Origin of the sequence: Chitinophaga sp. GbtcB8 (assembly GCF_019091455.1) — a bacterium.
In the GTDB taxonomy this organism is placed as follows: Bacteria; Bacteroidota; Bacteroidia; order Chitinophagales; family Chitinophagaceae; genus Chitinophaga.
The window spans coordinates 1-57,671 of record NZ_JAGXJN010000011.1; the positions used below are offsets into that span (position 1 = coordinate 1).

The window sequence follows — 57,671 nt, forward strand, 5'->3', positions numbered from 1 at the left end:
CCACACAACTGGACACCTGCATAAAAAGTAGAGCCTCCCTCTTCAAGAAAAAAACATGTACTTGCTCGTGGGGATACGCCTTACCGACCTGGTATACAGGTCCGGTTATATGAACGTGCCGCACAGCAATAACCTGGTGTTTATTGAGATCACTGCCCGCCATGGCCGTACCGTGGAAATGAAAAAAGCATTATACCATTCCATTGCAGAAAAAATAGCTGCACGCACACCGGTTACAATGGATGATGTGTTCATTGTGCTTACAGAAGTAACGGCCGAGAACTGGTCGTTCGGACAAGGCCTTGCACAAATGGTTCTATAACTAGCCGCCATTTCTCCTGATCATATAACCCTGCCTGCCGGTAATTACCGGCAGGTTTTTTGCATAAACCCGCAGATCCCTCATACGCTTACCTACGGCGGATATTAATTTTTTCTGCACCCCCTATATAAAGTTGATTAATCTAAAATATTTAAGTACATTCAATTAGCCCTATGTAGCAGCCAGAGTCATGCACACATATATAGTAGCAATCTGTTTTTAATTTCCAAAATCCGTTTCGTTATTCATTTAAATTTTATTCGCTATGAAAAGAAATCAACTTATGCGTTTGGTCTTACCCCTTATGATGCTCATTGTTGTCGCCTCATGTAAAAAAGACCTCAACATCATTAATGGGTCACTGGACAAATCCAAAAAACAACAGGACCGGGGTTTCATTGTAATTGCGCAGGAAGGCGCAAAGCTTGAAACCATCTCAGAAGGTTTAACCGCCTTAGGCGTTAAGAAATTTAAGCTCAAAGAAGCCATCAAGGAATTAGGATTAATTCATGTACAAACCCCAGATCCCAGCTTCCCTGAAAAAGCAAGAAAGATCCCGGGGGTACAATCCGTAGCGGTAGACATTGTAATGAACTGGCGCCTGCCCACAAAAGTTTATCGTTCCTCAGTATCTTACAAACCCGGTGCGCATGCCGCTGCCGCAGGGCCTATGGCTAAATCCAATGCATTAGCCAATAATCCTTACAGCTTTTTGCAATGGGATCTGCAATCCATTAAGGCACCGCAAGCCTGGCAAAAAGGCTACAAAGGCCGTGGCGCAAAAGTAGCTGTACTGGATGGCGGTTTCCTGCTGAACGATGCAGAAATTAAACCCAACATTATTTTAACGCACAGTTTTATTGAAGGTGAAGAAGTACAGTACCATGGCGCAGAAGGTTTCAGCCATGGCACCCACGTTGCCGGCACTATTGCCGCACTGGACGATGCTTACGGCGTAGTAGGCGTGGCCCCGGAAGCAAAGCTGATGCTGGTAAAAGTATTGGATGATAATGGCTCCGGCCCCTGGAGCGGTATTATTGATGGTATCTTCTATGCCGTAAATCATGGCGCCAATGTGATCAACATGAGCCTGGGTGGCGAGCTGCCCCGCAGAACTTTTGTAGATGATAATGGCACACCAGATGATCCTTCCGATGATTATACCGTGGTATATGACCGTGATGTAAGGGACCTGGTAATTGCTATGAACCGTGCTACCATCTATGCAAACTTATTGGGCACTACCGTAGTAGCTGCTGCCGGTAATGATGCATATAACTACGATGTGGAAAAGAACTTTATTACTTACCCTGCCGCCTGTTTGGGTGTACTGTCCATTTCCTCCAACGGCCCGCTGGGCTGGGGCATTAACCAGGATACTACCTTGTACCGTCCTTCCATTTTCACCAACTCCGGTAAGAACTTTATTTCTTACGGTGCACCGGGCGGTAACTACAGCATTCCTATTAATACTACTATCGTAAATGTAGGCGGTGTTGTTAATCCGGAATACGTGTTCGACTTTGTGTTTAACATTGGCGCCTGGGACGAAGCTACCGATACGTATTACTATACCTGGTCTGCCGGTACCAGCATGGCTGCCCCTCACGTTTCTGCGGCTGCAGCGCTGATCTATGGCAAATACGGCCGGTTGGCTAATCCCTTACTGGTGGATCTGCTGTTCCGCAAAAGCGCTACCGATTATGGTACGCCTGGTAAAGACCGTTTCTTCGGGAATGGCCAGGTTAATGCCGGTAAAGCAGTGAGCTACTAATAAATTTGTCCTTCATGTATATAAGAAAGAGGTCCGCCTGTAAAAGGGGACCTCTTCTCATTTTAAACACCTGGTATTTTTGCTATCTTGCCGGCATGAAACGTATTTTAATTTTATTTAATTTGATTGCGGCGCTGGCTGGTCATTCCGTAGCGCAGGAAACTACCCTGGAAGGCGTAAAGGTTTCTGAAGATACGCTGGCCGCTTACCCGGGCGGTGAGCAGGCTTTTGACCAGTATATACTCACTGGCCTGCGTACTACCAAAGCGGCGCAGGCAGGTAATATCAGCGGTAACGTAGTTATTAAGTTCGTGATTGATGAAAACGGGCGGGCAGGGGATATACGCATCACCAAAAAGCTGGGTTATGGTTGTGATGAGCAGGCCATTGCCCTGTTACGCCGCATGCCCCTATGGCAACCGGGCGTGATCAATGGAAAACGGATTAAGACCAGGCTGGAAAAAGTCTTCCATTTTTATACAGATAATATGCAGGCTGCCGATAACACAGCAGAATTTTCACGTGATATGCTGCCCGTCGGGCCTTCCGGCTTTGGCACACAGACGCAGGACCTTGAAAAATACCTGCAGGCTAACTTTGTATACCCCGCCGGTGTACAACAGGATGTAGCAGATGTAATAGTGATCCGGTTCAGGATAGCCCCCGATGGCGCTACTGATAACATACAGCTTATAACAGGCCAGGGCGATGCTTTTGACCAGGAAGCCATCCGGGTAATAAAAAATATGCCGCCCTGGCAGCCCAAGCTGACCGGCTTTAAACCGGTAGAAGATTACCGCCAGCTGGTGATAGGCTTTAAGAACAAAAAACCTTTGTTAATACGCTAAACACTAAATGCTAAATGCCAAACGCTAAACGCTAAATGCCTGCCTACAATCGTTCCAATACCATCATGTCGGTATTGATCATTATTACCCGGTATTGCCGCTGTAGCTTTTTCTGCTTATTGTAAAGCCGCAGCAGCTTAGTGGGTTTGTTAAACTCGTAACGATACCCATCTTCCCACTTTGTTTCCTTCTCGTAATTGTCGGCATAAGAAAAGCGGTTGCGGCCAGGTTGCCTGTGTAATACCATCCTGGCGCTTACAAAGAAGGAATCTGCCATAAAGATCACCTGCTTATAAACAGAATCACCTGTTTCATAATCCGGTACTTCCGGTGCTTTAGGTGTGTACACTTCATAAGCACCCGCGGAATCCCGGCGGGTCCAGGTTTTGAGCATTTCATTCCTGTAGCCCGGAACATAATCCTCGTTCTTTTTATCCTTTATAAAATAAGCGGCGGCATCACTTTCATAATAGTGTCCTTTGCCAGCCAGCACTGCGTTCAGCTCTGTGGTTAAAGTTATATTGTCCCGCTCTTTGTAGCTGGATTTTTTTGCAAAAATGGCCGGGTGATGCGCTTCCCCTGCAATGCCATAAATACCCATATTACCTTCAATAGACTCTTCCATTAATGCCATAGCGCTGATCTTACGGTTAATGTACAGCACATTTTGCAGCTGGTGCCGGCTGTCCATCAGCTGCAGGTAGCCGAACAGCTGTTTCATTTTATCGCTACGCTGCCGTTGTATAATACATTTCAGGAACACCACATTTTTTCCTTTGTATAAGGCCTGCAGTTTTTCCAGGTTATACAGGCCGAGGCTGGCATTCTCCTTTCGAAAGAAATGGTTGTACATGGATATTACCACTACTTTGCCGCGATAACTTTTTAACACGGCCTGCCAGTCAGCTTCGTTATTAATTTCGCGGATGCGCGTACTGTCCAGCTTTACTGCCAGGCCGGCGCTGGCGGTTTTAATGGCCTCCTGCCGGTTAAGGCTGTCCACCAGCCACCAGGGCATGTTGTTTGCTGCTGCGGCATCCTTAAAGACATTCAGCCGGTAGGTAGAGGGGATCCGCAGATCATCATCCGAATAGCTGCTGTGCAGCAGCTGGTACAGGTTAGCGGCAAAATGTGCTGCCGGGTCTTTAAGGATAGTAGTATTCATTGCATAAGCCACAGAATCGCGCTGCTCTTTAAAAAATTCATCCTGTATTTTCCGGGTCAGGTAGCGGAAGGCAATGGCCGCATCTTTATCGCCGTTGAAATAGGTTTTAATAATTTCTTCATCCTTCATATTGCGCAGCAGGGCGCCATCTTTTTGTATGGCTTTATAAGGCTGCATAAATTCCGGAGAAAGAAAGCGGCCGTAATCGTTATTAATGCGCTGCGCCATCTTATCTGTGGAAAAGGAATAGCGCATACCGTTACTGCGGCTGCTTTCCCGCAGCCGGTCTGCATAATAACCGGCCAGCTGGTAAAAGTTGTCGTGCAGCACGGCGTAAGGTGATCCCGGTACCAGGTAGCGCTGGTACAGCTGCTGTGCTGTGGCGCTGTCTGCATTACGCATATCGGATAAGTGTTTGCAGGCATAATCATACAACACTTCCTCTTTTATATAATCAATGACAACCTGTGGCACTTTGGCAGGTGAGTACACCTGCGATAATGCAGTTATGTTCTGTGTATAAGCCGTATCATTTAACCCGCTGCGGTAAGTTAAAAAATGCTGGTACTGGTTATTAAGGTCTGCATCATCGCCCATGACAGCTACGCGTTGCGCTACCAGGTCATAGTCCGGGTTGGGGTTGCTTACTTTAATGTCCGGGTTCACGGCCAGCAGTAGGCTGCTGCCGGGTTGCGCCAGGAAGGTAGCTATTTTATCCTGGTTATAGATCAGCGTACATTTTTGCAGCTTATACAGCGGAAAAGTAATATTAAAGCGGCCTGTTTTATCCAGGTCGGCCGGTAAGTACTCCGTTTCGCCGGTCAGCACATTTTCATAGCTTATCAATACATAGTTGTATTGCAGCTTGTTCCTGGAGGCAGTGGCCGGCAGCTGCAGGTAACCTTTTACGGTGGCCGTGCCTACCCGGAACAACGGCTGTTTTAAAGGCTGCTGTATGGGCTGGTACCCGTAATTATAAGTACGTATATGCTTTAACGTTTGTGGCTGCCCGTTCTCCGTAAGTATAAGGGTATGGGCATCTTTCAGGGAAAGGCTCAGCCGCTTGCCGGCTAAGGTTATTTGCCAGTGACCATTACTTCCGGTAAGGGCCGTAATAAGGGACACATTGTTCTGGTAACAGGCAACGCCGTTATACAGCCCTATTACAAACTGGTTGCTGCCATCTGTTTTAAGCCAGTTGCCGCTTAGCGCTTCAGGCATTGTTGTCTGCTGTGCAAGCGCCATAGCGGCATACAGCCATAGCAGCAGGGTAGCAGTTCCCCTCCGAATTATACTATGCATAGGGTTAATTACTGGTTAGCTGTATACCGGGAATAAAGATCTTACCGCTTTTCATATCCATATATCCTTTTTTTCCATTGGGCATTTCTACCAGCCAGGCGCGCAGGTAAGGATCGCTGTTGTAAATGTTCTGCAGCACCGGCGGGGTTATCTCGTTCAGATTCCTGCTCAGTATCCCTATCTTGTTATTGCGGATGGTTTTGTAATAGCTGCCGGTATAAATAATATCATCATATTGAAAAGGCGCCAATATTGTTCCTGCAGGGTTAATAATACCTGCTTTCCCGTTCTTTACAGCTTTCAGTGTTACGGAAGGCACGTCCCTGCTGTAAGGGTCATAACTCAGTTTTTGCAGATTCGTATAGCCGTTCAGGTCAAAGGTATTTAAGATCTCTGTTTCTCCGGAGGTGTACAGGGGGCGGTTTTCAAGGGTCAGCTTCCACTTGTTATTGCCCTGGTTATAAATGTAAATATCCTTTTTCATTTCAGGACCGTCTGCAGTACCTTCCATGGCAACTGTTGACTCCATTAACGTTGTTTCCTCCATAACAGGAGCTTCTTCCTTTTTAGGTTTTTTTTTGGCCGGTTTTTCTTTTTTTGGCTGAGGTACTACAACACCCTGCTCATCAAACCATGTATTAATCTTACCGGTGGTGGCCACCAGTATTCTGTTACCGTTCTGCCATGCATCTTCCAGCTTATCGTATTTAGCGGGCAGCACAATGGCGCCGGTACGGAGGTCTATCAGGCCGTATTTGTTACCGGTTTTTATTTTCCCGCGGTTATTGTAGCCCCGCAGGAATGAAGCATCGTCATAACCTTTTTGGTTGAGCGGTTGCCCGGTAAAGATGTTTAAAAAATGCTTTTTACCGGCCTGGGTAACCAGCAGTACAATAGCATCTTTGTAGTTGTAATCATTCAGCTTGTCAAACACAAAAGCGGATACCGGTTTGCCGGTAGTGAAATTCAGCAGCTGGTATTTGCCCTGTAATTGTGCAGTACCTGCATTCATACCAAAGTAGTTCAGGGCTTCATAATCACAGGGGAGGATCATATTTCCATCCGGGCTTATAAGGCCGTAGCGCTGCTTCTTTTGTACGATCGCAAATTTGTTGTCTACAAACCGGAAGCTGGTATCAAACTGGGGGGCTACCAATACTGCCAGGCTTTCATCGGTAAGCCCCCATTTGGCTCCCTCTGCATAAGGGTAGTAGCGGTTTTGCGATATGGCAGGTAAGGCCAGGCAGCATAAAAGCAGGTGAAAAATATGTTTCATCTGTTAAGATTGATTTTTTTACGGGTCAGATAGAACCTCGCATTAACATGCCCCTGTGTAAGAAAATGTCTCATGCCCGGTTTTATAAGATGATAGGATCAGGTGTAAAGATGAGTTCGTAAAGATAATAATATTAAAAATATTTTAAATGCAATAATCATAAAATAATATAGTGGGCCGGCCTGCTCTTTCACGCCTCATTTACAAGGGGTTTAAGAATGTAATTAATTTGAATACATTTGCGCATAATTACAGATCATTGTTTACACTGATTATGAAGGATTATAAAAAGCATTTTATAGTACCAGCACCTCCGGAAGATGTGTACCGGGCGCTCACCAACCCGGCCACCATACAGCTTTGGAGCGGGGAGCCGGCAGAAATGAGTACAGAGCCGGGCTCAGAATTTTCCCTGTGGGAAGGGAGCATTGCCGGCCGCAACCTGGAGTTTGTGGAAGATAAAAAGATCGTGCAGCAATGGTATTTCGGGGAGCAGGAGGAAGATTCTATTGTAACCATTATCCTGCATCCTGATAAGAAAGGCACTTCGGCAGAATTAAAACATACCAATATCCCGGACGACGCTTATGCCGATATTGTGGAAGGATGGCAGGATGCCTATTTTGGTGCGCTCATAGATTTTTATCTCTGATAGCGTAACATATTTTTATTATTGGTATATTTATATTAAAATTACACCCCGTAAGTAAGAACAAAGCAAAACCCGTAATCAGTAAATGCGTGTTGGAAAAATACAACTACTGAGAAGGAGCTGGCAGATTTCATGGGAGAATACGAGTTTTAAAAAGAAAATGATCACTGGCAGCATTACACTTGTGCTCATTTTTTTAACCTTCCCATCCTTTTTCCGGTATATCGAAAAACGGGATGGTACGGTACTGAACGACTGGATCCTGGCCAGCATACCTGCAATTGACGTTTCAATCCCTATAATGATCCTTATATGGGGAATGATGGTATTGTTTGTGGTGAGAGCCACAGCACGGCCCAAGCTGTTCCTGACCTCTGTTACAGCATATATATTACTTTGCGTATCCCGCTGCCTTACTATTTTCCTGGTGCCCCTGGCGCCACCCGTGGATATGATAGCCTTAACCGATCCGCTGACCGGTGTATTTTACGGTGGGCAGTCTATTAGTAAAGACCTGTTCTTCTCCGGCCATACCTCTTTACTTTTCCTCATTTTCCTTGGCTGCGAAAAAAAGCAGGATCGTTACCTGGCAGGTATCAGCACATTCCTGGTAGCAGTGCTGCTGCTGGTACAGCATGTCCACTATACTACGGATGTAGTGTTTGCACCGCTGTTTTCCATTATGGCATATGCATTGGCTGTTAAGTGGGTGGATCTGTAGAGCTGTTAGCTTTTAGCTTTTAGCTCTTAGTCCTTAGCGCTTAATACCTGACCGCTAATAGCTAATCCCTAACAGCTAATCATTAACTACTACCCGCTAACTACTACCCGCTATCCGCCATCCGCTATCAGCTACTCGCTATCAGCTACTCGCTATCAGCTACTCGCTATCAGCTACCCGCTATCAGCTACCCGCTATCAGCTACTCGCTATCAGCTACCCGCTATCAGCTACCCGCTATCAGCTACCCGCTACCCGCTACCCGCTAACAGCTAACAGCTAACAACTAACAGCTAATCACTACCCGCTAAAGGCTAATAGTTACCCACTATCCTTTCTTGCCCTATTAACTATTAATTGTTAATGAATTTTCAGAAAATTTTGAAAATTCGGAAAACAGGAATACCTTTGTCAGGAACTTTCGCACTTATGAACACACTTGCCTATATCATTTACCTGCTCATAACTTACCTGGTAACAGTGCGTGTAGGATTCATCTTTTACCGCAACGGGCGCCTGTTCATCCTGAACCTGTTACATCAGGATGCTGCGCTTACAGACTTTATAAACAAGATACTGCTGGTGGGTTATTACCTGCTGAACCTGGGCTACGCCGCGCTGATGCTCACCACCTGGGATACTATTCACACCTGGACGGAGCTGCTGAGCAGCATTACCGCCATGACCGGCAAAATATTGCTTACACTGGCGCTCATCCATTTTTGTAACATGACCGGCATTTACTTTATCAGCAAACGGGATCAATCTATTACTCATTCTAAAATATAGTTGTATGCAAACCTCTTACAATTTCATGGCCTATTTAATTTACCTGCCTGTGGTGATCTTATTAACCTGGTATGTAGCGCATACCCTGTTCAAAAACAGCAAAGTGTTCATGCTGGACATTTTTGGCGGCAAGGCGGAAATTGCCGGCGCCACCAATAAGCTGTTTGAAACCGGCTTTTACCTGCTGAACCTGGGTTTTGCTTTTTGGGTAATGACCATTGCGGTTGACATTGCCAGCAACCGCCGCCTGCTGGAAATACTGAGCACCAAAATAGGCGGATTTTGCATCTACCTGGGGATCATGCTGTTCTTTAACCTGTACCTGTTTTTCCGGGGCAGAAGGATCTCTAAGGAAAAAGCACGTCTGGCCACCGTTCCCGTACCGCCGCCTGCCATCAGCTGACCTTTCATCCCCATACCATACATCCACAGCACATGCCATTAAGGTATGTGCTGCTTTGGTTTATAGATTTTTTTTATTATGTTGTGTAATATTTACCAATGCCAACACTACAACCTGTGCCATGAATTCATTGTCATATCCATTGCCGCCGGCCCATGTTTATCCGGAAAAGTTAACGCCATCACCCGGATTCAGACAACAAGCCGTTAAAGTTATTATCGCTATCCTGCTTTTTTTAATCACCTATGTGCTGTTATTGGCTGTGGCCGTGGGTTTGGCCATTGCCTGCTGTTATGCCGGTATTTGGATAGTAGTGCATTTACCTAAGTTGATCACTATCATTTTAGGCGGAGGGCTGGTATGTGTAGGTATTTCCGTGCTGTACTTCCTGGTGAAGTTTATGTTTGCGGTTTCAAAGGATGAAAATGCCGCGCGCATTCCCGTTACAGAAGAAGAGCAGCCGCAGCTCTTTGCCTTCATACGCCGGCTCACCACTGATACCAATACCCGTTTCCCGAAAAAAATATTCCTGTCGCCGGATGTAAATGCCTGTGTATTTTATCATTCCAGCTTCTGGAGCATGTTCCTGCCCGTACGTAAGAACCTGGAAATAGGCCTGGGGCTGGTGAACAGCATTAACATCAGCGAGTTTAAAGCCGTAATGGCGCATGAGTTTGGGCACTTTAGCCAGCGCAGTATGAAGCTGGGCAGCTTTACGTATAATACTAACCGTATTATTTATAACATGCTGTATGATAACAATGGTTATACGGCTTTCCTGCAGGCCTGGGGTAACCTGCACAGCTACCTGGCCCTTTTTGCCAACATTACCATCAAGATAGCGCAGGGCATCCAATGGATCCTGCGCGGCATGTATACGCTGATCAACAAAAGTTACCTGGCCCTGAGCCGGGAAATGGAATTTCATGCAGATACCATTGCGGCTAGTGTGGCAGGCGGTAATAACCTGGTAACAGCCCTGAGCAGGGTAGAGGTGGCCGGCGGGTGCTACACCTCTGCCATTAATGCGGCCAATGAATGGCTGCGTGAAAAAAAGGTGGCCCGTAATATTTTCCGTAACCAGCTTACCGTGTTCCGTTCCATGGCCAGCCAGCACCAGCTGCCGCTGAAACAGGGCCTGCCGGATATTAGCTACCAGTTCATCCGCTCTTTTTCCAAATCCAGGATCAATTATAAAAATCAATGGGCCAGCCACCCTACGCTGGAAGAACGTAAGGTACACCTGGAGCAGGTGGCCATGGATGCCCCGGCCGATGATACCAGCGCCTGGGTACTGTTCCGTGATGCAGAGGCCCTGCAGGAAAAGCTGACAGCTAACCTGTACCACGCAGTGCCTATGGAAGGTGAAATAAAACACTACGATGACCGGGAGTTTGATACCTGGCATGCAGAACAGCAGGAAACTTACCGCCTGCCGGCTGCCTACAAAGGTTTTTATGACAGCCGTTATATTAACGTAACAGAATGGGATCTTAACACTAATGAATACACGCCGCAACCAGGCGGCTTTGAAACGCTGTTCAGCGAGGAGAACGGGCAGATCCAGGCTTCTATTACCACCAATGAGAACGACCTGGCCATTTTAAGAGCTATTAAGGAAAAACGGCTGGATGTTACCAGCTTTGACTTTGACGGCGCCAAGTATACCCACCAGGATTGCGACAGCATTATAACCCGGCTGGAAAAAGAGATCGAACAATTAAAAGTGCAGCAGGCGCAGCTGGATAAAGAGGCCTTCAGCTTTTTTTATACCCATGCCAATGGCCAAAAAGAGCATGTGCTGGCGCAGTACCGGCAGTTCCAGGCATTTGGCAAACGGAATGATGCATACCTGGAAATTGTGCATAAGATCAACACTACGCTGCAGCCCTTTTATGACGGCAACCTTACCCTGGGGCAGGTGAATGCAGCTGTAGAACAGCTACGTAACAACTATGAATGGGAATTTAAAAGAGCCTTGCAGGCGCTTATTAATGAACAGGTGATCACCCCGGAAACACCCGGTGACCTGTACAATAAGATATTGGCGTTTATAGATACCCGTTATACCTATTTCAAAGACAATAGTTTCCAGAATGATGAGCTGAACGGGCTGTATGATCTGGCCGTGAAAGTGGCCGGGGAGCTGAGTGACATCCGTTTCCGGTATTATAAAAAAATGCTGGAAACACAGCTGGAATCCTACGCACATCAATAAGGATCACAATCCCCATTGCTCCATAATAGTATTGGTAAATACTTTTTTAACATCCGGCTTTAATAGCTGGTTCCTGGCTTTTACCCAGGCATCCAGCCGGTCGCCGTACATTTTTTTCATACGTTTAGGCGTAAGCTCATTTACCTTGCCCCAGTGAAAGGTGAAAGGTATATGCTGTTTTTCCAGCTCTTTCCATACTGCTTTGTAAAAAGAATAGGTGGTTTTGGAAAAGGCTGCATCCAGCTCCACTACACAGGTGTAAGGGAATCGTGTAAAGGCCAGCAAAGCGCCGGACTGTTTTATGAACCGGAAAGCAAAAAGCCCTGCAAAGGGGCCCTTGGAATTATTAAGCGCCAGTAACAGGTCTATAACTGTATTCACATGCTCAATTGGTATACCAACAGCAGCGCTCAGCAATTTGCCATGCAGGTCGGTATTAGAGAATATTTCCCCTAAAATGCCCTGCTGATTTTTGTAGGGTGTTAGTGCGCCTGCCAGTAAATTATTTACCAGCAGGGGCACGGTGCTGGGTATGGCATTTGTGAGCTTGCCTATAAAACAAGGTGCATCATCGCCCGGGCCAATGCCCTGTGTATTGCTTACCGGCGGGGTATAACCAGCGTGGTAGGGCCTTTTATACATGCTGGTAACATAAGCGCCTTTCTTTAAGTTATACGGGTTAATGATCACCTGGAAATGGTAAGGGCGCTCATTCCCAGCCGGCAGCGTAGCTTTGGAAAAATCCAGTGTTTGCATCCAGCTGCGTAAAGCGGCATCCAAAGGCCTGCATTCAAGATGGGCTTCCAGCAGGAAGAGTGGTTCTGTTTCGATCATTACCCCGTGAATAATGCCAAAGCTGCCAAAGCTCACCAGCGCAGCATTAAACAGCTCATCATCCCGTACCAGCTCTGCATCCAGTAAAGCAATAAAGCTATCTGATACCACGGGATTGGTGCTGCGCTCCAGCCATATGTGACGGTCCGGCGCCAGTATGAGGTGCAGGCCTGTTACCACATCCTGCACCGCGCCTACATCAAAGGCTGATCCATGTAAGCCGGTGGATATAGCGCCCGCAATGGTTTGCCCGTTGCTGGCGCCGGATGTTTTCAGGGAAAGCCCCCGCTCTTTCAGATATGCGGACAGCTCCCATATGGCGGTGCCGCATTGCGCCAGGAAAAGTTTTGACGGATCGCCTTTATACGCCGCCGTAACACTGGCCGGTGAAATTTCAAACACCGTGTTCAGCGCCTTTGTATCCAGTATAATACCATTGGTAGCGGCAATAGGGGTAAATGACCAGCCCGCGCCTAACCCGCGTAAAGCGCTGTTATTATTAATGGCTTCCTGTATCAGCTGCTGAAAACCTTTGGTGGCCGCATTATACGTATCCAGCGCCGTACCGCTGCCATTGCCCAGTTCATACAGGTTCTGGATGGTATGGGCAAAGGTTTCATGCCGGTTCTCCCATTCGGTATTGTTGGTTTTGAAAATTTTCATGCTCATAACCGGCCGTTTTTAGGACAAGGTTTACCACAGCGGTATTCCACCTTTACCGGGCAGTAAATGCCCAGGGACACTACTGTAACAAGCGCATAACCCAGGTTGGTCTTAACCCGCACCTCCGACATGCCATAGATATTCAGGCTGTCGCAATTAGGAGTGCTAAGCTGTTTGGGCTTTTGTACCAGGCCCCAGAACCAGCTATGCGCGGTGAGCCTGGTGATCTCTGAACCTTCCTGGTTTTTGGTAGCAATACGGTAGGAATAACAGCTGCTGAACGACATGACAGAAATGGCCAGTAACAGGGTTAGTAGCAAATTTTTCATTAGGGAATTTTTGGGGTCAAATAATATACAGGGGCAAATTATAGCATATTGCTGTGCCGGCCAGCCACCATTGCGTAATTGGCTGCTGCTGATTAACAAGTGGTGGAAAGCAACCGTTAAATGGAATAGGGGACCGTGATATTTATCAATGCTTTTTTTTATCCTGGATCAATGTTTTAAAGTGCTTACCCGTTGCAACTTTGCACTATAAAAATTAAAGCACAAAGTTATGTTCCAACAGGTTTTTAGTACAGATAACAACTGGCCCGGCCTTATTTTACGCCTTACGTTAGGACTGGTTATTTTTCCCCATGCTGCACAAAAATTATTCGGATGGTTTAATGGCCCCGGATTATCCGGCGAAATGCATTACCTCACGCAAACCACCGGCCTGTCGACCTTTACAGCGGTCATGGTAATACTGGTAGAATGTGGCGGCACACTACTGCTGCTAAGCGGCCTGGCCACCCGTATTGCTGCCGTAGGCATCATGGGTTTATTCATTGGGATGATTGTAGTGGTGCACTATAAAAGCGGTTTTTTCATGAACTGGTTTGCACAGGCGCCGGCCGGGCAGGAGGGATTTGAATATCACCTGCTGGTGATAGGGATGTGCGTGGTTTTGATCCTTACCGGTGGCGGCCGTTTTTCTGTAGACAGGCTAATAGGCAATTAATAAACAGCTTTTAGCATTTAGCTTTTAGCGTTTGGCATTAAAAGTCTTTTTTTAAATTGGGTTCGTTATGATACAAAAAGACTTTGCTAACCGGGTAGTAACCATGCTGAAAGAGGATGCCCGCGTAATTGGCCTGGCGGCAGCCGGTTCCTGGATCACAGATGAAATAGATGCCTTCTCTGACCTGGACCTGGTGCTGGTTACCCGCGACACTGTTGCCGGTAACAAAACACAAATGCTGGCTTATGCGCAGCAATTTGGCAAGCTGCTGAATGCCTTTACCGGCGAGCATGTGGGCGAGCCCCGTTTGCTCATTTGTTTGTACGATGATCCGCTGCTGCATGTGGATATTAAATTCCTGACCTTGCCGGAGTTCCATCACCGTGTAGAAAACCCCGTGGTGCTGCTGGAAAAGGATCAGCAGCTAACAAACATCATCAGCAATACTACGGCTGCCTGGCCTTACCCGGACTACCAGTGGCTGGAAGATCGCTTCTGGACCTGGGTACATTACGGAGCCACCAAACTGGGGCGGGGGGAGTATTTTGAAACCATGGATATGCTGGCCTTTTTACGGGCACGGGTACTGGCCCCGCTATTGCAGGTCCGCAACGGGCTGCAGCCCCGGGGTATGCGGCGGCTGGAGACCAATTTACCACCCGCAGACCTGGACAGGTTAATGGCCACAGTACCGCAGTACAAACCTTTATCCTTACTGGAAGCCTTGCGCCGGAGCATAAACCTGTACAGGGTTTTGCGGGATGAGCTGTATCCCGCCGGCATTATTTTACAAAGCGCGGCAGAAAAAAGAAGTATGGAATACCTGGAGGAGGTTGGCGCTCACTTATAATGAACCGGGGTATTTTTCTTTCATGGCATTGCTGGCCTGTGTAACCATTGTTTTCAGCACGTTGGTATCCACATCCTCCAGCTTTTTGATGTACAGGCAGCCCTTGCCTGTTTTGTGTTTGCCCAGCTTTTCCAGCAGGGGGGAATGATCAAAGCTGCCCAGCATCAGGTAAAAAGTAAAAGCCTCTTTGCGGGGCGAAAAGCCGGTTAAAGGTGCATCGCCCTCATGCCCGCTGTCGTATTTGTAATGGTAGCTGCCAAAGCCCACAATCGCGGTGCCCCACATTTTGGGTGTATAACCGGTGGCCTGCTGCATCAGCTCCAGGATGGCATAGCTGTCTGTACGTTTTTTTTCATCGGTTATGGTATCCAGGAAGGCCGTAACGCTGCTACCGGTGGGCTGGGTTTTCTGTTTTGCCATTAGAAGGGGTATTTAGTTCAAATATAACAAGTTTTTATAAGGAGTATTTGCACTGATAAGCGAATGATTTTCAGGCTAAGAAGCCCTATGGGCGGCCCCTGCCATATCTGTGTGATTTGGTGATTTCAAAATATTTGGTATATTTAGTGAGACGCATAATGTTGTGGACTATGATCCTGTATTTGTAGACCAAAACCTACAGATTTTATCCAGAATCCCATACTAGATTGCAATGTAATTCGTTATCAGTACTCATAAAAAACATTCCGTGGAGAGAATTGTACGTGTCCTACTGCTGTCGCTGTTAGTATTTGCCTACCGGCCTGAGGTGAAAGCGCAAGGTCTTGACTACAAATTGCTAAGGACTATTAACTACAACCGTGACGATGAATTTGACGGTTTTATGAACGGTGTCAGCAACAGCATGTATACCGTTTCTGCCGCCTTGCCCATTAGCCAGCTGGTAATAGGGTATGCTACCGGCAATAAAATCACCATCCAGAATGGCTGGACTACTGTAGGTGCGCTGGCAATAAGTTTTGGCGCTACTACCGCTATGAAGAATGCATTCCGCCGTAACCGGCCTTTTATGAATCACCCTGAGCTGTTAACGGCCCAAACAGATAATAGCCCTTCTTTCCCCTCTGGTCATACATCTACTGCGTTTGCCTGTGCGGCGGCGCTTAGCCTTGAATATCCCAAATGGTATGTAATAGCACCTTCATTTGCCTGGGCAGGCGCTGTTGGGTATTCCCGCATGTACCTGGGCCGGCATTATCCCAGTGATGTGCTCGTAGGTGCGGTGATAGGCACCGGGTCTGCATATCTGAGCTATAAGCTGAATAAGTGGATAGACGGAAAACACAAGAAGACACCTGTAACGCCGGTACCGCTGTTCTAGCGGGCGCCACTCCTAATTTCTTATTGCAATAATTTCCCCAGGTTAGCGGGGTAGCTTTCTGCTTCCGTACCGCCGGAACCCTGTGTGATGCTATCTCCCAAACACACCACCCGCTTTGCCGGCAGCTGTTTGTAGGTGATACAATCATACACGGCCAGCGCTATAAAGCGGTAACCATCTGCTGTAGGGTGCACCCCATCTTTACTACGGCTGTTGACCTCATTCCGCAGCAGCGCTGCTTTATCGGTTCCCACCTGACCTATCTTTTCAAACACTGCGCCCAGCTCCAGCAGGGTAGCCCCTTGCGCGGCCGCTACTTCCCGGATGGCATTGTTAATGGCCATGCGCCGCTCATCCGGCGTTTCATTGGCAAAAAAGGAAGCCGGATGGCGGGTTAGCAGGTAAGGCGTATAAAAGGGCAGAATGGTCATTAAAAGCACCTTGCTGCCGCTGTTGCCAATGCGTTGTACCAGCTCCGTAAGGTTGGCTTTATATTGTTCTAAAGGAATGTATTTTTCATGGTTCATACTGTCGTTCGTGCCTGCCATCAGAACAGTGAGCTCCGGCTGGTGGGAGAGGCAATCTTTTTCCAGGCGGTTCAGCAGGTCCTGGGTATTGTTACCGCCAATACCGGCATTGATCACAAAAGTATCATCCTGCTCCGGCGTATGCGGCCGGGCAGTCAAAGACAAGGGTAGGGCGGCGCCCATCAGGGCAGTATTGGTCAGAAAAGTTCTCCGGTTCATGAAGGAAGCTGTTTAGCAGCATTAAGATAAAGTAAAAGCAGGGAATGTGAAAAGTTTGGGGATAGGCAGGGAAGTGGGAACGGCTAAGACTTTTTTTGCTTTTTAGCTGATTCTTCATACGTCTGCAGCAGCTTTTTAGGCGCCCGTTCTTTCCAGGCAGCCAGGAAAAGACCGGCCAGGTCTTTTTGATCCACTTTGGCCAGGTGGATGAGCATCATGGGGTAGTTCTGGTAATGATCCGTAATGAAAAAGATATCGGGGGCAGCTTCCATCCACTTTTCCCGCTCCTGGGTGCGGATGGCCAGGGTTTCGCCATCTTCCTTGATACGGCCCAGCAGCTTTTTATGCACCCAAAAGCCTGGTGTTCCATGGCAGGGAGCTTCCGTTACACCGGGTAAGGCCAGCGCAATGGCGCGCACTTGTTGCAGGTATATGTATGCGTCCAGGTTCATGGTTATTTAAATATACGAAATTACCGCAGCTCCCGTACTTCTACTTCCGCACCAAAATTAATACCCGGGTACGCCTTAGCCAGTGAGGTGGCTTCCTGGATGCTTTTTGCCAGTATGATCATGTAACCGCTGATCTGCATATGGCCCCTGATAGGGTTAATGTTCCGCAACGGCCTGTCAGCCTCGCCGGTAACCGTATACCCATAGTCCCAGAAAGTGTGCGCAGTAACAAACAGCTGTTGCTGTGAAAGGTCCCGGATCCAGCGGCTAAGCTGCTGGCTGCGCGCCTGCTGCTGATCATCAGAAAGCAGGGTATCATCCTGCCAGATCAAAAGAATAAATTCCTGCATGGATTTTGAAAAGGTTTGATTGGACATTCACTGCTACAGAACCGGCATTGAATATAACAAAAATCAGTTACAGTTGTTTAGCATACCCCTCTGTTAAAAAATGCAGCCCAATCGTTACATTTGAATAACAAACCTTTTTATGCAGCTTCCTGAAGATATCTATCAGCGTATTGTTGCCGCCAAGCTGTTCATGGATGAGCATTACCATGAGTCCATTGACCTGGGGGAAATTTCAGGACAGGCGTTTTTGTCGCGCTTTCATTTTCACCGTTTGTTCACCCGCATTTACCGCAGCACCCCGCACCGCTACCTTACCCGGCGGCGTATGGATAAAGCCCGGGACCTGCTGGCACAAGAGGGGCTAAGTGTAAGCGAAATATGCACCAGCGTTGGGTTTGAAAGCATAGGCTCATTCAGCACCCTGTTTAAAAAAGAAACCGGCATAGGCCCGCAGCATTACCGCAACCTGCGCATTGTACAGCAGCAACAGGCCAAAGCACAACCCCGTACTTTTATTCCGCATTGTTTTATTGAAGGGTATAAGCTGAACCGGCAATAAAGCAAGATCCAAGAACTGTATTCCCCCGCCGCATTATAGTTTTGCCTGTATAAAATACAACTGTTATGATCACAAAAATGTCGCACACCTCCCTGTTTGTGCTGAACCAGGACAAAGCCTACGATTTTTATGTGAATAAGCTGGGCTTTAAGGTAAATACCGATGTAGTAATGGGCGATACCGCCTGTGAGGACGGTAGTGAGGAACAGCCGCCTGCCGGTGGTTTCCGCTGGTTAACCCTGAACACGCCGGAACAGCCGGACCTGGAGATCATCCTGATGCCGGTAGTAGGTTTAGAGCCTGATGCACAGGCGGCCATCCGTTTATTACTGGAAAAAGGCTTAATGGGCGCCGGGGTATTTTACACACCGGACTGTTATGCTACGTATGAAGAGCTGAAAGCAAAGGGCGTGGAGTTTAAGTCAGCTCCCAAAGAACAGTTCTACGGTATAGAATGTATTATGTCGGATGGCTGTGGTAACTGGTTCAGCATGACACAGCCGAAGGAGCATTAACCCATATTATTTTCTCTTTAAATCTAAAATGACGGTACTGATTTATAATATGTTCTATACTTTTATAGCATAACAATTATGTACCGCTATGGATTCCAGAAGGGATTTTATTAAAAAGGCTGCGCTGCTTTCCGGTGCAGCCGGTTTTGCCACATTGCCCGCTTCCGTACAGAAAGCATTAGCCATTAACCCCGCGCCCGGCACTACTTTCCTGGATGCAGAACATATTGTATTCCTGATGCAGGAGAACCGCACCTTTGATCACTGCTTTGGCAGCCTGCAGGGCGTACGTGGCTTTAATGATCCCCGTGCTATAAACCTGCCCGATAAAAAACCGGTATGGCTGCAAACCAATGCTGCCGGTGAAACGTATGCCCCTTTCCGTTTGGATATAAAAGATACAAAGGTTACCTGGATGGGCTCTTTGCCACATGCATGGAGCAACCAGGTGGATGCCCGCAACAATGGCAAGTACGATAAATGGCTGGATGCAAAACAATCCGGGCACACTGAATATGCAAAGATGCCGCTGACCATGGGGTATTATACCCGGCAGGATATTCCCTTTTATTACGCATTGGCAGATGCTTTTACGGTGTGCGACCAGCACTTCTGCTCTTCCCTTACCGGTACTACGCCTAACCGTTTATACTTCTGGACCGGTACTGTCCGCGCAGAACAGAACAGCCAGTCCAATGCGCTGGTATGGAATGAGGAAGCGGATTATGACAGCATGGTGAATTATAAAACCTACCCGGAAAGGCTGGAGGAAAGTGGTATTTCCTGGAAAATTTACCAGAACGATATTAGCGTGGATGGCGGTTTTACCGGCGAAAAAGATGCGTGGCTGGCTAACTTCACAGACAATCCCATTGAGTTCTTTACACAGTATAATGTAAAGCTCTCTGACCGCTACATTACTTACCTGGAAAAAAGTATCGCCACATTACCGGCTGAAATAACTGAGCTGGAAAAACAGCTGGCTGCATTACCCGCTACAGACGCTAACCATACGGCGTTGGAAAAACAGCTGAAAGAAAAAAAGGCCACCCTGCAAAGAGTGCAGGCAGATCAAAAACTATACACCCGCGAAAAATACGCGCAGCTTTCGCAGCACGATAAAAACCTGCATGAGAAAGCATTTTGCGCCAATCATAAAGACCCGCATTTTGGAGAGCTCACCACACTTAGCTACCAGGATGGCGATACTGCCCGGGAAGTGACCGTGCCCAAAGGCGATGTGCTGTACCAGTTCCGGGAAGATGTGAAGAACGGTGTTTTGCCCACCGTATCCTGGCTGGTAGCGCCGGAAAACTTTTCAGATCATCCCGGCGCCGCCTGGAATGGCGCCTGGTATGTATCTGAAGTAATGGACATTCTTACGCAAAACCCGGAAGTATGGAAGAAAACCATTTTTGTGCTTACCTATGATGAGAACGACGGTTACTTTGATCACGTGCCGCCATTTGTAGCGCCCAACCCGCAGAACCCTGCCAGTGGTAAGGTTTCCCAGGGAGCAGATGCAGGTGTGGAGTTTGTAAGCATGGAACAGGAGCAGCGCAAAACCTATCTGCCGCAGGAGCATAAACGTGAAAGCCCCATTGGGTTAGGTTATCGTGTACCCATGGTAGTTGCTTCGCCCTGGAGCCGCGGAGGATGGGTAAATTCACAGGTATTTGATCATACATCCTCTTTGCAGTTCCTGGAAAAATTCCTGCAACACAAAACCGGCAAAGCCGTAATAGAATCAAATATCAGCAGCTGGCGGCGCACGGTGTGCGGAGACCTGTCGTCAGTATTCCGCCCATATAACGGCGAAAAAATAGAGCTGCCTGCCGTGGTAGAAAAAGATGCATTTATTGAAAGTGTACATAAGGCGCAGTTCAAAGAATTACCGCAGGGTTACAGATCATTTACCGCCGATGATATAGCGCAGGTGAAACGCAACCCTTTGCTGATAGACAGCATGCAGCAGGAAAAAGGCATTCGTCATGCCTGTGTATTGCCGTATGAGCTGTATGTGGAAGGACAGCTGAGCGGGGATAAAAGATCATTCGTTATTCACCTTGCCGCCAAACAGGAAGTGTTTGGTAAAAAGGCTGCCGGCGCACCTTTCCTGGTTTATGCGCCTGGTAAATATAAAACCGAAGATATGCGGGTATGGTCTTACGGCGTAGTGGCCGGCGGGCAGCTGCAGGATACCTGGCCCCTGGAAGATTTTGAGAACGGGCAGTATCACCTGCAGGTACATGGGCCCAATGGTTTCTTCCGGGAATTCGGCGGTAACAGCCAGGACCCCTTATTACAGGTAAGCTGCCAGTACCAGCAGGCGGCGGGTAAGCTCACAGGAAATGTAACCCTGCATCTGCAAAACAGCAGTAAGGAAAAATATACCGTTAATATAATTGATAATGCCTATAAAACCGGTACACGCACCTTGGAGCTGGCGCCGGGACAAACAAAAACCACATTGCAGGATCTTAATAAAAGCCATGGCTGGTACGATTGCAGCGTACAAATAAAAGGGCATGAAAATTTTGAAATAAGATATGCCGGCCGTGTGGAAACCGGTAAGCCCAGCTTTACAGACCCGCTGATGGGAAGGGTATAACCTTTAAATACCGGACATTGCCTGTCCGGAAACGGACAGCTTCCTATGCTCCCGGCCTCTTAATGTATTGGTTTTCAGGTAGGGCACAGGCAGGCATTTACTTTGTGCAATGCGGTGTTAAATGTCTTTCCATGCTGAAGAACTACTTTAAAATTGCCGTACGACAATTATTGAAGCAAAAGATGTACACCGCTATCAAGATCGGCGGGTTTGCATTAAGTATTGCAGCCTGTTTGCTGATCACGTTGTACATAAGGCATGAGCTGAGCTATGACCGTTCCTATCCCAATGCTGACCGCATTTACCGGGTAATAGGTGAATCCATTGACAATGGGGTGGATGAAAAAGGCGTATCCTTCCCGGCGCCGTTCGCCCGTTCTTTAAAAGATGATTTCCCGGAGATTGAGGAAGCAGGGCGTTTAATGTCCAACCGCCTGTTTACCGGTGCTGGCAGCAACCAGCTGCGGCGGGCCGATAAAGTTGAAAATACATTCGAAGAAGGTTTCGTTTATATAGATCAGCAGCTGCTGAACATATTTCAATGGCCTATGGTAGCCGGAGACGCTGCGCATGTATTGGATGAGCCAAAGACCATGGTGATCTCCCAGCGGATGGCAGCAAAATATTTCCCGCATGAAGATCCTATCGGAAAGGTGATGCTGCTGAATGATAATAGTAACTACGCTTACCGCATAACGGGCGTAATGAAAGACCTACCCTCCACCTCCCATTTGCAGTATAATTTCCTGTTAACCCTTTCCGGCGTTGCGTTCTGGAACGGGGAGCAAACTAACTGGATGTCCAGCAACTATGATAACTATGTGCGGCTGCGCCCCGGTACAGATGCTCAAAAGCTGGGGAAAAGGATCTGCGATAATATCCTGCAGAAGTATTATATCCCTATCATGAGGGAGGCCGGTAATAAGGACCTGGAACGCCTGGGTAAAAGCCTGGAGCTGCGGATAAACCTGCAACCGGTAAGTGATATACACCTGTACTCTAATGATATTCATGATAATGTACACAACCGCGGCGATATCCGTTTTATATGGCTGTTTGGTGCTGTTGCCTGTTTCATACTGTTGATAGCCTGTATAAATTTCATTAACCTTTCCACTGCCAGGTCAGCCAACCGCGCTAAAGAAGTGGGTTTGAAAAAAACGATCGGTGCATTCCGCAGCAGCCTGGTGCAACAGTTCCTTACAGAATCTTTTTTATTCAGTTTCCTGTCTGTTATATTGGGCAGCATGCTGGCCTGGGCGCTGCTGCCTTATTTCAATCAATTGTCGGCCCAAACGCTGGTATTTCCCTGGCATGAGCTGTGGCTGGTACCTGCGCTGTTGGTGGCTGCTGTGGTCATTGGCCTGCTGGCAGGTATTTACCCCTCGTTTTATCTTTCATCCTTTCAGCCTATGCAGGTATTGAAGGGCAGTATTAGCCGCGGCACTAAAAATTCCAATCTAAGAAGCATCCTGGTAGTGTTCCAGTTTGCCACATCTATTATCCTTATTATTGGTACGGTAGTTATTTACCGGCAGATGCAGTTTATCCTTCACCGTAAGATAGGTTTTGATAAAGAGCAGGTAGTGATGATACAGGGTGCGCATACCCTGGGTGATAAGGTGCAAACCTTTAAGAGTGAGCTGCAGCGGCTGCCCCATGTAGCGCATGTGGCCGTAAGCGACTTTTTACCGGTTTCCAATACCAAACGTAATGGTAACAGCCTCTGGAAAGATGGCAGAAGCAAGATCGATATGCCGGAGTTCGGGCAGTTCTGGCAGGTGGATCATGATTACCTGGCTACGATGGGTATGCACCTGGTGGCCGGCCGTAATTTTTCTAAAGACATGCCTACGGATTCACAGGCCGTTATCCTCAATCAAACGCTGGCAAAAAAATTATTCGGGAAAGAAGACCCGCTTGGCCAGCGCATTATGAACGGTGGTGGTAACAGCTTCCAGGTGATCGGGATTGTGGAGGATTTCAATTTTGAATCCATGCGCAGCAAGGTGGAAGGGCTTTGTATGTCGCTGGGTAACAGCCCTACTATTGTATCTGTAAAAGTAAATACGGCTGATATGACAAAGATGATCAGCGCCATCACCGGTGTATGGAAAAGTTTTGCCCCTAACCAGCCGTTCCGTTATAATTTCCTGGACGAACGTTTTGCACAGATGTATGATGATGTGCAGCGTACCGGCCGCATATTTACCTGCTTTTCCATACTGGCCATTATTATAGCCTGTTTAGGATTGTTTGCATTATCTGCTTATATGGCGGAGCAGCGCAGCAAAGAGATCAGCATCCGCAAGGTGCTGGGGGCTTCTGTAGCCCAGGTAACGGCCTTAATATCCCAAGATTTTGTGAAGCTGGTGCTGATAGCCGTATTGCTGGCATCACCCATTGCATGGTGGGCTATGAGCAAGTGGCTGCAGGATTTTGAGTACCGTGTAAACGTCAGCTGGTGGATGTTTGCACTGGCCGGTATGCTGGTAATAACCATTGCATTGGCCACCATCAGCTTTCAATCCATTAAAGCTGCGCTTACCAACCCGGTTAAGAGCTTAAAGGCAGAGTAACTATTACCTGCCTTCTTCTATCAATGTTTTATTCATCATAGCACCGGCTTTGGTACCGGCTGCCACTGCAACACTTACTGCGCGGAACATGGTGGTATTGTCGCCTGCTGCATACACGCCGGGTACGGTGGTTTGCTGAAAATCATCAATTACAACATAGCCGCTTTCATTGAGCGCGCAGCCCAGTGACTGAACAATATCCTGCTGTGGCGTGGCCGGCCTGGTGTAGAGCGCTGTTAGCGGATGTGCGCTGCCATCCTGCAATTGAATGGTTTGCAGGTAGCCTTTTTCATGAATGATGTTTGTAATAGGTTGTTCCTCTACAGGTATATTCCAGGCCTTTAGCTGCGCCTTTTGCTCATCGTTTAAGGTAGATGGGCCATTGGTAAAAAGGGTAAGCTGTTTAGTCCAGTGGTGGATCATCCTGCCAAACTCAAATGCCATATCCCCGTTAAGCAATACACCGGTAGGCAGGTGTTTTACCTCATAACCATGGCAATAGGGACAGTGCAGTATGGAAATGCCCCAGCACTCCGCAAAACCGGGAATGGGCGGCAAAATGTCCTGTACACCTGTGGCGAGTAATAATTTTGCAGCAGTAAATTGCTCACCTGTTGCTGTTGTTACTGTAAAAGCATTCTGCTGCTGCACAGCGTTCACTACTATTCCCTGTTTCAGCTGAACAGTAGGGTAAGCCAGCACCTGCTCCCTGCCAAGAGCTGCTATGGCAGCCGGTGTAGCGCCATCCTGCGTAAGAAAGTTATGGGAATGCGGTGTTTGCCGGTTACAGGGCTTGCCGCTGTCAATGATCAATACCTGCCGCAGCGCACGGCCAAGGGCCATAGCTGCAGAAAGCCCGGCATAGCAGCCGCCGATGATAATAACGTCTAATGTGTGTTCATGCTCCATAAAGCGAAGGTAAATAAAAATGAAACAATGTTGCAAATGTATTTTACCTGCTTTTTGCAGCATGCACATAACAGCAGCAGCAGGTAGTAACCCTGCTTACTGCAGCAGCGTTTTAAAACGGCCTGCGCCGGTGTATATTTCTGCCTTCAGACCGCTTAATATGGAATACAGGCCAAAGTAGGTACGGTTCACATACAACGAGTGGCGGGAGCCGCGTGCTACCTTGGAATCGCGTACCTCTTTCAGGTTGTATACATAATCCATATACGCATATATTTCCTGGAAATACTTTTCATTGCCAAAGTCAAAGCTGGTTACGGTAAAAGGCAGCGTAAGCAGATCTATCATTTTCTGGAAAAGCCCGGAGTAAAATGCAATTTCCTTATCCGTATCAGATGGGTGGATCATTTCCAGGTTCATGTAGATCTGCATCCGTTTGGCTTCATCCTGCAGGATGGTTTTATCTACCAGCATAAAATAGTTGGTATAAAAATCCTCCGGTATCTCCTTTATGCAGCCAAAGTCAAAAATGCCTACCGTACCATCATCCCGCATCAGGAAGTTGCCTGGGTGTGGATCTGCATGTACTTTTTTCAGCTGGTGCATCTGGAAATCATAAAAATCCCACAGCGCCTGTCCAATGCTATTGCGCACCTCCTGTGAAGGGTTGCGTAACAGGAACTCTTTCAGGTGAAAACCTTCCAGCCAGTCCATGGTAATAATACGGTCAGAGGAAAGCTCCGGGTAATAGCGGGGAAATACCAGGTTGGGAATATGCGCGCAAAGGGCCGACAGCTCTACGGAACGGCGCAGCTCCAGCTGGTAATCGGTTTCTTCCAGCAGCTTGGTTTCGATCTCGTCAAAGTATTTGTCCATATCCACCTCGCTCATGCCCACAATGCGCACGGCAAATGGTTTTACAATGCGCAGATCGGATTTTACGCTGTTGGCCACACCGGGGTACTGGATCTTAATAGCCAGCTGCTGGCCATTTTTCCAGGCTTTGTGCACCTGCCCAATGGAGGCGGCGTTGGAAGCATGCAGGTCAAACTTATCGTATAGCTGTGAGGGTGATTTGCCCAGCGTTTTTACAAAAGTGTTCACTACCAGCGGCCCCGAAAGGGGCGGGGCGCTGTACTGCGACATGGCAAACATATCTGTGTAAGCCTTGGGCAGCATGCCTTTATCCATGCTTAACATTTGCGCTACCTTTAAGGCGCTGCCTTTCAGCTGGCTAAGGGTATCGTAAATATCTTCCGCATTATCCGCATGCAGCTCTTCCTTGCTGATAGAAGGATCTATGAGCTTTTTGGTATAGTGCTTTAAATAATTGGAGCCTACTTTTAATCCCGTGGTTATAAAACGTCCAGCCCTTTCCACTTTGCCGGTCGGGATATTGGATTGTTCCTTCATCTTTTGATTTTAGATTTACGATCTACGATTTTAGATCTTCTAAAATGTACATCGTTACTTTTTATAGTTCAATCAGGTTTTAGATTTACGATTAGCTGGCCACAAGAACAGCTCTCTGGCATCACAAGAAGTATTTCAGGAATACGATCTTACCTGATTGACGTATGAACAGGACTTTTATTTTATGGTCCCCAAAATAATCCGCTTCAATCAAATCTAAAATCGTAAATCAATTCATTTTCCCGTGAACATAAATTTGCCAAAATCAAACAGGCTATCCAGCGTATTGGAAGCAATCAGCTGGAAGCTCAGGTGAACAGCCTTTTCAATAGCGGCATCCGTCATTTCAAAACGCTCGCTGCTGTCGTTGATCCAGTAGCGGAGCACAAACAGCGCCTGTACCCAGAAGCCATGTACGTATTGGTCGGAAATGTATTTGCGTTCCTTGATCTCGCTGGTCTGGTAACCTTCTTTCACCAGGTCTTCCACGTATTTGTAAAAGGCCTTTTTAAAGGTTTCCAGCTGGCCCTGGTGTAAGACAGGGAAGCGGAATTTGTCCTGCTGCAGCAGAATGTAGCTACGGTCGGCTTTCAGCTTTTGCACCCACATAAAGTAAAAAGTGAGCAGCTTTTCGCGGGCGGAGTAGTTCCGGTAGATCTCATCGTCCTGCAGCTGGTTAATAGTATCTTCAAAAATACCCAGCCATATATCTTTTTCCACTGCTTCCAGGGAGCTGTAAAGATCATAAAAAGCCGGTTCCGGCAGGCTTACCATCTTGCAAAAAGCATATACGGAAACAGGTGGTTTGCCATTCTCCAGCCAGTATAATTTATAAGCGTCGCGTAGCTGTTGTTTGTCCATTTTTGAAAGTTTTAAGCGTTTTGGGCATAGGGGGTTCTCAAGCCTTACAAAATTACACCAAGACGGTGGATAATGAACAGGCAGCCGCGAATTTGATGTTGCGCGGATGTTAAATAAACGCTAAAAACTAGCGGACGGTCTTCAGTACCGTAAACAAAGTGTCATAAAACGGTTTTGCCTGCTCAAACATGGGGAAATGGCCGGATTCCTGGATCCAGTGCAGCTGAATAGAAGGGCGTATGATCTTCAGGTCATAGGCATAAAAGGCTAGCGCATCCTGCCGGCTGGCAATCACCTGAATGGGGCCTTTGTAACGGGGCAGGGTTTTGCTTACATCATAGTGCACCCGGAACAGGTCCCGAATCAGCAGCTGCCGCATTTTTATGTTTGGTTTACCGGCGTTTATCTTTTTCAGCAGACTGTCCAGCATACTTTTATTGTAAATGTAAGAGAGGCGCCCCAGCTTATCCAGCTCAAGAGAATCTGCGGCGCTGGCACGGCCATCGTCCATTTTTTTTGTCAGCGTATCCAGTAGCTGCAGGTCTGTTAAGCCAAGCCGTACCCGCAGGTTGGCAACATGTACTGCAAAATTCTCCTCCGATATTTTATAATAACCCGGGTTAGCCAGCACCAGTGTTCTTACCCGTTCAGGATGCGCTGCCGCAAAACACATAGCCAGCATAGCGCCCCAGGAGTGCCCGTAAATAATGCCCTGCTGAATGTGCAAATGATCCAGCAGGCGTTTTACATCTTCCACCTCCGCCTGCAGGGTAATAGTGGTTGAATCAAAAGGCGTAGGAATAGAACGGCCGGTACCTCTTTGCTCCAATAAAATGCTTTTGTAGGATGTACCTAATGTAATGGCTACTTCCTCCTGCTGCAAATAAGAGTTGCCGGGGCCACCGCTTAAAATTATTACCGGGGTGCCGGTACCGTAAGTATGATAGTACAAATATCCCTGGGCATATTGAAGAGAATCCATTTGCTGTGCATGCATGGGATGGGCCAACAGCAGGATGGCTAACAGTAACAGAACGGTTTTCATAAATTATGGCAATTGGTGTAAATTTAGGAAAAGAACAGTGTTATGAAAAAGTTTTTGAACGGAAGCCTCTTTTTAATAATGGCCATTACCTGCTGCGGCCAGCTATTTGCCCAGGATAATAAAAAAGACAAGATAAAAAACCTGGTAGCCAGCCAGTCCTATGTATTTAAAGCACAAACAGCCCTGCCTATGAGCGGCCGCACGCGGCAGCTTACCAGCGAGTATGAGGTGAAGGTTGCCAAAGATTCTGTGATCACTTACCTGCCATACTTTGGCCGTGCCTATACGGCGCCGCTGGATCCCAGCAAGGGCGGTATCCAGTTCACCTCCCGTAAATTTGATTACACGGTAAATAACGCAAAAAAAGGAGGCTGGAATATACAGATCAGCCCAAAAGATGCAGATGATGTACGGCAAATGGTGCTGATGCTTTCTGAAGATGGTTACGGCACCCTGCAGGTAACCAGCAATAACCGGCAACCTATTATGTTCAACGGTTATATAACGGAGAGGGAACCACGAAAATATTTGAAGAAATGATGTAATTTCCCATCCCTATAACCATTTTTCAGTAACCCTAACCCTCATAAACATATAATACATGCATTTCCTCAAAAGCCGGATGTTTGCTATCCTCATTTTATTATTTGCAGCTACTGCCTGTGCCCAACAGCCGCCTAAAACAGAAGTATTGTGGGATACCTATGGTGTGCCGCATGTATATGGTAAAAGTTTGGCAGATATGTATTATGGTTTTGGCTGGGCGCAAATGCACAACCATGCCAACCTGCTGCTGCAGCTCTATGGACAGGCCAGGGGCCGTAGTGCTGAATACTGGGGAGAAAAGAACCTGTTCCGTGACGAGATCATTCATTTATTCAACATACCGGAGCTGGCTAAAGAACATTATGCCCGGCAAAACCCGGTTTTCAAAAGCTGCCTGGATGCTTTTGTAAAAGGCGTTAATGCTTATGCCAAAGCGCACCCGGAAGCTATTGGTGAAAAATTTAAGCAGGTGCTGCCGATACAGCCCACTGATGTTACGGCGCATGCCCTGCGGGTATTGTACATACAGTTCCTGGCTATGGATGATATTGATGAAACCATGCAGGTGGCGGGGCGTGGCTCCAATGCCATTGCCATCGGGCCATCCCGTTCCGCTTCCCGTAATGCTATGCTGCTGGCCAACCCGCATTTGCCCTGGGCAGACCTGTATCTTTTTTTTGAGGCGCAGCTAAGCGGGCCGGGATATAACGCTTACGGTGCTACGTTAATAGGGATGCCTGCCCTGGCCATTGCATTTAATGCGCACCTGGGCTGGACACATACCGTGAACACCATTGACGCCTCTGACCGCTATACGCTGCAGCTGAAAGACAGCAATACATATATGCTGGATAATAAACCGGTACGGTTCATACAAAAGAGCATTACGTTAAAAGTAAGGCAGGATAATGGCAGCCTGCAATCGCAAACCATAGCCCTGAGATACAGCAAACAGGGACCGGTAATAATGGGAAAGAAGGGCGATGCCTATGCCGTGCGTATTGCCGGCATGGAGCGCCCGGATATGATGTACCAGTGGCACCAGATGGGCGCGGCACAGAACTGGGCACAGTTTGAGGCCGCGCTGAAGCTGATGCAGCTGCCCATGTTTAACGTAATGTATGCTGATGATGCCGGCAATATTAATTACTTCTTTGCAGGTAATGTACCGGTACGCGCGCAGGGCAACTGGGATTTCTGGCAGCAGCCGGTAGATGGCAGCCAAAGCGCCTGCATCTGGCAGCAAACGCACCCTTATAAAGATCTGCCCAAGCTGCATAACCCATCCACCGGTTTTTTACAGAATGCCAATGATCCGCCCTGGACCTGTACTTACCCCGCCGTGCTGGATCCCGCCCAGTATCCTTCGTATATGGCTCCCCGTGGTACGGGCCTGCGCCCGCAAAGAGCGCTGAATATGATCCGGAAAGATAGCTCCATTACCTACGGGGAGCTGGTAGCTGATAAATACAATACCGGCATGGAAGCAGCCGACCGTTACCTGGATGAGCTGCTGGCTGCCGTAAAACAATACCCCGATACTGCCGCCACCCGTGCTGCCGCTGTATTACAGCAATGGGACCGGACCACAGATACTGCCAGCACCGGCGCGCTGTTATTTACCCACTGGTTTGATAAGCTGAAGCCGGGCATGATCCGTACGCCTTTTGATCCGGTACATCCCGTAACCACACCGGCCGGTCTGAAAGACCCTGCCGGCGCAGTAAAGCTGCTGGCAGCAGCTGCCGCTGAAATGCAACAGCAATTTGGCCGCCTGGATGTGCCCTGGGGCAGCCTGGCCCGCTTCCGCTTCAATAACCGGGATTATGCCGGTAACGGCGGCTCCGGCCGCTATGGTATTTTCCGGGTGATCAATTACAATGAGGATGAGGATAAAAAATACACCGCTTCAGGGGGAGATAGTTATGTAGCCATTGTGGAGTTCAGCAAACCGTTGAAAGCGCAGGTATTGCTGAGCTATGGCAATGCCACCCAGCCGGGTAACAAACACCTGGGCGACCAGCTGCAGCTGCTGTCGCAAAAGAAAATGCGCAGCCCCTGGCTGCAGCGCAGCGAGGTAATGGAACACCTGGAAGAAAGAGAAACACCTTAATATTTATTATATTGGGGGATCATCATTTTTAAGACACAAAAAAAATTACGAATGAAACGTCTTTTATTATTCCCCGTTGTGTGTTTGCTGTTACAATTCTCCTATGCACAATCCAGGGACGAAACAGCCGTTACGCAGGCGGTAGAAAACCTGCGCAAAGCTATGGTAGATGGTGATAAGGCCGCGCTGGAAAAAGTGTCTGACGACAAGCTGAGCTACGGGCATTCCAATGGTAACCTGGAAGACAAGGCTACTTTTGTAGGGAACATTGTAAGCGGAAAATCTGATTTTGTTAAGATAGACCTTAGCGGCCAAACCATTGCCATAGTAGGTAATACCGCTATTGTACGCCACGTGCTGGATGCGGAAACCAACGACGGCGGCAAACCCGGCACCGTGCATTTACGCGTGCTGCTGGTATGGGCAAAAGAAGGCGGTCAATGGAAATTGCTGGCAAGGCAGGCCGTGAAGGAGCCGGTGAAATAATTAAGAATGAATAATTAATAGTTAAATGCCTGGAAGGGGCTTCAGCAGCCCTTTTCAGGCATTTTAATGTAGCGCAGCATTGACCAGAACCTGTCAAATTTTTCTCTTTGGTAATAATTAACTACTTTAAATATTCAGAATACACCAGGTAACCATAAATATTTAAAGCCCCCCAATGAGAAAGATAAAAAGGCTCCTTAGCATTTTTACCCATTCTGTATATAAATCAAGAAAGACACAACAAGCGGACCTTTTATTGCTCGGGAAAATGCTTTCCCGGCAAAATAAGGCGTTGCAGCAGGTCAGTGACCTGGCTGAAACCGAATTCCGGGTTTTCTCTCAAACCGGTGATGACGGCATCATTCAATATTTAATAAGCAAAGCTGAGATCTCCGACAACACATTTGTGGAGTTTGGTGTAGAGAACTATATTGAATCCAATACCCGGTTCTTACTGGTCAATGATAACTGGTCTGGTCTGGTCATTGATGGCTCAGAGAAGCATATTAATTTCATAAAAACAGATGATATCTACTACCAGCATGACCTGACTACCCTTTGCGCATTTATTACCAGTGAGAATATTAATGAGCTGATCTCTTCCAGCGGGCTTTCAGGTGAGATCGGGTTATTGAGCATAGATATTGATGGCAATGACTATTGGATCTGGAAAGCCATTAACGTAGTAAACCCCACCATTGTAATTGTTGAATACAATAGCGTGCTGGGGTCTGAGCGGGCTATTACCGTGCCCTATAAGCCGGATTTCATTCGCACAAAAGCGCATTACAGTAACCTTTACTTTGGCACCTCTTTGAAGGCATTATGTTTACTGGCTGAAGAAAAGGGTTATGCTTTTGTGGGCTCCAATTCTGTTGGCACCAATGCTTACTTTGTAAAAAAAGAAAGATTGGGCAGCCTTGTGCCCAGGAGCGTGGAAGAAGGTTACGTGCAATCCAAATTCCGGGAAAGCAGGGATGTGAATGGGAACCTTACTTACCTGAGCGGGAAAAGCAGGTATAACCTGATTAAAGGCTTACCGGTGTATAATGTAATAACGGGGCAGGTAGAGGAGCTATAAGCCCTTCTTCACCTTTGCATAATCAAATACCAGCTGACAAAATACTTTCACACCTACATCCAGCTTGGAATCATCTATATAAAAATCAGGTGTATGGTGTGCGGCTGCTTTGGCAGGATCCTGCCCGGCAGGCATACCGCCCAGGAAAAAGAAGAAAGCCGGCGCTTTATCTCCAAAGAAAGAAAAGTCCTCCGCACCGGTGGTCCAGTCGGTTTCATATACATTCTCTTTACCGGCGGCAGCTTCAATAGAAGGCGCCATTAATTTCACCAATGAGGGATCATTATAAGTTACCTTGGTTTTGGTATCAATGCTTACTTCTGCGGTGGCGCCGGATGCAGCTGCAATATGGGTGGCCATCAGCTTCATTTTTTCATGCACCATTTGCTGCATTTTACTGTCCAGCGTGCGGATGGTGCCTTCCATCACCAGCTCTTCGGGAATAATGTTACTGCGTACGCCACTGTGAATTTTTCCAACAGTGATCACCACCGGCGCTTTGGTAAGCTCTGCCTGCCGGCTTACAATGGTCTGGAAGCCCTGTATGATCTGCGCGGCCACTACCACGGGATCAATACCGCTCCAGGGCTGTGAGCCGTGCGACTGCTTGCCTTTTACCTTTACCACGAACCAGTCACTGGAAGCCATCTCCGCCCCGGACTTATATTTCACTTTACCAATAGGCGTTTGCGAGTTAATGTGCAGGCCAAAGATGGCATCTACCTTCGGGTTATCCATCACACCTTCTTTGATCATTAAAGGCGCACCGCCTTCCTCCGTACCGGGAGGGCCTTCTTCTGCCGGCTGAAAAATAAACTTCACGGTGCCGGGTATATCTTTTTTCAGGCTGCTTAATACTTCAGCAGTACCCAACAGTATGGCTATATGGGAATCGTGCCCGCAGGCATGCATTAGCGGCACCAGCTGGCCCAGGTATTCAGCCGAGTCGGTGGATTTGAACGGCAGGTCAGCTCTTTCATATACGGGCAGGGCATCCATATCTGCCCGCAAAGCTACTACCGGACCTGGCTTACCGCCTTTTAGAATGGCTACTACGCCGGTTTTGCCAACACCGGTTTGCACATCCAGCCCCAGTTTTTTAAGATGGGCCGCCACAAAAGCAGCGGTTTGGTATTCCCGGTTCGATAGTTCCGGGTGCTGATGCAGCTGCCTTCTCCAGGACACTACGGAATCTTTTACACCGGCAACACGCTGATCCAACTCTTTAACCTGCGCCAAAGCCAGGATAGGGGAGATAAGTGCCAGGAGGAATAGCTGGTTTCGCATAAACGAGTAGATTTTGGTGAATTACGAATTGTCAATTACGGATTACGGATGATGTAGCGCGTAAATGAGGTTGGTATGTATAAATAAGGCTAAAAGTGTATAAGGTATAAAAAATAGATCAACTACAAAATACCTTCTACCCGGAATTATAAGATCCTGTTATTAACAAAACGTCTTCAATTCGTAATTCATAATTGATAATTCGTAATTTTCCCCCATGACTACCTTTCTAAGTTGTGACTGGGGTACTTCCTCCTTTCGGTTAAGATTAGTGCAGGCGCTGGATCTGGACATACTGGCATCCGAAATTTCCGGCCAGGGCATTGCCCCTACCTGCCGGGCCTGGGAGTCCGGTGGCCCGCGGGACCGTGCCGGCAGATGGGAATTTTATCTGCAGGTGATCCATAACGCCATTACCGCTATTGAGCAACGTATCGGCTATACGCTGGAGCAGGTGCCGGTTATTATTTCCGGGATGGCTTCTTCTTCCATTGGTATGCTGGAGCTGCCTTACGGCACCCTGCCCTTTAGCGTGGACGGCGCCAATGTGCATACGCATTATGTAGCGCCCACCGCAGATTTTCCCCATGAAACTTTCCTGATCTCCGGCGTGCGCAGCAAGCTGGATGTAATGCGCGGGGAGGAAACACAATTGGTAGGCTGCATCAGCAATGACCTGGCGCTGGCCGATTCCGGGACCTTTATTTTCCCGGGCACCCATTCCAAACACATACAGGTAAAGGAGCGGCAGGCCGTGGAATTCAAAACCTTTATGACCGGCGAGCTGTTTGAGCTGCTGCGCCGCCAGAGCATACTCAAAGATGCCGTTGCGGGGCATGAAGCCCCGCTTATTGTTACTACCAACAGCTCTTTCAGCCAGGGCGTGCAGGATGCGGTAACCTTACCTTTGCTGCATGCCGCCTTCCGTGTAAGAACGCATCATTTATTCGGCAGCTTTACGCCTGTGGAAAACCTGGATTACCTGAGCGGCCTTTTGATAGGGGCAGAGCTGCAGGAATTATTATTTACAGACCCCGGCACCCTGTACCTTTGTGGTGGCGCTCACTTGCAGCAACGATATGCTACGGCATTATCGGTATTAGGATTAACCAATGTGGTGGTGTTTTCCGCCGCATGGACGGAGGAAGCCGTGATCCGCGGGCAGTACAGGATCTTTAACCAGTTAAACAGCTAAGCAATGTCACATACTTTTTCACCTGCGTTGTTTGACCAGATGCCCATTGTGGGCATTCTGCGCAATGTACCGCCGTTAACGGTGCCGGTGCTGGCGCGGTATTACCACGCAGCCGGGTTAACTACGCTGGAAGTGACCATGAACTCAGAAGAAGCCCTTACCACCATTACCCGGCTGGTACAGGATTTTGGAGGGCAGCTGAACATAGGCGCCGGTACGGTTTGCACGCCGGACGACCTGGAAAAGGCCCTTGAAGCCGGCGCGCAGTTCATTGTAACACCCATTTTACAGGAGGAGGTGATCAGCGCCTGCTTACAGGCAAAGGTGCCTGTATTTCCCGGTGCTTATACGCCTACAGAGATCTATAAAGCCTGGCACCTGGGCGCTACTATGGTGAAGGTGTTCCCTGCCACAAAGCTGGGTGCTTCCTATATCAAAGAAGTGCTGGCGCCTATGGATTACCTGCAGCTGCTGCCTACGGGTGGTGTTACACCGGATAATTTTACGGATTTCCTGGAAGCAGGCGCTAAAGGGCTGGGCATGGGCAGCCAGCTGTTTTCCCGGCAGCTGATAGAAGAAGGGGAGTGGGAAGCGCTTTCCAATATATTCAAACAGGTGGTGGAACGATATAATACCTATAGAAATAACCTTAACAACAAATAACATTACATGCCCGGAGTAGTACTCATTACCGGCGCGTCTGCCGGATTAGGCGCGGCCATTGGAAACTATCTTACTGAAAAAGGATTTACAGTGTACGGCACTTCCCGCAGCATTCAGCAGGAAGGAAAAAAATTCCGTACCCTGGTGATGGATGTTTGTAACGAAGCCAGCATACAACAGGCCATCCAGACTATTTTGCAGGAGCAGCCGCGGATAGATGTGCTGATCAATAATGCTGGTGTGGGCATTGCCGGTGTGGCGGAATACCTGTCGCTGCAGGATGTGCAGAAAACATTTGACACCAATGTGTTTGGGGTGATCCGTACCTGCCAGGCCATACTGCCGCATATGCGCAGCCAGGGTAAAGGATTGATCATTAATATCAGCTCCATCGCAGCAGAAGCGGGATTGCCCTACCGGGGCGTGTACAGCGCCAGCAAGGCAGCTGTGGACCGTTTCACAGAGGCGTTACGGTTAGAGACGGGCACTTATGGCATACAAGCCTGCTGCGTGCAGCCTGGCGCCGTGCATACGGATATTAATGCCAACCGTATTAAAACGCAGGTGCCGGCAGATTCTCCCTACAAAGCCAGCTTTGAGCGTGTATATGAAACCATAGATGCCAGCATAGATCATGGTTTGCCGGCAGAGCATTTTGGCCCGGTCATAGAAAAGATCATTAACTCGCCTTACGTGAAACGTTATTACCGTGTGGGCAAACCCATAGAGAAATTTTCCGTGATCCTGAAAAAATGCTTACCCGAACGTACATACGAACGTATGATGCGTAAGTATTACAATACCTGATCACCGCAGCCGGCCTGCAGGTGTTATACAGGCGGAGCTGATGACACATATATTGTTGCAGATCAGCATCTCTGCCGGTCTTCAATTTTTTAGAAAAAAGGAGGCTTTTTTTTGTAAGTTGGCATTGACAACAATTTAGAAAGAAAGGCAGTTTCCACGTTAACGTATAAACGGATATAGTAATGTCTACATACAGAAGTACGAACTGGTTCGGAAAAAAAGACAAGATGGGCTTCATTTACAGGAGCTGGATGAAGAACCAGGGTTTCCCGGAAGATCTATTTGATGGCCGTCCTGTGATCGGCATTTGTAATACCTGGTCAGAGCTAACGCCCTGTAATGCGCACCTGCGCGATATTGCAGAAGTGGTGAAACGCGGTGTATATGAAGCGGGTGGTTTTCCCGTGGAGTTCCCGATCATGTCGCTGGGCGAAACCCTGCTGAAACCCACAGCCATGCTGTTCCGCACCCTGGCCAGTATGGATGCGGAAGCATCCAGTCGCGGTAACCCGGTGGAGGGGGTGGTGCTGCTGCCCGGCTGTGATAAAACCACACCCTCTACCTTAATGGGTGCTGCCAGCGTGGACCTGCCTACCATTGTGGTTCCGGGCGGGCCTATGCTCAATGGCCGTTTCCAGGGGCAGCAAATTGGCTCCGGCACGCACGTATGGAAGTTTGCTGATGAAATGAAAAAGGGCAATATGACGCCCAAGGATTACCTGTTTGCCGAAAGCTGTATGTCGCGCAGCGCCGGGCATTGTATGACTATGGGCACTGCCTCTACCATGGCCTGTATGGTAGAATCCCTGGGTATGACACTTTCCGGCGCAGCCGCCATCCCGGCGGTTGATTCCCGCAAAAAAGTGCTGGCCCATCTTTCCGGCCGCCGTATTGTGGAAATGGTGAAGGAGGACCTGAAAATGTCCAAGATCCTTACGCGGCAGGCATTTGAGAATGCTATAAAAGTAAATGCAGCAGTAGGCGGATCCACCAATTTTATTATTCACCTTACGGCTATTGCCGGCAGAATAGGCGTGGAGCTGAACCTGGAAGACTTTGATAAGCTGGGCAGCCGTATTCCGCTGCTGTTAAACCTGATGCCTTCCGGTAAATACCTGATGGAAGATTTTTATTATGCCGGTGGTTTGCCCGTGATCATTAATGAGCTAAAAGAGCACCTGCATATGGATACCATTACTGTTACCGGTAAATCGCATGCAGAAAATATTACGGATACCTGCAGCTGTTATAACCGGGATGTGATCTACCCCATGGAGCAGCCTATGATCCCTGAAGCCGGTACTGCTGTATTAAAAGGCAACCTGGCGTTAAACGGCTGCGTAATAAAACCCTCTGCCGCTACGCCTGCACTCATGCAGCACCGTGGCCGCGCCGTGGTATTTGAAACTATTGAAGACTATCATGCACGCATAGACGATCCTGCGCTGGATATTGATGAAACCTGTGTAATGGTTTTAAAACGTGTAGGCCCCGTAGGTTATCCCGGTATGCCGGAAGTAGGCAATATGGCCCTGCCCAAAAAGCTGCTGGACAAAGGTATTACCGATATGGTGCGTATTTCCGATGGCCGCATGAGCGGTACTGCTTATGGTACCGTAGTGCTGCACGTATCTCCGGAATCTGCTATTGGCGGTAACCTGGCGCTGGTAGAGAATGGTGATTTTATTGAGCTGGATGTTGCCGGCCGCCGCCTGCACCTGGATGTGCCGGACGAGGTATTGCAGCAACGCCGCCAGCGTTGGGGAAAAGACGCCCAGCTTATGAACCGCGGGTATGTAAGCCTGTATGTAAACCACGTGCTGCAGGCCGATAAAGGCGCCGACTTTGACTTCCTGGTAGGCGGCTCCGGATCAGAAGTAAGCAGGGATTCGCATTAAAATCTACAACTACTATGACTTTATTGATCATCTTCCTTTGTATTGTTGCGCTGATATTACTGATCTCCTGGGGTAAGGTTAATGCCTTCCTGGCTTTCCTGGTGGTGTCTGTGATCACGGGTTTATTGCTGGGCATACCCTTGAACAACATCCCGTCATCTATATACAAAGGCATTGGCGATACCTTGGGATCGCTGATAGTGGTGATCGTATTAGGGGCTATGTTAGGCAAGCTGGTAGCGGAAAGCGGTGCTGCGCAACGCATCTCTACGGTGTTAATGAAATTATTCGGTGCAAAATATATCCAGTGGGCCCTGATGCTTACCGGGTTTATTATTGGTATACCGCTGTTTTATAATGTAGGTTTTGTATTGATCATTCCTCTGATCTTTTCTGTGGCGTATCAATACAAATTACCCGCCGTGTATGTTGGTTTGCCCATGCTGGCGTCCTTATCGGTTACACATGGTTTCCTGCCGCCGCATCCGTCGCCTGCGGCGCTGGTAGGGCAGTTCCACGCCAACATGGGGCTTACGCTGATCTATGGTGTAATAATAGCCATACCGGCTGTAATACTGGCTGGACCCGTGTTCTCAAAAACCATCAAAAAGCTGGAAGCCAAACCGCTGGCCAGCTTTAACGTAGAGCCGTTACCGGAACACCAGCTGCCGGGTGTGTTCAACAGCCTGTTATCGTCGCTGCTGCCGGTTATGATGCTGATCGTTACCACCATCCTGCTGTTTATGCTGCCGGAAGAAGGTGTTTTTAAAACATTGCTTACCTTTTTGGGTGAGCCGGGCATCGTAATGCTGATCACGATTATTATTGCCACTTTCAGCTTAGGCATTAACATGGGTAAAACCATGCAGCAGATAATGAATATTTATACAGATGCAGTGAAGGATGTGGCCATGGTGTTACTGATCGTTAGCGGCGCCGGGATCCTGAAACAGATCTTTATAGACAGCGGTGTAAGCACTCAGATAGCTGTGGCCTTACAAAGCTGGAGCATACCGCCCCTGGTGCTGGCCTGGATAATTGCAGCCGTGATACGTGTGGCACTGGGATCTGCTACGGTAGCAGGTTTAACCACTGCAGGCATTATTGCTCCCATGATGGGGCAGCTGCACGTAAATCCCAGCCTGATGGTATTATCCATTGGCGCGGGCAGCCTTTTCTTTTCGCATGTAAATGACGCCGGTTTCTGGCTGTTCAAAGAATATTTTAATCTTTCCCTGAACGATACGTTCCGTTCCTGGTCATTAATGGAAACCATTGTTTCCATTACAGGCTTATTCGGGGTGCTGATCATGCACCTGTTTGTATAACGTATAATACCACCCGTTATGACTCTTTCCCGCAGAAGGTTCTTACAATCTACCATCAAAAGCGTGATCCTGATCGGTATGGGCAATGCCCTGCCTGCATTTATGCCGGACAACTTTTCATTGCCTGACCGTAAAAAAGTAAAGCTGCGTTTTGCGCTGGCATCTGACGGGCATTTTGGAGAGCCTAAGTCAGAATATGCGGTGCTGCACCGGCAAATGACGGACTGGCTGAATGCAGAAGCCAAAGGCCGCGGGCTGGATTTTGTAATGATCAACGGGGATCTTTTTCATAACGATCCTGCTTTGCTGCCGGGCGTAAAAGCTGCCTGGGATCAATTATCCGTACCCTATTACGTGTCGCATGGCAACCATGATATGACGGAGGAAACAAACTGGCAGGAAGTATGGGGAACGCCCTTTGACCATGTGTTCACTAAAAAAGATATTGGTTTCATTACCCTTAATACCGCGGATATAAAAGGTGTATATACCGGCCCTGACCTGGCAAAAACACAGGCTTTCCTGGATGCTTACAAGGATAAGCAGCAGGTATTTGTGTTCATGCACATTACACCGGTAAAGTGGACCAAATACGGCATTGACCGGCCGGATATTGTGGAGCTGTTCAGCCGCCAGGCCAATCTCAAAGCTGTTTTCCACGGGCATGATCATGATGAGGATGGCATGCGTGAAAAAGACGGGAAGTATTATTTCTGGGATTCACATGTAGCCGGTACCTGGGGCACAACGTATAAGGGTTACCGTGTGGTGGAAATATTGAAGGATGGATCTGTACTCACCTATCAGACAGACCCATCCTCCGCAAAACAAATTAATAACAACCGTATCCGTTAATTACAACGGGAAATCCAGGTCAAACACAAAACGCGATGGCTGCGGCAAAGGCTTGCGGGGCATCATTTCCGGCCGCATAGCCGTGTTATACACAAAGGCTGCAATAATGGCAGCTGCCTGTTTCATATCATCCATAGATAAGTGATCGTACGTATCCATGTTGCTATGATGCGTTTTGGTTTCATATTCCAGTGGGTCCTGTATGAACTGGAATCCGGGAATGCCTACTGCATCAAATGAAAGGTGGTCTGTAGAGCCGGTATTGCTGCTGGTAATGCCGGTGGCGCCCAGGTCGGCAAAGGGTTCCAGCCAGCTGCGGAAAACAGGGCCGGCCGCTTCATTGTTCTGTAAATAAATACCCCTGATCTTACCGGAGCCATTATCCAGGTTATAATAAGCAGATACATTTTTCTGTTCTGCCGTTAGCTTCATATCAGCGGGGTTGCCGTAATGTTTTTTCACATAACCGAAAGAACCTAACAGGCCCTGTTCCTCACCACCCCACAATGCAATGCGGATAGTGCGTTTAGGCTGCACGCCCAGTGTTTTTAAAATGCGCATTACTTCCATCATCACAATACAGCCGGCGCCATCGTCGGTAGCACCGGTGCCGCTATGCCAGGAATCCAGGTGGCCGCCCAGCATTACTACCTGGTTTTTCAGCTCGTTATCTGTACCCGGTATTTCACCTACTACGTTGTAACCTTTGGTATCTGTGCTGTCCCATTTGGCCTTTACATTCATTTCCAGCTGTATTGGCTGTGAGGAGCGCAGCAGGCGGTATAAACGCAGCATATCTTCTGTGGATACCGTTACTTCCGGTAAAGGCGACGTATAACCTTTGGCGTAGTACATACGGCCATCTGCGAAAATGGTACCGTCCCTGCCGTGCGGATTGGCGTTCAGCAAGGCTGCAGCGCCTTTGGCCGCCAGGTGTTTCCTCACTGCATAAAGCTTCTGGAAAAAATCGCCGTATTTGGCTATGTCATTCCGTTCTAACATATACATATCAGGCAGCTTGCTAAAGTTGGTGGTATCTGCATAGCGGGTGGCAAAGGGTTTGAAGTTGGATACCAGGGCAGTATCATGCGGGCGTACGATCACGATCTTGCCTTTAATGCCGGCTCCTAATTTATCAATAGCAGCTTCAGATAAGGTATCCAGCAATACTACCGATGCGGTGATAGGGCCTTTGGTACCGGTGCTCCATGCTTTGGGATAGGCAATAAGCGGCTGGTAGTAGGGCGTTTTCAGGGCCAGGTAAGAGCCGGTAAGGCTCCAGCTTTTGCCAAACTGGCCCCAGGGCTCCATGGCAGCATTTTGCAGGCCCCATTGTTTAAGGGTTTGTACTACCCATTTGGCAGCATGCGTGTAACCGGGGGAGTTAGTCAGGCGCGGACCATTTACATCCGTCAGGTAATGTGCAATGATAGGGATCTGTGAATGCTCCAGGCCTTCAGTCCTGATCTTTTGCATCATAACCTGATCTACCGGTTCCTGTTGTGCAAGCAGGCAAAAGGGTATCAGCAACGTCAGGGTTGCGGTGAAAAGGAAAGTTCTCATGTTGCAGTATTAGACGGTTGGTGAATAAAAACCAAGTTAATTAAAATATGGTGATCCCCGCATTCCAGCCAATTGCGCCCGGGCGGCTGCGGTAGCCGGTTTTACGGATAACCTCCTGCTCATCATAATAAATGGTAAGGGCCGGACCAGCAAACACGCTACACAGGCGGTTTAGCCGGTAATGCAACAGGGGTTGCAGCCGTACAAGGGACTGTAAATGTTCCCAGCTGCCCAGGTATAGGTTAGGGGAGAGGAATTCTGCACCCAGGTACATTTTATCTGATAACGTAAAAATATGCCCCAGGCCAAACCCAAACAGGAAAGCCTTTTTATTAGCCACCGGGTTATAACCTGCCGTAAAAATAGAGTAGAGTTTTTTGGTACCTGTTTTAACCGTCAGGTTCAGTAAGGTGATCTCATTGGTGGATAAAGAGAGCTGGTGGATACCGCCTTTTTTAATGATGTTGAGCAGGCCAATACTGTAACCGGTGGAAGTATCGGCCACATTCACCAGCGCAAACTGCAGGCCGCGTAAAGTATCTGCATAGTTAAATACACCCGCTACCTGGAAGCCTTTGGCAGTGCCATGCACTATATTGCCCACACCTGCTACCTGCATGCCGTACATATCCCCTTTAGCCAGGTTTAATACGCCGGCTGCCTGGAAACCCTGCATGGTATCTGATATGTTGCTCACGCCGCCGACCTGCAATCCCTGCACATCATCTTTTGCCAGGTTAAGCACACCGGCTGCCTGCATACCCTGCACATTTTTGCCATTGAGGTTAAATACACCGCCCACCTGCGCCCCTTTCACAGAATCGCGGGTGTTGTTATAGATACCGCCTGCCTGCAGCCCCACCATCTTTCCTTTTACAATGTTCAGCACACCGCCCACCTGCAAGCCGGTAACAGTATCCAGCACATAGTTGTGGATGCCCGCTGCCTGCAGGCCCAGTACTTTCCCGCCTACTACATTGAAAATGCCGCCTACCTGCACGTACCGCACATCCTTTTTATCGATATTAAAAATGCTGCCTACTTCAACGCCATCCAGCCCTGCGGCATAACCACCTATCAGGTTGAATGAAACCTTGTTAACCACCTGCGCATCCAGGTGGCCATGAGAGCCCAGCCCGGGCACAATAGAGGACTGGAAAGGCTTATCTGCAAAAAAGCTGCTGAGGTTCAAACTTTGCATGCGCTGTTTGGAGGAAAGGAAGAACTTACCCATCCAAGTTTTTTCTACGCCAATATCCACCGGCATTAACATTACGGTGGGGGCGTGTTTTATGGAGATGTCCATTTCCTGGTCCACACCGGCATGCACGGCAAGGGTAGTATCGCGGTACAGGTCTTTACTTACTGTGATGGTTGTTGCATTACGGTCGCTGCCCTTTATGCGCAGGCGAAAAAAGCCCTGGTCGTTGGTAAGGGTGGAAATGAACTGCTGTTTTTCATACACGGTGGCGTTCACCACTTTTACGCCGGTTTCCCGGTCCTGTACATACCCGCTGATGGTGAATTGTTTGGAAAAGTCAGGTATAATAATGATATGATCGCTTACTTCTTTGTACTGGTAAGCGCCGCCGAAGAGCTGATCCAGGATCTGTTTTACGGGTTTATTAACAGCCGAAAAGGTAACCAGGCTGTCGTTTTTTACTACATCGCTGGTGTAGGAAAAATGGAACTGTCCTTGTTCGCCTATGCTGTTCAATACCTTTACCAGGGGTTGTTTTTTGACATTAACTGTTACGGTTTTGCGTAACAGGTGTTGGGCATGGCTTAGGGTGGAACAAAGAATGCTAACAGTAATGAATATTATTCTTATCAAGCCGGAATTAAAATTCATGCGGCAAGATACAAAAGACCGGTTAAATTAATGGGCGGCGGGTGACTGGGCAAATCCTGCTGTTTTCCTGGTAGAGAGGCCTGCCGGACATAGGCTTATCACCAATAAATAATGAAGGGGACCTGAACTTCACATGAAGAGGACCAGAAGGGAGAACGCTTTTACTCCTAAGGTTAATACGGCATTCACCAGGGATGCACACGGGAGACAGCGTTGCATACTGCTGATGGACAGCTACTGCAGATGGCCGGGAACAGGGATATATAAGAGATGGCAGCGTATTACTATCCCTGAATAGATATAAATAAAGAACCCCGCGCAAAAGAGCGGGGTGGATCCCTTATTCCTCAAAATAAGATATTAAAAAATCCCGGGCAAAATTACGCGCTACAGAATGAGGGGATGCTAATCAAAAGTTAATGATGCGATTTTTATATGAGGGTGCATAACGGTTGGGATGCCCGGAGATTGGTTGAGGTTGACTGTAATATTGATTGTGCTATAAGGTGGCTACAGGTTAATAAGCTAAACGATAGTATAGTGGAAGCAGCTTTGTTTACAATGGAATGTTGGGGTGTATTGAAGATAATATATAAGGTACCGCTTTTATGCAACAGCCCCTATAAATAAAAGGGGGGCTGGATGGAAATCCGGTCCCCTGATGAAATAGGAAAATTCATTTAATATCAAGAGTAATTTACAAAAACAGGTAGCACATTTTAGCTAATAAGGTGTTAACGGGAAAGTTAATGGAAATGTTAATGAACAAAATGGCTGACGGATGAAGGGACAAATTCTGAATATCTGACAAACATTTGTAAATTGGTTAAACCGATTAGAGGAGAAGGATAGCCTGAAGTGCATGCATGGCGTTGCAAAATTTCTTCCAATTGGATATTGGCCTGGCATTAAAAGATGCTTTATACACTATACATGAGTTCCAAACTTCAAATAAAGGACAAAAGCGAATCCGGGAAATCGATAAAGATTGCACGCTTCAAAAAGGAGATCAGGAAAACTACTCCGCATAAGCACAATAATTATTTTGAGATACTTTACCTTTCACAAGGTAGCGGCTATCATTTTATTGATTCACGCAAGTTTGAAGTTCAGCCACCTGTCATGTATTTTATCCGCAGGGAACAGGTACATTGCTGGGAACTGGATAGTGAACCAGACGGTTTTGTGATAATTATAAAGAAAGCATTCATTGAAGAGAGCCTGGATAGTGGATTAAAGACCCTCTTTGCAAAGATTAGCCAGCAAAGCAGCGTATATACAAGGGACGACGCTACCATTCTTTCCCTTTTTGGGTTACTTACTGAGGCAAATAAGAAGGAAGGGAAATATGCGTTTCACATACAGGAAGGCTTATTAAAAGCATTATTGGCAATAGTATTGGACGCTGCGAAGCTGGTTGAGCATAAAGCTGAGATTAATTCCAATCTTTACCAGTCTCTCCTTTCCTTGTTAAGCGCTGAACAGATGATCAAAAACAAGGTGCATTATTATGCGGAACAATTGAGCACGTCTCCGCAAAACCTAAATGCAGCTTGCCGCAAGGCGGTGAATCAATCATCAGAGGAAGTGCTTTCAGAATTTATTGTCAGTGAGGCCAAACGCTTATTAATTTATACAGACAAAACGATAGCAGAAATTTCTTTTGCACTCGATTTTAATGATCCTTCGCATTTTGTGAAATACTTCAAAAGGAAAACAAACCAAACACCACTCACTTTCCGGCGTAGTAGCTGATACCATAATTTATTATAGGCGGCCCTGCAGTGCATATCGCCCGCTATGTTCTACAGCAGCGGGTATGTTTTATCCGCTTATGCTGACAGCGACCTGGCGACAAGAGGAATAATCGTGCTTTTATTGTGTTGGGAGGGCTTTTGCCGGTTATTTACCGGCGGTTTTTTAATTCAGGGTTAATACCATTATATTTTCAAATATACCATGAATCAGCCGGTTTATTTCTAATATTTGTTCCCACTGATAGCCTGTGGATACTTACCGGGCTGTTTAGTGGTTTGCAGCCATTCCCTCCGTTACTATGCTTGTTGCCATAATTACCACAAAGGCGGCGGTAGTGCAAAAGACAATAAAATAAACAAATATGCACAAATTCCTTTTAAGGCTCTTACAATGTTTTATTGGCCTGCTGGTGAGTATGCAAAGTGGATTTTCACAGGAAATTTCAGCCGGTACAACATTGAAGGAATTACTGCAGCTGGCAGCAACCAATTATCCGCTGCTAAAATCAAAAGCGTGGGAGGTCAAAGCAGCCCAAAAAGGAATAAGCGCCGGCAAAAGCACCCTTATTCCTTCTCTGGATGCGTCTTACCAGGTGAATTATGCTACCTACAACAATATCACGGGGATGGCGTATCCGCAATTCCTGATCCCTGTCAGTGGTCCCCCATCTGCCGGTAATAATTATAGTGGTGTGTTTGGCAGTGCCACCAGCTTATTGCTAAACTGGCAACCGGTAACTTTCGGACAGCGGCAGTCGCAGGTAGATCTTGCGAGAGCAGGTGTACAATATGCCCAGGCTGATGCGCAGAATGAGCTCTTTCAGCATAAGATCAGAGTTGTTAATGCTTACCTGGATATTTTGATGGCACTAGAGCTGGAGAAAGTATACCAGGAAAACCTTGCCCGCACGGAAGCAAATTTATCCGTTGCAAAAACCTTGGTAATAAATGGTATTAAACCGGGGGTGGATACCGCTTTGCTGAAATCGGAGGTTTCCAGGGCAAAAGTTGATCTGCTGAACAGCCGCAAGTATAAAGAACAAACTACCATTACCCTTTCCGGCCTGTTAGCAACGGACAGCCTACCATTTTTTGCGGATACCAGCTACTTTGCCAGTGTACCATCCGCTTATGCAATATCAGACACGGCAAAGAACCCGCTACTTTCTTTATACAGCTCAACTATTGAATTAGGCAAAGCGAGAAAGAAAGTGTTATCCAAAACAGCTATGCCTACGCTTGGCCTGTGGGGTACTGCTTATGCAAGAGGTTCAGGGATTGATAATATTGGCAACGTGAAATCCACTGATGGCCTTGCCTTTCAGCGGTATAATTACGGCGCCGGATTGCAGTTAAGCATCCCTATTTTACAATTTGCAAAAATAAAACCGCAGGTACAGCAGCAGGATCTGCTGATCAGGTCCAATGAAGAGCAGCTGAACGAAATTGCTTTACAGATCAGGAAGCAGAACGAGCTCGCAGATACTACCCTAAGCACTGCATTAAAAGTGTTGCAGGAAAGTCCGTTGTTCTATGAATCAGCCAGTTTCTCTTACAAAGCACTGCAATCACGCTACCAGTCGGGGTTAGCCAATTTTGCTGACCTGGTGCAGGCGCAATATGCGCTCGTAAAAGCGGCGGCTGATAATAAAACGGCTTTTATGGCTGTCTGGAAGGCATTGTTGTATAAAGCTGCGGTGAATGGTGATCTGGACTTATTTTTAAAACAGGTTAATTAGCAGGTTATGATCCGATTAATAGCATTGGCGTTGCGAAAGCCATTGGCAATAGTGGTAACCTTTATAGCGATCATCTTTTTTTCATGGCTTACTATCAAATCCATGAAGATTGACATTTTCCCCAAAATGGGTTTGCCTACTATCTATGTGGCGCAGCCTTACGGCGGTCTTTCCCCGGAACAAATGGAGGGCTTTATTGCTTCTTATTATGAATATCACTTTTTGTATGTAACAGGGGTGAAGTTTGTAGAATCAAGATCCATACAGGGTAACACCATCATCAAAATACAATTTAACGAAGGCACAGATATGAGCCAGGCAATGGGTGAAGTGGTCGGTTATGTTAACCGCGCAAGAGCCTTCATGCCATCGGGTACGGTACCTCCTTTTGTGACAAGATTTGATGCCGGGAGCGTTCCGGTTGGCCAGCTGGTATTTACCTCCGGAACCCGTTCGCTGGGAGAGATACAGGACCTGGCATTATTTAAGGTGCGGCCTATGTTTTCAACCCTGCCAGGCGTATCTGCTCCGCCACCTTTTGGTGGTAACCAGAAAACGGTTATTATTAAAGTTGATCCTGAAAAGATCAGGAATTATAATTTGTCGCCGGATGAAGTGGTACAGGCTTTAGCCAGGTCAAACAGCATTACTCCCGCAGGCAATATAAGGGAAGGGGATGAAATGCTGATCACATCGCAAAATGCAGTGGTGGAGAATGTGAAGGAGCTGGAAAATGTTCCTTTGAAACTGGGCGCAGGCCCTTCTGTATATGTCCGGGATATTGGCAATGTGGAGCTGGGTGCAGATGTAACTACCGGTTATGCGTTAATCAATGGGAAACGGTCAGTATATATCCCTGTGACTAAACGCGCCGATGCCGCTACCTGGGATGTGGTGCAAAGAGTGAAAGCGGCTCTCCCGGATATGCAGGCTGCCGTGCCGGAAGATATTAAAGTAACATATGCGTTTGATCAATCGGGTTACGTCATTAACTCTTTAAAAAGTTTGATGACAGAAGGTATCCTGGGCGCTTTGCTTACCGGCTTAATGGTGTTGTTATTCCTGCGGGATATCCGTGGAGCTTTTATTGTGGTAATTACTATTCCCTTAGCCTTGTTGTCAGCAGTTATCTTTTTAAAGATCTTCGGGCAAACCCTTAATGTTATGACATTGGGCGGTTTGGCGCTGGCTATTGGTATCCTGGTAGATGAATCTACCGTAACTATCGAAAATATCCATTATCACCAGGAGCTTGGGAAATCAAAGGCCAAAGCAATATGGGATGCGTGCCGCGAGATTGCGTTACCGAAACTACTCATCCTGCTTTGTGTAATTGCCGTGTTTGTGCCGGCATTATTCATGACTGGCATTCCGGGTTCCATGTTCCTGCCATTGTCATTGGCTGTTGGTTTTGCAATGGCAGCATCTTTTATGCTATCTCAAACCCTGGTGCCTGTTTTTTCTCATTGGTTATTGAAAGATCATATGCAGGAAGGAGAAGCCAGTGCAGCCAGGCGGTTCAACCATTTCAGGATGCGCTACAAACATTGGTTGAAGGGCTTTGTAGAAAAATCATCCTGGGCCATTCCCGTTTATCTTTTATTGGCATTCGGGTTACTGACCGGGGGATTCATGTTATTGGGCACTGAAATATTTCCCAAAACGGATGCAGGTCAGGCACAGGTACGGTTAAGGTTACCTGCGGGTACCCGCGTGGAAAGAACGGAAACCGCTACGCAGGAGCTATTGCACCTGGCGGATAGCATTGCGAATGGCCGTATTGAGATCAGCTCTGCATTCGTTGGCGTACAACCATCCAGCTACCCGGTAAACCTTATTCACTTATGGACGAGCGGCCCTCATGAATCCGTTGTAAAGATAAAGCTGCAGGAAGGAACTGGTATAGCTATTGAAAACTTCAAAGAGGCATTACGGAAAGCGGTAAAAAATGCTTTGCCAACGGCCACTCTATCTTTTGAACCTGGTGATATGGTGGAACAGGCGGTGAATCTTGGTTCATCCAACCCTATTGAAATTGCCATAATGGGCAAAAACCTTACTCAAAGCCGGAAAGTTGCAGCTGATCTGAATAAAAAGCTACAAAATATTGCTTACCTGCGTGATGTTCAGATTGCAACGCCGCTGGAGTACCCTGGTATTAAATTGAATATTGACAGGGTGAAAGCGGGGCAGCTGGGGCTGACGGTTGACCAGATCAGTAAATCAACTGTGGCTGCTACTTCATCCAGCCGGTTCACTCAGCCCAGCTATTGGCTGGATAAAAGTACCGGTACCGCTTACCAGGTGCAGGTGGAATATCCGCAATACCGTATTAATAATAGTGACGAATTGGGGTTAGTGCCTGTTATAGCGGGTACCGGCAGTCCTGTTTACCTGAGAGATGTAGCTACTTCACAGAGAATCACTTCACCTGGCGAATATGATCGTATTAACCAGCAACGGTACATTACCATTACCGCAAATATTTTTAAAAAGGATGCAGGGAAGGCTGTTGCGGATGTAAAAAAGACCATCGCGTCATTGGGCAAGCTACCGCAAGGCGTGAAGATCCTGTTGCGTGGCCAGGCAGATCTGCTTGACCAGACAATGAGTGAGCTGGAAACCGGGTTACTGATCGCCATTGTTGTGATCTTTTTGATGCTGACTGTTAATTTTCAATCCTTCCGGTTAGCCCTGGCTGTTTTATCCGTAGTGCCTGCGGTAATTGCCGGTGCGGCGCTGATGCTGCTGGTAACCGGGCAGACCCTGAATATACAATCCTATATGGGCACTATTATGGCGGTAGGTGTAGCGGTAGCTAATGCAATTCTTTTAATCACCAATGGCGAACAATACCGGAAAGAGCAATTAAGCTCCGGTTTTGCAGTTAACGGGGCCAGTAACCGTTTGCGGCCTATTCTCATGACCAGTCTTGCTATGATTGCAGGGATGATCCCGATGGCGATCGGCTTCGGTGAAGGAGGCGATCAGACCGCTCCTTTAGGCATTGCTGTTATCGGAGGGCTTATTTTCTCTACTATCAGTACACTTATTTTCCTGCCGGCCATCTATACAAGCATGATGGGCAGGAAAGCATACCAAAGCCCGTCCTTGCACCCGGAGGATAAGGATAGCCGGTACTATGAGGCAAATAATGAATAAACTAACTTTCTATAAAAACAATTATGCAATGAGACTTTCGTATTCTATCATAAGTTTATCATTATTGACCGTTATAATATTGGCAGGATGCCAGCAAAGCAGCAGCAAGGGAGAAATGACCAAAACGGCAGATGTTGATTCTGTTGCTGTGTTTATACTGCAAAAGGATAGTGTTAATAAGCAGATCACATTTCCTGCAGAACTGGTCCCGCTGGAGCGGGCAGAGATCTTTGCAAAAGTAAGCGGGTATATAAGCGCCTTAAAAGTTGATATTGGCGATAAAGTGAGTAAAGGGCAATTACTGGTAGTGCTGGAAGCACCTGAAATGATTGCCAATTATGCAGCGGCCAATGCAGATGTACAGACAGCCCGTTCAAAGTACCTGGGAAGCCTGGATGCTTACAAACGGATTGTCAATGCCGCCAAAGTGGATGGTACGGTAGCTGCCGGAGAACTGGAAAAGGCGAAAAGCCAGATGCTGGCAGATAGTGCGTCATTGGACGCCGAACGGTCAAAAACGAATGCTTATGCCCAGTTGAAGGATTACCTTACTATTCGTGCGCCTTTCAGCGGCATTATTACACAGCGTAATGCAGATGCCGGAACATTGGTAAGTACTGGTAATGCCAAACCCATACTGGTAGTAGAGAATATCAGCACATTGCGTTTAAGGGTTCCTGTTCCTGAAGCCTACACTGCCACTACGCCGGAAACATCTGTTGTTAATTTTACCGTAGATGCCCAGCCTGATATAACCTACCAGGCAAAATTATCCCGTAAGGCCGGCGCTTTAAACCTATCTAACAGAACGGAGACCTGGGAGTTTCTTTATCAGAACAACAACAGTCAGTTGAAATCAGGTATGTTTGCCAATGCCATACTTAAACTTGGAAGAAAAGCACCTACTTTTTTAGTGCCGTCAGCATCAGTAGCCACGAACCTGGAAAAGCATTTTGTGATCCGTTTGAAAGATGGCAAAACTGAATGGGTGGATGTACGCAGTGGTATCAATATGGGCGATAAGATAGAGATCTTTGGCAGCCTTACTGAAGGGGATACGCTATTGGCAAGGGCTACGGATGAAATAAAGGCGGGGACTGTTGTGGCGGCAATTTTTTTTAAGAAATAAGCATTGGCGGGCCAGGGCCATATTGGCCCTGGGGCTACGGAAACCACTATCACCGCAAATTTATGATTCCACCGCCACTTCCACTTCAGCTTCCGCCAGCACTAATGCCATGGCCGCTTCCTTTATAGCTATTGCTTCTGCCTCCGGCAAAAAGCTCTCATTCGACATAAACACAAAATCCATTTGCCCACGGAATGTAGTGGTTACAATAGTATTAGGATTGCGCCAGGGAAAAGCCACTGTAGGGCTCATAATAGTTTCCACCTGGAAGGTCTGGTAGTGCTCCTGCACGTTTAACCGCCCCATATTGGAGAAGGTAACGTCATGATTTCCATTGGTGACCTTTAACAGCTTCACCAGCTTTTTCGCGGAGCTATGTACATATTCCCCGATCATCAGCTGTATAAATACATTGACTTCTGCTATTTTCTCCGCCAGGTCATCCTTTAGCTTATAAGCCTGCACCCAGAAACCTTTGGCTGAAGCCGGCGCATCTTCACTTATAGAAAGATTTACGGTAGGGGCGTAGGCAAACAAATGATCCGGGCGGATGGCTGTAATAAAACGGCGTATATCCACCGGCGATATGATCTTATTCTTAGCCTGCTCTCCTTTTACCTGTTTGAAAGCCCGCAGCAGCGCCACGCTTAGCGCTGCATGCACCGTAGTGCCTTCTGTTTTGCAGCGGCTCACAAATGCGGCAGACTGCGCCTTGCTGAGCTTCCAGTGCAGCAGGTAGTCACGGCCTTTAGGCGGCTGCTTTTTGCCCAATAACACTACAGACAACGTAAGCCAGGCCAGTACCCTCGATCTCCGGCCCTTTTGCCGTAACTGTTTGTTCTCCAGGAAAGGTGCAGGTATCAGCTCGTGAATATCATTAAAGGCCAGGTAAGGTTCCATTGGCAGGTCCGGCTGATCCAGCAGGGCAAGCAGCTCCTGCAGGATGGTGGCTACAGAGCCGCCGTCGCAAATGCAGTGGTGGCATACCAGGATCAGCTCTGACACCTCCGGCGACTGGATCCATACTACCCGGCACAAAGGGCCGTTCTGCATGTCAAACGGGGTAGCCCATTCCTGCATGGATTCCCGCTGCCAGTCGGCATCACTATGGCGGGGTACTTTACGTACAGGTATGCCCGTTATCTGCTCATTGGTGGTGAACCAGGGATGGCCTTTTTTATCTGTGAGCACGCCCGCGCCCAGCAGCGGATGTTTGGCCTGGATCCTGGACAGCGCATGCCGCAGGTTTTCCGGGAAAACAGTACCCCGGATCCTGGCGGTAAAACAGCTGTTCAAAGGCGTGTTGCCATCTCCGTACATGATCCTTTCACCGATAATGAGTTTTCTTTTCATCCGTTGAGATTTAATTTTCTTTTATACCAATTGCACTGCTTCAGGTACCCGTTTTTCTTCCAGTAACAGCTCCATGGCTTTATCCCGGATGGCGCTGGCCTCTTCATACGACAAATACGCGTCGTTAGAGAGGAAAGAGAAATTTAATTGTTCATCAAATGTGCTGGCAATAATGCCGTTCGGATTGGCTGATTTAAAGATGAGGATGGGAATATGTACCGCCTCTACTTCAAAGGAGCTGAATTTTTTAGGTATATCCAGCCGGCCCATATTGGAGAACGTAAGATCATTATTACCCCTGGCCGTGCCCAGGTACTGCGATAATTTTTTTACTGACGGGTGCAGGTATTCATTGAGCATGATCTCCTCATACACCTTTAGGTTGGAGAGCTTTTCCGACAGGCGGTTATTCAGCCGCTTTACCTGCTCCTGGAAATCCAGTGTGGGATCTTTATCAATAGATAAGGTGGTGCTGGTGGCAAAACCAAACAGCATATCATCTTTTATTTCCGGGATATAACGCCGCAGGTTCACCGGGCAAAATACCTGGTTCTTTACATTTTTGCTGCCCCTTACATGACGGAACGCCAGCAGGAATGCCGTACACAAAGCTGCATGCATAGTGGTATGCTGTGCCTTGCAACGTTTTACCAGCGCGGCGGTAGCCGCTTTGTCCATTTTCCAGCGTACGGTATAATCCTTACCCCAGCGGATTTGTTTTTTACCGGATACAAAAAGCAGGAACAAACGTAAAATGGCCGCTGTTACCTTGCCTTTGCGCTGTAATTTCTTATCTGATAAAATGGCTTCCGGCACCAGGTCCTCAACCGTATTAAATGTTTCATATTGCCCGATGGCCAGGTCCGGCTGATCCAGCAACGTAAGCATTTCCTTATACAAGGTTACAATGGAGGCGCCGTCGCAAATACAGTGATGGCATACCATAATGAGCTCCGATACTTCTGCGGAGCGCAGCCATACCATGCGCAGCAGCGGGCCATTTTGCATATCAAACCGTTGCTGGCACTCCTTTTCAGATTCCCGCATCCAGTCCTCATCTGATGTGCGTGTGAGGATGCGCACCGGGATATCCGGCACCGGCATGGGAGATACAAACCAGGGCTGCCCCTTGCCATCTTCCTGCACACCTGCGGTCAGCAAGGGATGCCGGGCCTGGATCTTAGCCAGCGCATTCCGCAACGCCACTTCTGTAAAGGAGCCGTTGATCTTTACTGTAAAGGTGATATTCTTTGGAATGGTGCCATCTCCATAAATGAAGCGCTCCAGGAAAAGTAGTTTACGTTTCATGTTCTTAGTTTTAAAAAGCAACCATCTTAGCCTCTGCTGCAAAGCTTTCCAGGTATTCCACTGCCTTATCATTACCACCGGCCTGTACAAAGGTTTCGCGGATGCGCTGTGCAGCGCTGCGGTACTGCGGATTATTGAGCAGCTCCCACATGGATGTTTTAAGATCGTTTACCCGTAAGCGTTTATAGCGCAGCTTAATGCCGCAGCCGGCCTTTTCTATCAGGGATGCGGTATGAAAATGATCATAGGCAATGGGGGTAATGAGCATGGGAAGGCCGTTCACGAAAGTATCGTTCACGGTGTTAAAACCGCCGTGACAGATCACGGCATCCATTTCCGCCATCAGCTCTGATTGCGGTACAAAACCCTGCACAATAAAGTTATCAGGCCATGTTTTAAAAATATCCGGACTGGTGGCGGCAATAATGGTCAAAGGCTGATCGGCAAAGGCTTCTATGAGCTTGCTGAAAAACTCCTTACGAATATCTACCAGCAGCGTGCCCAGGGATACATATACTTTTGGCGTGGTTACTTTACGCAGGCGTTCCCAGTCAAACGGTGTTTCATTGGGGCGGCCTTTTACCGGCCCTACAAATTTCATATGTGCGGGTGCGTTAGGCACATTGGCAAATGTTTGCGAGGTGAACACCAGGTTCAGCTGGTTGGAGTTTACGATTGCCTGTGGTGTATAAATACCAAACTCCTGCTGCAGGGAAAGAATGTTATGCACCCACCAGGCATGCACCTTGGGCGCGCTCATAGCATCGCCTCCCACATCCGGTGGCACAGGGGTGGTAGTTACACAAGGAATGCCTTTGTTGTATGCGCAAATAGCACCGGCAAAGGTGATACAGTCGCTCACGATCACATCCGGCTGAAACTCATCTACAATGCGTTCCAGGCCTTTCATAATGAAGCGGCAAAACGGCATATAGGTTTCTTCCAGCGCCAGCTTCAGGGTTTCTGCACCTGAAATATGCGGGCCATCATCCTGCCGTTTTAATATCCGTTGTATTTCAGGTAAATGTTCTTCCAGTTCTGCATGCGGTACAATGAATTCACCACCGGCAGGTACATGTTTGGCTGCAATTTCCTGGATGCCTGCCCAGGCCACTTTATGGCCGCGGGCTAACAGGCTGGCGCCTACGCTAAGCGTGGGGCTGATATGCCCGAAAAAGGGAGGGACAACGAATAGGTATTTTTTCATAGCGGTAGTTTTTTAATGTGCAGAAGTGCAACTATGCAGATGTGCAGATGTTTCGGATATTGTGCGCAAATATGAGATATGCCTGTTGTCGCTTCATTCTATCTGCACATTTGCATATTTGCACATCTGCCCATTCTCCAGCAGCTCTGCTGTTCTGCCGGTGCCGCCTGCATTTTCAAAAGATGTTTTAACCTGTTGTGCTGCTGCCGCGTATTTCGGGTCCTGCAGCACATCCCACACGGCATTTTTCAAATGTTCTGCTTTAAATCGTTTAAAGTTCAGCCGTACACCGCTTTCCGTAGCGGTTACGCAGCCGGCTACAAAAGACTGGTCATATGCAATAGGGATCACTACCAGCGGCAGGTGATGGGCCAGCGTTTCACACACTGTATTGTGGCCGCCATGGCATACTACGGCATCCAGGTAAGGCAGCAGGCCAAGCTGCGGTACTTTTTCCTGTACAATAAAATTATCCGGCCAGGTATCAAAAAGCGCCGGGTCTGATACCACTACTATCGTAAGCGGCTCATTACCCAATGCTGTGCATACTTTGCTGAAGAAATCTTTTTTATAGGTATGGTCAAAGGTTGTTCCAATAGATACCAGCACTTTATGCGGCTGGCCCATATGGTAAAACCGTTCCCATTCAAAGGGAATATTGGCCGGGCGGTGTGTTATTACCGGCCCTACGAACTGGTAATAATCCGGCAGCACTTTATCGCCAAAAAATGTTTTAGAGGTAAATACCAGCGTAAGCTGGTCAGAACACTGGATGGGTTGTGTAGCTGTTAAGCCTAATGATTGCTGCAGTGCCACTATACGCTGATCGCCCCATTCTTTTACCTTGGGCAAATCGTCCATGGCGCGTACTGCGGCGGGCGCTGTAACGGCGGTGGCATACGGAATACCCTTTTTAACGGCCGCCATGGCGCCGGCAAACAGCTCATGGTCATTGATCACCACATCCGGCTGAAAAGTATCCAGCCATTCCAGAATGCCGGGAAACATATACCTGTTCAGCGGCACCAGCACATCGTCATACAGGAACTTAATGCTTTCCACGCCGTACACATTCTTTTGCTGGATGGCATCCATGTAGGGCTGGTTCTCTTCTCCATTATTGGTTTCATCATACCGGATCAGCAGCAGCTGTCCACCGGGAGGCAGTTTTTCCTGCAGGGCAGGTTCCAGGCTTATCCAGCCCACTTCATGCCCGCGCAGCAGCAATTCCGCGCCTACGCTCAGCGTTGGATTAATATGACCCGTTAATGGTGGAACAACAAAAGCAAATTTTGCCATAGCCGTTATGCTTAGTCTTGAGTGTCAAAAAAATCTTTCAGTGCATTGCCAATGGTAAAGGGTTCCTGCACCGGTATGTTATGATCGCCGTTCACAAACAGTAAACGGGCATCTTTTATTTTTTCCTGCAGCTCCAGCCCGGCGCTTATACAATCGGAATCCTTACCGTAAATAAGCAGCGTTTCATGCGGTATATCCTTTATACCTCCGTTGCTGAAGAAATGCCTTTCCTGCTGCATATCCTGCCGGATGCTGCTTTCCTTCAACAGAAATTCGTAGAGCCGGTGCCTGCGTTCCAGCTGCCGTTTGCCCATTTTGGCAGGGGAGTGATCACCCTGCCCGTTCACAAAATGTACCAGCAGCTCTTTGCTGTACACATCCACTACGTTCATGGTTTCCTGCTCATAAGGATTGGGACTTTCAATGATTGCCAGCTTTTTAATTTTTTCCGGGTGGCGGATGGCTGTTTTCAGGGCAATCAATCCGCCATAGCTGTAACCCGCCAGGTACACGGATGTTAGCTGTAAAGCCTCCATCAGCGCTAACAGCTCATCGCTCATGGATTGCAGGTCATAACCATGCTGCGAGCGGCCGCTCATGCCATGGCCTTTCAGGTCGTATAACACCACATGGTAACGTTCCGCCAGTATGGGTGCAATGTTAAAGTACCAGATAGAGAGATTGGTGAACATACCATGTACCATTAACACGGTTTCTGCTGCTCCCTTGTTCATCTCCTGCAGGTGAATGCGTGTATGTGGCAGGTCCACTACAGGCATGACTGAATGTATTTGGTAATATCGCCCAGGTTCAGGCTAATGATCTGGTCCAGGTCCATATTGGATAACCAGCCGGTAAAAT

Annotated in this window: 50 protein-coding genes (1 of these 50 running past the window's edge); 29 read left to right on the top strand and 21 right to left on the bottom strand. The window is 47.8% G+C overall.

What is annotated here, in order from left to right; all coding sequences use genetic code 11:
* The first annotated feature begins 55 nt into the window (after window positions 1–55).
* The 3 genes from KVT36_RS12160 (at window position 56) to KVT36_RS12170 (ending at window position 2,944) form a co-directional block, all read left to right on the top strand.
* On the top strand, window positions 56–322 hold the full coding sequence (locus KVT36_RS12160) for a tautomerase family protein (RefSeq protein WP_217603771.1): 267 nt from the start codon (window positions 56–58) through the stop codon (window positions 320–322).
* A 265-nt stretch (window positions 323–587) separates the two neighbouring features.
* Window positions 588–2,096, top strand: coding sequence for a S8 family serine peptidase (locus KVT36_RS12165; protein ID WP_217603772.1), 1,509 nt, complete (start codon window positions 588–590; stop codon window positions 2,094–2,096).
* Window positions 2,097–2,191: 95 nt separating this feature from the next.
* Window positions 2,192–2,944: an energy transducer TonB gene (locus KVT36_RS12170; protein WP_217603773.1), complete on the top strand. Its 753-nt coding sequence runs from the start codon at window positions 2,192–2,194 to the stop codon at window positions 2,942–2,944.
* Between the two features lie 43 nt (window positions 2,945–2,987).
* On the opposite strand, the gene KVT36_RS12175 is transcribed toward KVT36_RS12170, so the two are convergent.
* Both KVT36_RS12175 and KVT36_RS12180 read right to left on the bottom strand, forming a co-directional pair.
* A complete protein-coding gene (locus tag KVT36_RS12175) occupies window positions 2,988–5,411 on the bottom strand; it encodes a hypothetical protein (protein ID WP_217603774.1) in 2,424 nt (807 codons plus the stop codon).
* A 4-nt stretch (window positions 5,412–5,415) separates the two neighbouring features.
* Window positions 5,416–6,687, bottom strand: coding sequence for a WG repeat-containing protein (locus KVT36_RS12180; RefSeq protein WP_217603775.1), 1,272 nt, complete (start codon window positions 6,685–6,687; stop codon window positions 5,416–5,418).
* Window positions 6,688–6,961: 274 nt separating this feature from the next.
* On the opposite strand from KVT36_RS12180, the gene KVT36_RS12185 reads away from it, so the two are divergent.
* From KVT36_RS12185 to KVT36_RS12205, 5 genes are all read left to right on the top strand, one after another.
* Window positions 6,962–7,339: an SRPBCC domain-containing protein gene (locus KVT36_RS12185; protein ID WP_217603776.1), complete on the top strand. Its 378-nt coding sequence runs from the start codon at window positions 6,962–6,964 to the stop codon at window positions 7,337–7,339.
* A gap of 160 nt (window positions 7,340–7,499) precedes the next feature.
* Window positions 7,500–8,060 (top strand): phosphatase PAP2-related protein, encoded by a 561-nt coding sequence (locus tag KVT36_RS12190; protein WP_217603777.1) that lies wholly within the window; start codon window positions 7,500–7,502, stop codon window positions 8,058–8,060.
* A 428-nt stretch (window positions 8,061–8,488) separates the two neighbouring features.
* Window positions 8,489–8,848 (top strand): hypothetical protein, encoded by a 360-nt coding sequence (locus KVT36_RS12195; RefSeq protein WP_217603778.1) that lies wholly within the window; start codon window positions 8,489–8,491, stop codon window positions 8,846–8,848.
* A gap of 4 nt (window positions 8,849–8,852) precedes the next feature.
* Window positions 8,853–9,251 (top strand): hypothetical protein, encoded by a 399-nt coding sequence (locus tag KVT36_RS12200; RefSeq protein WP_217603779.1) that lies wholly within the window; start codon window positions 8,853–8,855, stop codon window positions 9,249–9,251.
* A gap of 121 nt (window positions 9,252–9,372) precedes the next feature.
* Complete coding sequence (locus tag KVT36_RS12205) at window positions 9,373–11,469, top strand: M48 family metallopeptidase (protein ID WP_217603780.1); 2,097 nt, start codon at window positions 9,373–9,375, stop codon at window positions 11,467–11,469.
* Window positions 11,470–11,472: 3 nt separating this feature from the next.
* Here KVT36_RS12205 and KVT36_RS12210 read toward each other — a convergent pair whose 3' ends face one another.
* Window positions 11,473–12,972: an FAD-binding protein gene (locus tag KVT36_RS12210; protein ID WP_217603781.1), complete on the bottom strand. Its 1,500-nt coding sequence runs from the start codon at window positions 12,970–12,972 to the stop codon at window positions 11,473–11,475.
* Window positions 12,969–13,295, bottom strand: a complete 327-nt coding sequence (locus KVT36_RS12215; protein WP_217603782.1) for a Bor family protein — start codon at window positions 13,293–13,295, stop codon at window positions 12,969–12,971. Before KVT36_RS12215 ends, KVT36_RS12210 begins: the two co-directional genes overlap by 4 nt.
* A 229-nt stretch (window positions 13,296–13,524) precedes the next feature.
* Here KVT36_RS12215 and KVT36_RS12220 point away from each other — a divergent pair, with 229 nt between their 5' ends.
* Together KVT36_RS12220 and KVT36_RS12225 are read left to right on the top strand one after the other, a co-directional pair.
* Window positions 13,525–13,971 (top strand): DoxX family protein, encoded by a 447-nt coding sequence (locus tag KVT36_RS12220; protein ID WP_217603783.1) that lies wholly within the window; start codon window positions 13,525–13,527, stop codon window positions 13,969–13,971.
* 67 nt (window positions 13,972–14,038) lie between these two features.
* Window positions 14,039–14,821: an aminoglycoside 6-adenylyltransferase gene (locus KVT36_RS12225; protein ID WP_217603784.1), complete on the top strand. Its 783-nt coding sequence runs from the start codon at window positions 14,039–14,041 to the stop codon at window positions 14,819–14,821.
* On the opposite strand, the gene KVT36_RS12230 is transcribed toward KVT36_RS12225, so the two are convergent.
* Entirely contained in the window at window positions 14,816–15,241 is a 426-nt protein-coding gene (locus KVT36_RS12230) for a DUF1801 domain-containing protein (RefSeq protein ID WP_217603785.1), read from the bottom strand. The two genes, KVT36_RS12225 and KVT36_RS12230, sit on opposite strands and share 6 nt — an antisense overlap.
* Before the next feature lie 268 nt (window positions 15,242–15,509).
* Between KVT36_RS12230 and KVT36_RS12235 the strand changes: the two genes are divergently transcribed.
* Complete coding sequence (locus KVT36_RS12235) at window positions 15,510–16,142, top strand: phosphatase PAP2 family protein (RefSeq protein WP_368670021.1); 633 nt, start codon at window positions 15,510–15,512, stop codon at window positions 16,140–16,142.
* A gap of 20 nt (window positions 16,143–16,162) precedes the next feature.
* Here the strand turns inward: KVT36_RS12235 and KVT36_RS12240 are convergent, their stop codons facing one another.
* The 3 genes from KVT36_RS12240 to KVT36_RS12250 form a co-directional block, all read right to left on the bottom strand.
* The gene (locus tag KVT36_RS12240; RefSeq protein ID WP_217603786.1) at window positions 16,163–16,888 is read right to left on the bottom strand and encodes a GDSL-type esterase/lipase family protein; all 726 of its coding nucleotides are present in this window, start codon (window positions 16,886–16,888) and stop codon (window positions 16,163–16,165) included.
* An 83-nt stretch (window positions 16,889–16,971) separates the two neighbouring features.
* The gene (locus KVT36_RS12245; RefSeq protein WP_217603787.1) at window positions 16,972–17,340 is read right to left on the bottom strand and encodes an MmcQ/YjbR family DNA-binding protein; all 369 of its coding nucleotides are present in this window, start codon (window positions 17,338–17,340) and stop codon (window positions 16,972–16,974) included.
* A 20-nt stretch (window positions 17,341–17,360) separates the two neighbouring features.
* A complete protein-coding gene (locus tag KVT36_RS12250) occupies window positions 17,361–17,690 on the bottom strand; it encodes a hypothetical protein (RefSeq protein ID WP_217603788.1) in 330 nt (109 codons plus the stop codon).
* A gap of 139 nt (window positions 17,691–17,829) precedes the next feature.
* Between KVT36_RS12250 and KVT36_RS12255 the strand changes: the two genes are divergently transcribed.
* The 4 genes from KVT36_RS12255 to KVT36_RS12270 all read left to right on the top strand — a co-directional run bounded on the left by KVT36_RS12255 (window position 17,830) and on the right by KVT36_RS12270 (window position 23,954).
* Entirely contained in the window at window positions 17,830–18,249 is a 420-nt protein-coding gene (locus KVT36_RS12255) for a helix-turn-helix domain-containing protein (RefSeq protein WP_217603789.1), read from the top strand.
* A gap of 65 nt (window positions 18,250–18,314) precedes the next feature.
* A complete protein-coding gene (locus tag KVT36_RS12260; RefSeq protein WP_217603790.1) occupies window positions 18,315–18,764 on the top strand; it encodes a VOC family protein in 450 nt (149 codons plus the stop codon).
* A gap of 88 nt (window positions 18,765–18,852) precedes the next feature.
* Window positions 18,853–21,375 carry a phosphocholine-specific phospholipase C gene (locus tag KVT36_RS12265; RefSeq protein ID WP_217603791.1) on the top strand — a complete coding sequence of 841 codons (2,523 nt, stop codon included), beginning with the start codon at window positions 18,853–18,855 and terminating at the stop codon, window positions 21,373–21,375.
* 131 nt (window positions 21,376–21,506) lie between these two features.
* A complete protein-coding gene (locus tag KVT36_RS12270) occupies window positions 21,507–23,954 on the top strand; it encodes an ABC transporter permease (RefSeq protein ID WP_217603792.1) in 2,448 nt (815 codons plus the stop codon).
* A gap of 3 nt (window positions 23,955–23,957) precedes the next feature.
* Here the strand turns inward: KVT36_RS12270 and KVT36_RS12275 are convergent, their stop codons facing one another.
* The 4 genes from KVT36_RS12275 to KVT36_RS12290 form a co-directional block, all read right to left on the bottom strand.
* Entirely contained in the window at window positions 23,958–24,863 is a 906-nt protein-coding gene (locus KVT36_RS12275) for an NAD(P)/FAD-dependent oxidoreductase (protein WP_217603793.1), read from the bottom strand.
* 96 nt (window positions 24,864–24,959) lie between these two features.
* Window positions 24,960–26,276, bottom strand: coding sequence for an AarF/ABC1/UbiB kinase family protein (locus tag KVT36_RS12280; RefSeq protein ID WP_217603794.1), 1,317 nt, complete (start codon window positions 26,274–26,276; stop codon window positions 24,960–24,962).
* Between the two features lie 234 nt (window positions 26,277–26,510).
* Window positions 26,511–27,137 carry a TetR family transcriptional regulator C-terminal domain-containing protein gene (locus tag KVT36_RS12285; RefSeq protein WP_217603795.1) on the bottom strand — a complete coding sequence of 209 codons (627 nt, stop codon included), beginning with the start codon at window positions 27,135–27,137 and terminating at the stop codon, window positions 26,511–26,513.
* Window positions 27,138–27,264: 127 nt separating this feature from the next.
* Entirely contained in the window at window positions 27,265–28,182 is a 918-nt protein-coding gene (locus KVT36_RS12290; RefSeq protein ID WP_217603796.1) for an alpha/beta fold hydrolase, read from the bottom strand.
* Between the two features lie 42 nt (window positions 28,183–28,224).
* Between KVT36_RS12290 and KVT36_RS12295 the strand changes: the two genes are divergently transcribed.
* The 4 genes from KVT36_RS12295 (at window position 28,225) to KVT36_RS12310 (ending at window position 32,408) form a co-directional block, all read left to right on the top strand.
* Complete coding sequence (locus tag KVT36_RS12295) at window positions 28,225–28,722, top strand: DUF4251 domain-containing protein (protein ID WP_254639964.1); 498 nt, start codon at window positions 28,225–28,227, stop codon at window positions 28,720–28,722.
* 61 nt (window positions 28,723–28,783) lie between these two features.
* Window positions 28,784–30,841 (top strand): acylase, encoded by a 2,058-nt coding sequence (locus KVT36_RS12300; protein WP_217603797.1) that lies wholly within the window; start codon window positions 28,784–28,786, stop codon window positions 30,839–30,841.
* A gap of 51 nt (window positions 30,842–30,892) precedes the next feature.
* Window positions 30,893–31,327: a nuclear transport factor 2 family protein gene (locus tag KVT36_RS12305; RefSeq protein ID WP_217603798.1), complete on the top strand. Its 435-nt coding sequence runs from the start codon at window positions 30,893–30,895 to the stop codon at window positions 31,325–31,327.
* A gap of 175 nt (window positions 31,328–31,502) precedes the next feature.
* Entirely contained in the window at window positions 31,503–32,408 is a 906-nt protein-coding gene (locus tag KVT36_RS12310; protein ID WP_254639965.1) for a hypothetical protein, read from the top strand.
* Here the strand turns inward: KVT36_RS12310 and KVT36_RS12315 are convergent.
* Window positions 32,403–33,695: an amidohydrolase gene (locus tag KVT36_RS12315; RefSeq protein WP_217603799.1), complete on the bottom strand. Its 1,293-nt coding sequence runs from the start codon at window positions 33,693–33,695 to the stop codon at window positions 32,403–32,405. The genes KVT36_RS12310 and KVT36_RS12315 overlap by 6 nt on opposite strands.
* Window positions 33,696–33,912: 217 nt before the next feature.
* On the opposite strand from KVT36_RS12315, the gene KVT36_RS12320 reads away from it, so the two are divergent.
* From KVT36_RS12320 to KVT36_RS12345, 6 genes are all read left to right on the top strand, one after another.
* Window positions 33,913–34,890 (top strand): 2-dehydro-3-deoxygalactonokinase, encoded by a 978-nt coding sequence (locus KVT36_RS12320; protein WP_217603800.1) that lies wholly within the window; start codon window positions 33,913–33,915, stop codon window positions 34,888–34,890.
* A 3-nt stretch (window positions 34,891–34,893) separates the two neighbouring features.
* Window positions 34,894–35,553 (top strand): bifunctional 4-hydroxy-2-oxoglutarate aldolase/2-dehydro-3-deoxy-phosphogluconate aldolase, encoded by a 660-nt coding sequence (locus tag KVT36_RS12325; RefSeq protein WP_217603801.1) that lies wholly within the window; start codon window positions 34,894–34,896, stop codon window positions 35,551–35,553.
* A gap of 6 nt (window positions 35,554–35,559) precedes the next feature.
* Window positions 35,560–36,360 (top strand): SDR family oxidoreductase, encoded by an 801-nt coding sequence (locus tag KVT36_RS12330; protein ID WP_217603802.1) that lies wholly within the window; start codon window positions 35,560–35,562, stop codon window positions 36,358–36,360.
* 182 nt (window positions 36,361–36,542) lie between these two features.
* Window positions 36,543–38,258, top strand: coding sequence for an IlvD/Edd family dehydratase (locus KVT36_RS12335; RefSeq protein WP_217603803.1), 1,716 nt, complete (start codon window positions 36,543–36,545; stop codon window positions 38,256–38,258).
* A gap of 14 nt (window positions 38,259–38,272) precedes the next feature.
* Complete coding sequence (locus tag KVT36_RS12340; protein ID WP_217603804.1) at window positions 38,273–39,586, top strand: gluconate:H+ symporter; 1,314 nt, start codon at window positions 38,273–38,275, stop codon at window positions 39,584–39,586.
* Window positions 39,587–39,604: 18 nt separating this feature from the next.
* Complete coding sequence (locus KVT36_RS12345; RefSeq protein ID WP_217603805.1) at window positions 39,605–40,441, top strand: metallophosphoesterase; 837 nt, start codon at window positions 39,605–39,607, stop codon at window positions 40,439–40,441.
* Here the strand turns inward: KVT36_RS12345 and KVT36_RS12350 are convergent, their stop codons facing one another.
* On the bottom strand, window positions 40,442–42,004 hold the full coding sequence (locus tag KVT36_RS12350) for a M20/M25/M40 family metallo-hydrolase (RefSeq protein ID WP_217603806.1): 1,563 nt from the start codon (window positions 42,002–42,004) through the stop codon (window positions 40,442–40,444).
* Window positions 42,005–42,044: 40 nt separating this feature from the next.
* Window positions 42,045–43,838 (bottom strand): STN and carboxypeptidase regulatory-like domain-containing protein, encoded by a 1,794-nt coding sequence (locus KVT36_RS12355; protein ID WP_217603807.1) that lies wholly within the window; start codon window positions 43,836–43,838, stop codon window positions 42,045–42,047.
* A 951-nt stretch (window positions 43,839–44,789) separates the two neighbouring features.
* Between KVT36_RS12355 and KVT36_RS12360 the strand changes: the two genes are divergently transcribed.
* The 4 genes from KVT36_RS12360 (at window position 44,790) to KVT36_RS12375 (ending at window position 51,643) form a co-directional block, all read left to right on the top strand.
* Complete coding sequence (locus tag KVT36_RS12360) at window positions 44,790–45,611, top strand: AraC family transcriptional regulator (protein WP_217603808.1); 822 nt, start codon at window positions 44,790–44,792, stop codon at window positions 45,609–45,611.
* Between the two features lie 364 nt (window positions 45,612–45,975).
* Window positions 45,976–47,352 (top strand): TolC family protein, encoded by a 1,377-nt coding sequence (locus KVT36_RS12365; protein WP_217603809.1) that lies wholly within the window; start codon window positions 45,976–45,978, stop codon window positions 47,350–47,352.
* 6 nt (window positions 47,353–47,358) lie between these two features.
* Window positions 47,359–50,514, top strand: coding sequence for an efflux RND transporter permease subunit (locus tag KVT36_RS12370; protein ID WP_217603810.1), 3,156 nt, complete (start codon window positions 47,359–47,361; stop codon window positions 50,512–50,514).
* Between the two features lie 64 nt (window positions 50,515–50,578).
* Window positions 50,579–51,643: an efflux RND transporter periplasmic adaptor subunit gene (locus KVT36_RS12375; protein WP_217603811.1), complete on the top strand. Its 1,065-nt coding sequence runs from the start codon at window positions 50,579–50,581 to the stop codon at window positions 51,641–51,643.
* Window positions 51,644–51,703: 60 nt separating this feature from the next.
* Here KVT36_RS12375 and KVT36_RS12380 read toward each other — a convergent pair whose 3' ends face one another.
* From KVT36_RS12380 to KVT36_RS12405, 6 genes are all read right to left on the bottom strand, one after another.
* Window positions 51,704–52,996, bottom strand: a complete 1,293-nt coding sequence (locus KVT36_RS12380; protein WP_217603812.1) for a condensation domain-containing protein — start codon at window positions 52,994–52,996, stop codon at window positions 51,704–51,706.
* Between the two features lie 21 nt (window positions 52,997–53,017).
* Window positions 53,018–54,304: a condensation domain-containing protein gene (locus KVT36_RS12385; RefSeq protein WP_217603813.1), complete on the bottom strand. Its 1,287-nt coding sequence runs from the start codon at window positions 54,302–54,304 to the stop codon at window positions 53,018–53,020.
* Between the two features lie 10 nt (window positions 54,305–54,314).
* Window positions 54,315–55,511 carry a glycosyltransferase gene (locus KVT36_RS12390; protein ID WP_217603814.1) on the bottom strand — a complete coding sequence of 399 codons (1,197 nt, stop codon included), beginning with the start codon at window positions 55,509–55,511 and terminating at the stop codon, window positions 54,315–54,317.
* 93 nt (window positions 55,512–55,604) lie between these two features.
* Window positions 55,605–56,810: a glycosyltransferase gene (locus KVT36_RS12395; RefSeq protein WP_217603815.1), complete on the bottom strand. Its 1,206-nt coding sequence runs from the start codon at window positions 56,808–56,810 to the stop codon at window positions 55,605–55,607.
* Window positions 56,811–56,821: 11 nt separating this feature from the next.
* Window positions 56,822–57,589: an alpha/beta fold hydrolase gene (locus tag KVT36_RS12400; protein ID WP_217603816.1), complete on the bottom strand. Its 768-nt coding sequence runs from the start codon at window positions 57,587–57,589 to the stop codon at window positions 56,822–56,824.
* On the bottom strand, window positions 57,580–57,671 hold the 3' end of the coding sequence (locus KVT36_RS12405) for a phosphopantetheine-binding protein (RefSeq protein WP_217603817.1). The gene runs 208 nt beyond the window's last position; 92 of the gene's 300 nt are visible here — the last part of the coding sequence; its start codon lies off the right edge, out of view; it ends in the stop codon at window positions 57,580–57,582. The genes KVT36_RS12400 and KVT36_RS12405 overlap by 10 nt, the downstream gene beginning before the upstream one ends.

Excerpts from the sequence above, each read along its gene's own strand:
- KVT36_RS12160 (WP_217603771.1), top strand. The coding sequence starts at position 56 with ATGTACTTGCTCGTGGGGATACGCCTTACCGACCTGGTATACAGGTCC.
- KVT36_RS12165 (WP_217603772.1), top strand. The coding sequence starts at position 588 with ATGAAAAGAAATCAACTTATGCGTTTGGTCTTACCCCTTATGATGCTC.
- KVT36_RS12170 (WP_217603773.1), top strand. The coding sequence starts at position 2,192 with ATGAAACGTATTTTAATTTTATTTAATTTGATTGCGGCGCTGGCTGGT.
- KVT36_RS12175 (WP_217603774.1), bottom strand. The coding sequence starts at position 5,411 with ATGCATAGTATAATTCGGAGGGGAACTGCTACCCTGCTGCTATGGCTG.
- KVT36_RS12180 (WP_217603775.1), bottom strand. The coding sequence starts at position 6,687 with ATGAAACATATTTTTCACCTGCTTTTATGCTGCCTGGCCTTACCTGCC.
- KVT36_RS12185 (WP_217603776.1), top strand. The coding sequence starts at position 6,962 with ATGAAGGATTATAAAAAGCATTTTATAGTACCAGCACCTCCGGAAGAT.
- KVT36_RS12190 (WP_217603777.1), top strand. The coding sequence starts at position 7,500 with ATGATCACTGGCAGCATTACACTTGTGCTCATTTTTTTAACCTTCCCA.
- KVT36_RS12195 (WP_217603778.1), top strand. The coding sequence starts at position 8,489 with ATGAACACACTTGCCTATATCATTTACCTGCTCATAACTTACCTGGTA.
- KVT36_RS12200 (WP_217603779.1), top strand. The coding sequence starts at position 8,853 with ATGCAAACCTCTTACAATTTCATGGCCTATTTAATTTACCTGCCTGTG.
- KVT36_RS12205 (WP_217603780.1), top strand. The coding sequence starts at position 9,373 with ATGAATTCATTGTCATATCCATTGCCGCCGGCCCATGTTTATCCGGAA.
- KVT36_RS12210 (WP_217603781.1), bottom strand. The coding sequence starts at position 12,972 with ATGAGCATGAAAATTTTCAAAACCAACAATACCGAATGGGAGAACCGG.
- KVT36_RS12215 (WP_217603782.1), bottom strand. The coding sequence starts at position 13,295 with ATGAAAAATTTGCTACTAACCCTGTTACTGGCCATTTCTGTCATGTCG.
- KVT36_RS12220 (WP_217603783.1), top strand. The coding sequence starts at position 13,525 with ATGTTCCAACAGGTTTTTAGTACAGATAACAACTGGCCCGGCCTTATT.
- KVT36_RS12225 (WP_217603784.1), top strand. The coding sequence starts at position 14,039 with ATGATACAAAAAGACTTTGCTAACCGGGTAGTAACCATGCTGAAAGAG.
- KVT36_RS12230 (WP_217603785.1), bottom strand. The coding sequence starts at position 15,241 with ATGGCAAAACAGAAAACCCAGCCCACCGGTAGCAGCGTTACGGCCTTC.
- KVT36_RS12240 (WP_217603786.1), bottom strand. The coding sequence starts at position 16,888 with ATGAACCGGAGAACTTTTCTGACCAATACTGCCCTGATGGGCGCCGCC.
- KVT36_RS12245 (WP_217603787.1), bottom strand. The coding sequence starts at position 17,340 with ATGAACCTGGACGCATACATATACCTGCAACAAGTGCGCGCCATTGCG.
- KVT36_RS12250 (WP_217603788.1), bottom strand. The coding sequence starts at position 17,690 with ATGCAGGAATTTATTCTTTTGATCTGGCAGGATGATACCCTGCTTTCT.
- KVT36_RS12255 (WP_217603789.1), top strand. The coding sequence starts at position 17,830 with ATGCAGCTTCCTGAAGATATCTATCAGCGTATTGTTGCCGCCAAGCTG.
- KVT36_RS12260 (WP_217603790.1), top strand. The coding sequence starts at position 18,315 with ATGATCACAAAAATGTCGCACACCTCCCTGTTTGTGCTGAACCAGGAC.
- KVT36_RS12265 (WP_217603791.1), top strand. The coding sequence starts at position 18,853 with ATGGATTCCAGAAGGGATTTTATTAAAAAGGCTGCGCTGCTTTCCGGT.
- KVT36_RS12270 (WP_217603792.1), top strand. The coding sequence starts at position 21,507 with ATGCTGAAGAACTACTTTAAAATTGCCGTACGACAATTATTGAAGCAA.
- KVT36_RS12275 (WP_217603793.1), bottom strand. The coding sequence starts at position 24,863 with ATGGAGCATGAACACACATTAGACGTTATTATCATCGGCGGCTGCTAT.
- KVT36_RS12280 (WP_217603794.1), bottom strand. The coding sequence starts at position 26,276 with ATGAAGGAACAATCCAATATCCCGACCGGCAAAGTGGAAAGGGCTGGA.
- KVT36_RS12285 (WP_217603795.1), bottom strand. The coding sequence starts at position 27,137 with ATGGACAAACAACAGCTACGCGACGCTTATAAATTATACTGGCTGGAG.
- KVT36_RS12290 (WP_217603796.1), bottom strand. The coding sequence starts at position 28,182 with ATGAAAACCGTTCTGTTACTGTTAGCCATCCTGCTGTTGGCCCATCCC.
- KVT36_RS12295 (WP_254639964.1), top strand. The coding sequence starts at position 28,225 with ATGAAAAAGTTTTTGAACGGAAGCCTCTTTTTAATAATGGCCATTACC.
- KVT36_RS12300 (WP_217603797.1), top strand. The coding sequence starts at position 28,784 with ATGCATTTCCTCAAAAGCCGGATGTTTGCTATCCTCATTTTATTATTT.
- KVT36_RS12305 (WP_217603798.1), top strand. The coding sequence starts at position 30,893 with ATGAAACGTCTTTTATTATTCCCCGTTGTGTGTTTGCTGTTACAATTC.
- KVT36_RS12310 (WP_254639965.1), top strand. The coding sequence starts at position 31,503 with ATGAGAAAGATAAAAAGGCTCCTTAGCATTTTTACCCATTCTGTATAT.
- KVT36_RS12315 (WP_217603799.1), bottom strand. The coding sequence starts at position 33,695 with ATGCGAAACCAGCTATTCCTCCTGGCACTTATCTCCCCTATCCTGGCT.
- KVT36_RS12320 (WP_217603800.1), top strand. The coding sequence starts at position 33,913 with ATGACTACCTTTCTAAGTTGTGACTGGGGTACTTCCTCCTTTCGGTTA.
- KVT36_RS12325 (WP_217603801.1), top strand. The coding sequence starts at position 34,894 with ATGTCACATACTTTTTCACCTGCGTTGTTTGACCAGATGCCCATTGTG.
- KVT36_RS12330 (WP_217603802.1), top strand. The coding sequence starts at position 35,560 with ATGCCCGGAGTAGTACTCATTACCGGCGCGTCTGCCGGATTAGGCGCG.
- KVT36_RS12335 (WP_217603803.1), top strand. The coding sequence starts at position 36,543 with ATGTCTACATACAGAAGTACGAACTGGTTCGGAAAAAAAGACAAGATG.
- KVT36_RS12340 (WP_217603804.1), top strand. The coding sequence starts at position 38,273 with ATGACTTTATTGATCATCTTCCTTTGTATTGTTGCGCTGATATTACTG.
- KVT36_RS12345 (WP_217603805.1), top strand. The coding sequence starts at position 39,605 with ATGACTCTTTCCCGCAGAAGGTTCTTACAATCTACCATCAAAAGCGTG.
- KVT36_RS12350 (WP_217603806.1), bottom strand. The coding sequence starts at position 42,004 with ATGAGAACTTTCCTTTTCACCGCAACCCTGACGTTGCTGATACCCTTT.
- KVT36_RS12360 (WP_217603808.1), top strand. The coding sequence starts at position 44,790 with ATGAGTTCCAAACTTCAAATAAAGGACAAAAGCGAATCCGGGAAATCG.
- KVT36_RS12365 (WP_217603809.1), top strand. The coding sequence starts at position 45,976 with ATGCACAAATTCCTTTTAAGGCTCTTACAATGTTTTATTGGCCTGCTG.
- KVT36_RS12370 (WP_217603810.1), top strand. The coding sequence starts at position 47,359 with ATGATCCGATTAATAGCATTGGCGTTGCGAAAGCCATTGGCAATAGTG.
- KVT36_RS12380 (WP_217603812.1), bottom strand. The coding sequence starts at position 52,996 with ATGAAAAGAAAACTCATTATCGGTGAAAGGATCATGTACGGAGATGGC.
- KVT36_RS12385 (WP_217603813.1), bottom strand. The coding sequence starts at position 54,304 with ATGAAACGTAAACTACTTTTCCTGGAGCGCTTCATTTATGGAGATGGC.
- KVT36_RS12390 (WP_217603814.1), bottom strand. The coding sequence starts at position 55,511 with ATGAAAAAATACCTATTCGTTGTCCCTCCCTTTTTCGGGCATATCAGC.
- KVT36_RS12395 (WP_217603815.1), bottom strand. The coding sequence starts at position 56,810 with ATGGCAAAATTTGCTTTTGTTGTTCCACCATTAACGGGTCATATTAAT.
- KVT36_RS12400 (WP_217603816.1), bottom strand. The coding sequence starts at position 57,589 with ATGCCTGTAGTGGACCTGCCACATACACGCATTCACCTGCAGGAGATG.